The 57,671-nt window shown below is 34.5% G+C and carries 52 protein-coding genes (2 of these 52 cut by a window edge); 13 read left to right on the forward strand and 39 right to left on the reverse strand.

Annotation, left to right across the window (positions count from 1 at the left end; all coding sequences use genetic code 11):
* From hisC to C8E03_RS18080, 6 genes are all read right to left on the reverse strand, one after another.
* On the reverse strand, positions 1 to 584 hold the 5' portion of the coding sequence (gene hisC / locus C8E03_RS18055; protein WP_094377375.1) for a histidinol-phosphate transaminase. It extends 475 nt beyond the left edge of the window; only the first 584 of its 1,059 coding nucleotides appear in the window; its start codon is at positions 582 to 584; its stop codon lies off the left edge, out of view.
* A gap of 136 nt (positions 585 to 720) precedes the next feature.
* On the reverse strand, positions 721 to 1,617 hold the full coding sequence (locus tag C8E03_RS18060) for a DUF2156 domain-containing protein (RefSeq protein ID WP_110291770.1): 897 nt from the start codon (positions 1,615 to 1,617) through the stop codon (positions 721 to 723).
* A gap of 37 nt (positions 1,618 to 1,654) precedes the next feature.
* Entirely contained in the window at positions 1,655 to 3,400 is a 1,746-nt protein-coding gene (locus tag C8E03_RS18065; RefSeq protein WP_110291771.1) for an ABC transporter ATP-binding protein, read from the reverse strand.
* Between the two features lie 371 nt (positions 3,401 to 3,771).
* Complete coding sequence (locus C8E03_RS18070) at positions 3,772 to 4,614, reverse strand: sugar phosphate isomerase/epimerase family protein (RefSeq protein WP_110291772.1); 843 nt, start codon at positions 4,612 to 4,614, stop codon at positions 3,772 to 3,774.
* Between the two features lie 11 nt (positions 4,615 to 4,625).
* Entirely contained in the window at positions 4,626 to 5,627 is a 1,002-nt protein-coding gene (locus C8E03_RS18075) for a Gfo/Idh/MocA family protein (RefSeq protein ID WP_110291773.1), read from the reverse strand.
* 72 nt (positions 5,628 to 5,699) lie between these two features.
* Complete coding sequence (locus C8E03_RS18080; RefSeq protein WP_110291803.1) at positions 5,700 to 6,857, reverse strand: Gfo/Idh/MocA family protein; 1,158 nt, start codon at positions 6,855 to 6,857, stop codon at positions 5,700 to 5,702.
* A 164-nt stretch (positions 6,858 to 7,021) separates the two neighbouring features.
* On the opposite strand from C8E03_RS18080, the gene C8E03_RS18085 reads away from it, so the two are divergent.
* Positions 7,022 to 7,870, forward strand: coding sequence for a helix-turn-helix transcriptional regulator (locus C8E03_RS18085; protein WP_094377358.1), 849 nt, complete (start codon positions 7,022 to 7,024; stop codon positions 7,868 to 7,870).
* A 78-nt stretch (positions 7,871 to 7,948) separates the two neighbouring features.
* Here C8E03_RS18085 and C8E03_RS18090 read toward each other — a convergent pair whose 3' ends face one another.
* A complete protein-coding gene (locus C8E03_RS18090) occupies positions 7,949 to 10,831 on the reverse strand; it encodes a glycosyl hydrolase 115 family protein (protein ID WP_110291774.1) in 2,883 nt (960 codons plus the stop codon).
* Between the two features lie 338 nt (positions 10,832 to 11,169).
* Between C8E03_RS18090 and C8E03_RS18095 the strand changes: the two genes are divergently transcribed.
* The 4 genes from C8E03_RS18095 (at position 11,170) to C8E03_RS18110 (ending at position 13,996) form a co-directional block, all read left to right on the forward strand.
* Positions 11,170 to 12,033: a response regulator gene (locus C8E03_RS18095; RefSeq protein ID WP_094377356.1), complete on the forward strand. Its 864-nt coding sequence runs from the start codon at positions 11,170 to 11,172 to the stop codon at positions 12,031 to 12,033.
* Entirely contained in the window at positions 12,024 to 12,485 is a 462-nt protein-coding gene (locus C8E03_RS18100) for a chemotaxis protein CheX (RefSeq protein ID WP_094377355.1), read from the forward strand. Before C8E03_RS18095 ends, C8E03_RS18100 begins: the two co-directional genes overlap by 10 nt.
* A gap of 216 nt (positions 12,486 to 12,701) precedes the next feature.
* Entirely contained in the window at positions 12,702 to 13,721 is a 1,020-nt protein-coding gene (locus tag C8E03_RS18105) for an SPFH domain-containing protein (protein WP_094377354.1), read from the forward strand.
* 98 nt (positions 13,722 to 13,819) lie between these two features.
* Positions 13,820 to 13,996, forward strand: coding sequence for an Arc family DNA-binding protein (locus C8E03_RS18110; protein ID WP_115804178.1), 177 nt, complete (start codon positions 13,820 to 13,822; stop codon positions 13,994 to 13,996).
* Between the two features lie 123 nt (positions 13,997 to 14,119).
* Here the strand turns inward: C8E03_RS18110 and C8E03_RS18115 are convergent, their stop codons facing one another.
* From C8E03_RS18115 to C8E03_RS22980, 16 genes are all read right to left on the reverse strand, one after another.
* On the reverse strand, positions 14,120 to 14,806 hold the full coding sequence (locus tag C8E03_RS18115) for a D-lyxose/D-mannose family sugar isomerase (RefSeq protein WP_094377352.1): 687 nt from the start codon (positions 14,804 to 14,806) through the stop codon (positions 14,120 to 14,122).
* A 25-nt stretch (positions 14,807 to 14,831) separates the two neighbouring features.
* Positions 14,832 to 15,146: an L-rhamnose mutarotase gene (locus tag C8E03_RS18120; RefSeq protein ID WP_094377351.1), complete on the reverse strand. Its 315-nt coding sequence runs from the start codon at positions 15,144 to 15,146 to the stop codon at positions 14,832 to 14,834.
* 10 nt (positions 15,147 to 15,156) lie between these two features.
* Positions 15,157 to 16,272, reverse strand: coding sequence for a sugar ABC transporter substrate-binding protein (locus tag C8E03_RS18125; RefSeq protein ID WP_094377350.1), 1,116 nt, complete (start codon positions 16,270 to 16,272; stop codon positions 15,157 to 15,159).
* A 142-nt stretch (positions 16,273 to 16,414) separates the two neighbouring features.
* Positions 16,415 to 17,929: a sugar ABC transporter ATP-binding protein gene (locus tag C8E03_RS18130; protein ID WP_110291775.1), complete on the reverse strand. Its 1,515-nt coding sequence runs from the start codon at positions 17,927 to 17,929 to the stop codon at positions 16,415 to 16,417.
* Between the two features lie 19 nt (positions 17,930 to 17,948).
* The gene (locus C8E03_RS18135; RefSeq protein WP_110291776.1) at positions 17,949 to 18,899 is read right to left on the reverse strand and encodes an ABC transporter permease; all 951 of its coding nucleotides are present in this window, start codon (positions 18,897 to 18,899) and stop codon (positions 17,949 to 17,951) included.
* A 3-nt stretch (positions 18,900 to 18,902) separates the two neighbouring features.
* Entirely contained in the window at positions 18,903 to 19,886 is a 984-nt protein-coding gene (locus tag C8E03_RS18140; RefSeq protein WP_110291777.1) for an ABC transporter permease, read from the reverse strand.
* Between the two features lie 20 nt (positions 19,887 to 19,906).
* Positions 19,907 to 22,129 carry an extracellular solute-binding protein gene (locus C8E03_RS18145; protein WP_094377346.1) on the reverse strand — a complete coding sequence of 741 codons (2,223 nt, stop codon included), beginning with the start codon at positions 22,127 to 22,129 and terminating at the stop codon, positions 19,907 to 19,909.
* Positions 22,130 to 22,139: 10 nt separating this feature from the next.
* Positions 22,140 to 23,018 (reverse strand): D-psicose 3-epimerase, encoded by an 879-nt coding sequence (locus C8E03_RS18150; protein WP_094377345.1) that lies wholly within the window; start codon positions 23,016 to 23,018, stop codon positions 22,140 to 22,142.
* 456 nt (positions 23,019 to 23,474) lie between these two features.
* A complete protein-coding gene (locus tag C8E03_RS18155; RefSeq protein WP_094377344.1) occupies positions 23,475 to 23,939 on the reverse strand; it encodes a hypothetical protein in 465 nt (154 codons plus the stop codon).
* A gap of 126 nt (positions 23,940 to 24,065) precedes the next feature.
* A complete protein-coding gene (locus C8E03_RS18160) occupies positions 24,066 to 25,370 on the reverse strand; it encodes an ArsB/NhaD family transporter (RefSeq protein ID WP_330410862.1) in 1,305 nt (434 codons plus the stop codon).
* Between the two features lie 135 nt (positions 25,371 to 25,505).
* Positions 25,506 to 26,285 (reverse strand): hypothetical protein, encoded by a 780-nt coding sequence (locus C8E03_RS18165; protein ID WP_110291778.1) that lies wholly within the window; start codon positions 26,283 to 26,285, stop codon positions 25,506 to 25,508.
* 1,120 nt (positions 26,286 to 27,405) lie between these two features.
* Positions 27,406 to 27,540, reverse strand: coding sequence for a hypothetical protein (locus tag C8E03_RS22635; RefSeq protein ID WP_278321198.1), 135 nt, complete (start codon positions 27,538 to 27,540; stop codon positions 27,406 to 27,408).
* Positions 27,541 to 27,784: 244 nt separating this feature from the next.
* Positions 27,785 to 30,049: a B12-binding domain-containing radical SAM protein gene (locus tag C8E03_RS18170; RefSeq protein WP_110291779.1), complete on the reverse strand. Its 2,265-nt coding sequence runs from the start codon at positions 30,047 to 30,049 to the stop codon at positions 27,785 to 27,787.
* A 47-nt stretch (positions 30,050 to 30,096) separates the two neighbouring features.
* Positions 30,097 to 31,389, reverse strand: coding sequence for a radical SAM protein (locus tag C8E03_RS18175; protein WP_110291780.1), 1,293 nt, complete (start codon positions 31,387 to 31,389; stop codon positions 30,097 to 30,099).
* A gap of 26 nt (positions 31,390 to 31,415) precedes the next feature.
* Positions 31,416 to 32,504 (reverse strand): radical SAM protein, encoded by a 1,089-nt coding sequence (locus C8E03_RS18180; RefSeq protein WP_110291781.1) that lies wholly within the window; start codon positions 32,502 to 32,504, stop codon positions 31,416 to 31,418.
* A gap of 87 nt (positions 32,505 to 32,591) precedes the next feature.
* On the reverse strand, positions 32,592 to 32,888 hold the full coding sequence (locus C8E03_RS22980) for a DUF2087 domain-containing protein (protein WP_408609928.1): 297 nt from the start codon (positions 32,886 to 32,888) through the stop codon (positions 32,592 to 32,594).
* 263 nt (positions 32,889 to 33,151) lie between these two features.
* Here C8E03_RS22980 and C8E03_RS18190 point away from each other — a divergent pair, with 263 nt between their 5' ends.
* Entirely contained in the window at positions 33,152 to 34,951 is a 1,800-nt protein-coding gene (locus C8E03_RS18190) for an ATP-binding cassette domain-containing protein (RefSeq protein ID WP_110291783.1), read from the forward strand.
* The gene (locus tag C8E03_RS18195) at positions 34,935 to 36,677 is read left to right on the forward strand and encodes an ATP-binding cassette domain-containing protein (protein ID WP_170123058.1); all 1,743 of its coding nucleotides are present in this window, start codon (positions 34,935 to 34,937) and stop codon (positions 36,675 to 36,677) included. Before C8E03_RS18190 ends, C8E03_RS18195 begins: the two co-directional genes overlap by 17 nt.
* A gap of 124 nt (positions 36,678 to 36,801) precedes the next feature.
* Here C8E03_RS18195 and prfA read toward each other — a convergent pair whose 3' ends face one another.
* From prfA to C8E03_RS18225, 6 genes are all read right to left on the reverse strand, one after another.
* Entirely contained in the window at positions 36,802 to 37,878 is a 1,077-nt protein-coding gene (gene prfA / locus C8E03_RS18200; RefSeq protein ID WP_110291785.1) for a peptide chain release factor 1, read from the reverse strand.
* Positions 37,879 to 37,969: 91 nt separating this feature from the next.
* Positions 37,970 to 38,797, reverse strand: coding sequence for a peptide chain release factor N(5)-glutamine methyltransferase (gene prmC / locus C8E03_RS18205; RefSeq protein ID WP_110291786.1), 828 nt, complete (start codon positions 38,795 to 38,797; stop codon positions 37,970 to 37,972).
* 13 nt (positions 38,798 to 38,810) lie between these two features.
* Positions 38,811 to 39,761 (reverse strand): DUF1385 domain-containing protein, encoded by a 951-nt coding sequence (locus C8E03_RS18210; protein WP_094376390.1) that lies wholly within the window; start codon positions 39,759 to 39,761, stop codon positions 38,811 to 38,813.
* 129 nt (positions 39,762 to 39,890) lie between these two features.
* Positions 39,891 to 40,100, reverse strand: coding sequence for a 50S ribosomal protein L31 (gene rpmE, locus C8E03_RS18215; protein WP_094376389.1), 210 nt, complete (start codon positions 40,098 to 40,100; stop codon positions 39,891 to 39,893).
* A gap of 188 nt (positions 40,101 to 40,288) precedes the next feature.
* Positions 40,289 to 41,689, reverse strand: a complete 1,401-nt coding sequence (gene rho / locus C8E03_RS18220; RefSeq protein ID WP_110291805.1) for a transcription termination factor Rho — start codon at positions 41,687 to 41,689, stop codon at positions 40,289 to 40,291.
* A 299-nt stretch (positions 41,690 to 41,988) separates the two neighbouring features.
* Entirely contained in the window at positions 41,989 to 42,618 is a 630-nt protein-coding gene (locus C8E03_RS18225) for a single-stranded DNA-binding protein (protein WP_094376467.1), read from the reverse strand.
* Between the two features lie 215 nt (positions 42,619 to 42,833).
* On the opposite strand from C8E03_RS18225, the gene typA reads away from it, so the two are divergent.
* Complete coding sequence (typA, locus tag C8E03_RS18230; RefSeq protein ID WP_094376466.1) at positions 42,834 to 44,663, forward strand: translational GTPase TypA; 1,830 nt, start codon at positions 42,834 to 42,836, stop codon at positions 44,661 to 44,663.
* 413 nt (positions 44,664 to 45,076) lie between these two features.
* Positions 45,077 to 45,961 (forward strand): phosphatase PAP2 family protein, encoded by an 885-nt coding sequence (locus C8E03_RS18235; protein WP_110291787.1) that lies wholly within the window; start codon positions 45,077 to 45,079, stop codon positions 45,959 to 45,961.
* On the opposite strand, the gene C8E03_RS18240 is transcribed toward C8E03_RS18235, so the two are convergent.
* Positions 45,958 to 46,614 (reverse strand): YigZ family protein, encoded by a 657-nt coding sequence (locus C8E03_RS18240; RefSeq protein ID WP_110291788.1) that lies wholly within the window; start codon positions 46,612 to 46,614, stop codon positions 45,958 to 45,960. The genes C8E03_RS18235 and C8E03_RS18240 overlap by 4 nt on opposite strands.
* 331 nt (positions 46,615 to 46,945) lie before the next feature.
* Between C8E03_RS18240 and C8E03_RS18245 the strand changes: the two genes are divergently transcribed.
* The gene (locus C8E03_RS18245) at positions 46,946 to 49,729 is read left to right on the forward strand and encodes a transglycosylase domain-containing protein (protein WP_110291789.1); all 2,784 of its coding nucleotides are present in this window, start codon (positions 46,946 to 46,948) and stop codon (positions 49,727 to 49,729) included.
* A gap of 248 nt (positions 49,730 to 49,977) precedes the next feature.
* Here C8E03_RS18245 and C8E03_RS18250 read toward each other — a convergent pair whose 3' ends face one another.
* The 8 genes from C8E03_RS18250 to spoIIIAA form a co-directional block, all read right to left on the reverse strand.
* Entirely contained in the window at positions 49,978 to 50,721 is a 744-nt protein-coding gene (locus C8E03_RS18250; RefSeq protein WP_094376462.1) for a SpoIIIAH-like family protein, read from the reverse strand.
* Positions 50,722 to 50,738: 17 nt separating this feature from the next.
* Positions 50,739 to 51,326: a stage III sporulation protein AG gene (locus C8E03_RS18255; RefSeq protein ID WP_110291790.1), complete on the reverse strand. Its 588-nt coding sequence runs from the start codon at positions 51,324 to 51,326 to the stop codon at positions 50,739 to 50,741.
* Between the two features lie 3 nt (positions 51,327 to 51,329).
* Positions 51,330 to 51,908 carry a stage III sporulation protein AF gene (locus C8E03_RS18260; protein ID WP_110291791.1) on the reverse strand — a complete coding sequence of 193 codons (579 nt, stop codon included), beginning with the start codon at positions 51,906 to 51,908 and terminating at the stop codon, positions 51,330 to 51,332.
* An 8-nt stretch (positions 51,909 to 51,916) separates the two neighbouring features.
* On the reverse strand, positions 51,917 to 53,041 hold the full coding sequence (locus tag C8E03_RS18265; RefSeq protein WP_094376459.1) for a stage III sporulation protein AE: 1,125 nt from the start codon (positions 53,039 to 53,041) through the stop codon (positions 51,917 to 51,919).
* 67 nt (positions 53,042 to 53,108) lie between these two features.
* Positions 53,109 to 53,495 carry a stage III sporulation AC/AD family protein gene (locus C8E03_RS18270; protein ID WP_094376458.1) on the reverse strand — a complete coding sequence of 129 codons (387 nt, stop codon included), beginning with the start codon at positions 53,493 to 53,495 and terminating at the stop codon, positions 53,109 to 53,111.
* 9 nt (positions 53,496 to 53,504) lie between these two features.
* The gene (spoIIIAC, locus tag C8E03_RS18275; protein ID WP_094376457.1) at positions 53,505 to 53,699 is read right to left on the reverse strand and encodes a stage III sporulation protein AC; all 195 of its coding nucleotides are present in this window, start codon (positions 53,697 to 53,699) and stop codon (positions 53,505 to 53,507) included.
* A gap of 28 nt (positions 53,700 to 53,727) precedes the next feature.
* The gene (locus C8E03_RS18280) at positions 53,728 to 54,246 is read right to left on the reverse strand and encodes a stage III sporulation protein AB (RefSeq protein WP_170123059.1); all 519 of its coding nucleotides are present in this window, start codon (positions 54,244 to 54,246) and stop codon (positions 53,728 to 53,730) included.
* Positions 54,247 to 54,248: 2 nt separating this feature from the next.
* Positions 54,249 to 55,205 carry a stage III sporulation protein AA gene (spoIIIAA, locus tag C8E03_RS18285; protein ID WP_181899285.1) on the reverse strand — a complete coding sequence of 319 codons (957 nt, stop codon included), beginning with the start codon at positions 55,203 to 55,205 and terminating at the stop codon, positions 54,249 to 54,251.
* Between the two features lie 311 nt (positions 55,206 to 55,516).
* On the opposite strand from spoIIIAA, the gene grcA3 reads away from it, so the two are divergent.
* From grcA3 to deoC, 3 genes are all read left to right on the forward strand, one after another.
* Entirely contained in the window at positions 55,517 to 55,756 is a 240-nt protein-coding gene (grcA3, locus tag C8E03_RS18290) for an autonomous glycyl radical cofactor GrcA3 (RefSeq protein ID WP_094376455.1), read from the forward strand.
* A 184-nt stretch (positions 55,757 to 55,940) separates the two neighbouring features.
* Positions 55,941 to 56,669: a GntR family transcriptional regulator gene (locus C8E03_RS18295; RefSeq protein WP_094376454.1), complete on the forward strand. Its 729-nt coding sequence runs from the start codon at positions 55,941 to 55,943 to the stop codon at positions 56,667 to 56,669.
* Between the two features lie 4 nt (positions 56,670 to 56,673).
* Positions 56,674 to 57,366: a deoxyribose-phosphate aldolase gene (deoC, locus tag C8E03_RS18300; protein ID WP_110291792.1), complete on the forward strand. Its 693-nt coding sequence runs from the start codon at positions 56,674 to 56,676 to the stop codon at positions 57,364 to 57,366.
* A gap of 29 nt (positions 57,367 to 57,395) precedes the next feature.
* Here the strand turns inward: deoC and C8E03_RS18305 are convergent, their stop codons facing one another.
* A protein-coding gene (locus tag C8E03_RS18305; protein WP_094376452.1) for an NAD(P)-dependent alcohol dehydrogenase crosses the window boundary here: on the reverse strand, positions 57,396 to 57,671 show its final stretch. Its footprint extends 780 nt past the window's final position; only the last 276 of its 1,056 coding nucleotides appear in the window; the start codon falls outside the window, past its right edge; the stop codon is at positions 57,396 to 57,398.

Genomic DNA, 57,671 nt, shown 5'->3' on the forward strand with positions numbered 1-57,671 from the left:
ATTAACTCACCAGACGACTTACCCGCAAAGTCAATGTATGCTTCATCAATAATTACCACAACATCCCTGTTATGAGAAATAATATCCTCTATCACCGATAAATTCTCATACACCGCCGTAGGTGCATTTGGATTTGGTATAATAATACCGCCGTTTTCTTTGTAGTAATCTTCCTTTACAAGTTTAAAATTATCATCAAGCGGCGGTCTTTCATAAGGGATTTGATACAAATCTGCCCATACACTATAGAAAGAATAAGTAATATCAGGAAATAAAATCGGTTTATTAGAATTAAAAAAGGTTAAAAAAGCCATTCCTATCACATCATCTGAACCAACTCCTACAAATACCTCTTCCTCCTCTACCTGGTAATAATCTGCCAACGCCCTTACAAGATCTGCTGCCTTAGGATTTGGATACAATCGCAAGGTATCTGTATCAAAATTTTTAATAGCATTTTTGACCTTATCGGTGGGGGGATAGGGATTCTCATTTGTATTCAGTTTAATGATGTTTTTACATTCAGGCTGTTCACCCGGTTCATATGGTACTACGTTTCTAACATTATCCTGCCAAGCCATAATATTCTCCTCTATAGTCCGAAGCATACTTTTAGCTAAAACCGCTATTGCATGCTAAGCTTCTTATCTTAAAAGAATGTTGTTTTTAGATATGAAACAATTAGTATATTACCAAATAAACAAAAGAAAAGCAATATCTTTATGCTTGAATTCTTGTAACATTTCCGGCTTCTACCATAAAAATTGGTTTATAGGATAACTTTGCTTTACGAAGTCCCTCTGCTCCTGTATCCTCTTCACGGTTTACATAGGTATATTCAGATGCATGATGTGCTAAAAACTCCCGATTTATCATTGGATAAGCTCCGTCCACATCCGCATAGGCTTTTTCAATATGAATTACAAAGGTATCTTTCGTAAGCGGCTCTCCAATGGTAAAGGCAACTACTTTTTTTTCTGCACGTATAAGTCCTCCGATTAAATCAAGTTGCTTTCGCTTCTTAAGAGCATTCAACGCAACACAAAATTCGATTGATTTAAGCTCATTGGTATCACAATCGTTTTCTTTTCTCCAATCAAGTGCCATTTGTATACACTCATCCAGATTTTCCTCGGTAATATCTTCATAATTCCAATCTTCATGCAACTTCATGAATTTATTAATATGATTTTTCTTTCCATGATATTTTTTACCGGAAAGGTTAATCAGTTTCTGGGTTTCATAAACGTAATTGGCATCATCTCTGTTGTATTCTATCTGAAATTCATTTGGGTATAATTGGTTTATGACTTCAAATTGCTCCTCGGTCACACCATACATTTTAAATGCAAGACTCTTTTCCTCGCAATATTTTATTATGGTATCTATCGCTTTTTTTACATCACTTCCCCCAATTGGATACGAAAAGCTTGGCTTGTCCTCACTCGATTTAAATACCAGCATATTCTCTACAATGGAGTAGGTTACTTTATAGTGCGGTTCCCATAAATAAATATTTGCAAAACATAGGGAACAACTTCTTGAACTTTGCTTCTTAATAAAGGAATTAATTAGCTCCTTATCTTCTAATTCTACTCGTTTAAATTCTATATCCATAACTAACCTCTATACTTTCATTTCTGTCTTTCGTTATTTATTGTATTCTACTCTTAAACTGCATGTTATAAAGTCCCTCGTAAATCCCTCTCTTTGCAAGCAGTTCCTCGTGTGTTCCTTTCTCCTCAATTCCATTTTCTGTCAGCACAATTATTTTCTGCGCATTTCGTATTGTAGAAAGACGATGTGCTATCACAAAGGTTGTTCTGTTTTTCGCCAGCTTTTCCAAGGATTCCTGAACTACTCTTTCACTTTCGTTGTCTAGCGCAGAGGTAGCTTCATCAAAAATCAAGATCGGAGGATTTTTCAAAAACACACGAGCAATGGATAAACGTTGCTTTTGTCCTCCTGACAGTTTGATGCCTCTTTGTCCAATATCAGTGTCATAACCATTTGGAAATGACATAATAAAATCATGTGCATTGGCATTTTTAGCTGCCATGACAATCTCTTTGTCTGTTGCAGAGGGTTTTCCATAGCGGATATTATCCATAATGGTTCCTGCAAACAGGTAGACATCCTGCTGTACGATACCTATATTATCTCTAAGATTTTTCAATTTAATTCTTCTGATATCGGTTCCGTCGATTTGTATCTTCCCACCTGTTACATCATAGAATCTAGGAATCAAGCTGCACAAAGTTGTCTTTCCTGCTCCCGACGAGCCTACTAATGCGATGTATTCGCCTTCTTTCACTTTCAGATTAATTTGATTTAATACCTCTTCATTGCTTTCCTCATAACGGAAAGTTACGTTTTCAAATTCTATATTTCCTTTTACATCTTTCATATTTATGGCATCTTTTGCGTCCTTAATGTCTGGCTGGATATCCATAATTTCAAGAAATCTTTCATAACCGCTCCAGCCATTTTGAAATTGTTCGGTAAAGTTTATCAGCTTTTTCACCGGTTCGGTAAAGTTATTAATATATAAAAGGAAAGTAATCAAATCAGTTACTTCGATTGTCTTTTTTGATATAAGCAGAGCGCCAATTGATATCACACCGATTGTAATCATAGTGGTTAACGCTCCAAGTCCTGAATGATATCCTCCCATATAGAAATAGCTTCTTTTCTTAGAGCTTACAAATCTATTATTTCCCTCATGGAATTTTTCCAGCTCGATATCTTCATTTGCAAAAGATTTCACCACTCGAATGCCTGACAGATTATCCTCTATCTGACTGTTGATATCAGCTATTTTAGCCCTGTTTTCTTTAAAAGCGTTTTTCATTTTTCGGTTAAAATAAAACGCATAAATAATCATTAACGGTAGGAATGCAAATGCAACTAAGGTCAATTCTTCATTAATACTGATTAATATGATAAAGGAACCTACAAATTTAATAATGGATATAATCACATCTTCTGGGCCGTGATGCAATAACTCAGAAATTTCAAATAAATCATTGGTGACTCTGGACATTAGTTGTCCTACTTTTTGATTATCATAGAAAGTAAAAGACAATTTCTGATAATGAGAAAAAATCTCATTTCTCATATTGAATTCAATTTTCGCCCCCATTATATGACCATAATAAGCAATAAAAAAATTACAAAAGGCTTCTACCAGTACCAATCCAAACATTGCAATACTGAGCTTAATAATGATTTGAATCGATTCTTTTGACTGCATGTAAACAACACTGGTTGTTATGTATCGTACTATTAACGGAAGTACCAGAGTGATTGCCGCTCCCAAAATAGCAAAAAATAAATCTGCAAAAAGCCATTTTTTAAAAGGTTTATAGTAACTAAGCAGTTTCTTCCATCTATGTTCCATATTTGTCTCCTCTCAAGTCAATTTCGCTTTGAACCTGTTTTTCTCTTGTATTTATATTTTCATTAATATTTTGAACTTTGTCATTGTTTTATTACATTGTTTCAAATTAAATTATACGCTTTCTTTTGCATTTCTATCCATCATAACACATTTATCTGAATGATTAAAGTGATTCACTCACTTTTGTATGAAAAGACCAATAATTTGCCAGCATTGCCTTAGCTTTTATAAAAATATACCATATTTATAGATAAATACTATATAATGCACATTTATTTACTTAATCAATATTACTCCTAAATAACAAAACACAGTCCAATAGGTATAAATAACCTACTCGACTGTGAATATGCTTTTAAATGATATTTTAATTACTTGATTAACTTCATTAACGCCTGATAAGCTATGGTATACGCTGCTTCACCGTCAGTTAGTTGCCTCTTTTCTGGATTTTTTTCAAGATTCTTAAGTCCCTCAAATTCTGTCAGATGAGGTTCCAGACTTAAAAAGCCGCAATACCCCTCCTGATCAAGCTTTTGTAATATCTCTTTCACATTTCCATCCCCTTGTGCCGCCGGCACTACCTTTCCATTATCCCAAAGAGCATCCTTGATGTGAATGTATTCAATGTAAGGCTTTAACATTTCATAGGCCTCTACCGTTTCCTGTTTGCACTGAACAAAATTTGCGAAGTCAAAAGTCGCTTTGAAATTATCTCCGTAAAAGCTTTCAAATAGCTTCTGACATTGTAATGCCATTGCCCCATAAATACCCTTTTCATTTTCATGCAGTAACACTACCTTTTGTTCCTTTGCATAATCTACCATTCGTTTCATTCTGGCAAATACCTCTTTACTGTAGTTTTCGGGATTTTCCACCTCTGGTATGAAGAAGCTAAACATACGAATATAAGGTGTTTCCATAATCTTTGCAATTTCAACTACATTTTTAAATACGTTAAAATGAGACTCAAACTCATCCGTTATTTGTATTTTCCCAATGGGTGAGCCTATTGCAGAAACATTGATTTGATTTTCTTTCAGATATTTCTTAAGCGCCTTGGCTTCCTCCAAAGTATAATCAGCAATACTTTTTCCATTTGCACTTCGAAGCTCCAGATAGGATATTCCAAGCTCCTTCATAAGCTTTACTTGAACTTCTACATCTCTATGGATTTCATCGGCAAAGCCTGTAATGATAGCATTTTTTAACATTTTAAATCCTCCTATGATTTTATTGTAATTTCTTTTCGGGTTTTAGCAGATTCGTACATGCCAAGCATCAGTAAAATAGTCTCTTTCATATGGGATAAGTCTAAGGAAAAAGGAGTTTTTGTTTCAATGCTTTTGTAAAAATCCATAATGCAATCACCGTGTCCAGAGCCCCAATAGCTTTTTCCCTCTTTTTCCTTTCCATTAAACGAAAATCTTTCCACTTTAGAATCTTTATAATAATAAGTAACCTCTAAATCTTCGATCCGAATGGTTCTGTCTTCACATGCTATTTCAATTATTGGTGATACATCATCTACATACCCGGTTGTTGCATAGAAGCATGCTCTTTTCCCTTTTTCAAAAAGAATCAAGGCCTCCATCATATCTTCTACCTCAACGATACCTTTTAAATGATGGTTCGCCATAGAGGCATCTACGCTAATTGGCGTACCAAGTAAATAAGCGAGTAAATCCATTGTATGAACCGACTGATTGATTAAGGCTCCTCCGCCTTCCATCAATCGCCTGCCCCGCCAATCACTTTGTGTATAATAGGATGCAGGCCGATTCCATGTGACAATACCTCTAGCTCCGTAGATTTGCCCTGCCTCTCCTGATTCCAACAGCCTTTTTACATGTAAAATACTTGGATTATAACGGTTTTGAAAGCAAAAACCAAGATACTGATTTGTTTTCACTGCTTCTAATTGCTCAAGCTGTTGGATGGATATCACCGGAGGCTTTTCCATGAAAACATGTACGCCATGCTCTAACGCATAAATAGCAATTGGAACATGAAGAGAATGAGGTGTACAAATATGAAGAACATCTATATCTTCCTTTTGAAGCATTTCTTCATAGGCTTCATAGAAGTGACCTTGATATTTCTTTGCAAACTCCTTTGCACGTTCGATTTTAATGTCTGCAAAAGCAGCCAGCCTATTATTAGACCTTTCAATGCATTTTGCGTGAACTGTGGCAATGGAACCACACCCAACAATCGCTATATTCATTCTTAACTCCAATCTGATGTAACTATTTCATTTACTATAATTTGAGAGATTTTCATACTTATTTTAGATCTCCTAATAGGTTCCTTCTGTATTAAAGGTAGTCTCCTTTACCGTTTTCTTGAATTTAGAATTAACGCGCAGCTTATTAAGCTCCACAAGAAACACCTCTTCGTCAAATGGTATCTCCACAGTTTTCTTAAGCCAGCTTGAAAGATGCATCGCATTGGAGAGCATCAGACCGTTGATTCCCTCACTTCCGTCCGCAACCAATGGTGTTCCATGCAAAATTTTGCCTGCAAACGCTTTCATGACTCCGATATGTTGTGGATTCAACCCATCCGTTTCTAATTCCACAAAATGTCCCTCCGGCTTTTTAAAACCTTCCATTTCACGAAAGCAATGCTCTCTTTCACTGACGTTTAGCTCAAACAATGTCAGCTTATCCTCTTCACACACAAGCTTACCCTTTTCTAAAGTAATCTCAAAACGATTGGTTCCCGGTGCATCTGCTGTAGTGGTAATAAAAACTCCAGTTGCACCGTTCGGATATTCCAGATACGCCGTTACATCATCCTCAACTTCAATGTTATGCCATTTTCCATTATGGCAAAAAGCTCTAACGCTAGAGGGCATATCGCATATCCATTGCAATAAATCCAGATTATGAGGGCATTGATTTAACAAAACTCCGCCGCCTTCTCCGGCCCAGGTAGCTCTCCACTCTCCCGAATCATAATAAGACTGCGTGCGATACCAATCGGTAACAATCCAGTTGACACGCTTAATCTTTCCAAGGGTACCGCCTTGAACCAGCTCATGCATCTTTCGATAAACATGATTGGTTCTTTGATTGAACATCATCGCAAACACAAGCTCATGCTTTGCTGCTACTTCATTCATCTCTCGTACCTGAAGAGTGTAAACGCCGGAAGGCTTTTCACACAATACATGAAGTCCATGCTCCAATGCCTTAATGACAAGTCTTGGATGCTCATAATGAGGTGTCGCTACCAGTACGGCATCACAGATACCTGCTTCTATTAATTGATCCCCACTTTCAAAAACAGTTATGTCTTCAGAAAGATTTTCCTCAGCCCAATTTCTTCTTGCCTCTTTACAATCTGCAACGGCACACAATTCAATCTCCTTAACTTCTCCCTTTATAATATTCTTTGCATGACCCGTTCCCATGTTTCCGATTCCAATAATACCCAGTTTTACTTTGTCCATCTTTTCCCTCATTTCTGCATCACTTTGCATGTTCTTTCCTGTCTCTTATTATATCTATGCAATGGAAAAAAGACCATTGCAAATGATCCCATTTATATTGCAAATATAGCGGTTAAATTTTATAATATAAGAAATAATAATTGAAATAAACGAGAGGAGTCAACATGAAAGTTCTTTCTGAAATAAATAGTGATAAAATTTTCTTTACGCACTCTGTCAGTGAGGGCTTGATAGACTGTCATTTACATTGCCATAATTATTATGAGGTATATTACTTTATCGACGGAGATGCAGATTATATGGTGGAGGAAAGAGGTTATCGCTTGACACCACACAGCCTTTTACTTTTATCTCCTAATGTATTCCACGGTATTAGGGTAAACAGTATTAAGCCTTATAAGCGGTTTGCCCTTCACTTTTATCCCGAATTATTATCCATAGATAGAAGGCATCTTTTACTCTCTGCCTTCCCTTCGATGGGTAAATATTCGGGAAATGAAGTTTTTTATCAAAATTGTGAACAATATCGTATTTTTTCATTTTTGCAGTCACTTGTTGAGTGTTCAACTCTGGATTTAAAACTGCAACAGACTATATTGCCAATCTACATGGAAGCTTTGCTGTCTCAAATCATGGTAATGAGTCTTTCCAAAACCGCAGCCACAGCCGACTATAGCGCCTCTAAAACGATTACAGACATTATTACCTATCTAAATGAACACTTAACAGAACCTTTCCATCTTGATGACATTTCAAAGCATTTTTTTGTAAGCAAGCATCATTTAAACAAAGTATTTCGCCAAGCTACCGGAACTACCATATATGATTATCTATTGTATAAACGGATCATTTATGCACAGCAATTACTAATTGACGGGGCGAATGCCACACAAGCTGCCTTAAATGCCGGTTTTAAGGATTACTCCTCCTTTTACCGTGCCTATACCAAATTCCTTGGGCATTCTCCGGTAAAGGATCGGGAAGCTTTGCAATTACTTCCTGACTATAGATAGGAGGAAAGTTCCCCACCATCAAAATAATATTTAGATTTTTATCATATCCATAAGTCAAGCATCCAATGAATGATTCCTCTATTTTTTATAAAAGCTTTCTCTTGGTCCTAGATAGGACGTTGGAATTGTTGTGCCTTTTTTATAAAGAACAACTTTTTCTAATACCATAAACGGACTCACCGCATAAACACGAAGTCGATTCAGACCACATTGACATAACACACTGCTTTGGTGAATATGAATATTTTCCATGACTCCTCTAATCCATTCCATACATCCAAAATCCTGAGAGCAAAAGTGTTCACCAACCGCATTTGTCATTTGTATTTCTTCCTCATTTAATTGAATTCCAACGGTTAGTTTATGATCCCTATATGCCGTATTGGAAGGAGCCAGATATAAATCCAGTGTGTATTCTTTTTCCTGATCAGCTATAAAATGGTATTCCAGATAAGGTCTTTCACTATCATTCGTAAAATCATGTTGTGGTGGTAAAACTTTCATCGCTGACAAGGTTCTTCCATAGTTCTCAATCAAAGTAAAACAATAGCCGTCTATATCATGCTTTTTGTAATAATGCTCTGCTTCCATTGCGATATAGCCATCCCGTTCCAAAAATGTATTGTTATCCATTGTAAGAACGTCAGTATTTTGTGCCCATACTTCAAGCTGTGCCTCACTTGTCTTTGTCTGTATCAAAACCGTTCCCAGTTCCTTTCCTTTTAACAAGCTTCGGTCTATTTTAAGCCTTAGCACCTCCTTATTATCCACACAGCCACAATAGTTAGATGGTATTATCCACGAACAGTCGCTTTTCACCTCATATTCCACTGATTCCCTGCTGCCGCAGGCAAGGTCGATTCTCACTTCATCCACATCGGGACGTAAAAAATCCTCTATTTTTAAGGTTTTACGAGTCCAGATAAAACCTTCGGTAAATTCACTGCAATCAGACTTAGCTACAATAAGGCGCGGCTTATTGGCTGGCTCAATCTCAATTACTAGAGGATAACAGTTGCCTTCTTCATTCCAATGCATAAAACCGATGTGTTCAGAAAGACCCATCCCCTCCCATTTTCTATCATTTATATGATGATATTCCTTTGTGAGTCTTCTGTCTTCATTTATACACCACTTAATTTCCTTTGCCAAAACATTCGCCTCTACACGATTTTGTCTTGCATAAAATTCGTTTCTTCCTGCCACTATCTGCATTCTCTGCACATTCATAGACGCTGCCGCCGGAAAATAAATCAGCTCATAAAACGCTGGTAATGCCCATTTAGGACATCTTGTTTTCAACTCATTTACTTGGTCTATGATCTGTCCAGCCTCTTTTAGTAAATTCTCTGACTCATCAAAATTCACGGGATGATAAACAAAGGCCTTCATTACCTCAGGTTTACGATTATGATTTATTCTTGTATATCCATTTAAAATCTCTTGTATTGACTTTTTATCTTCTTTATTAAAAGCACTATCAAACTGCCTGTCAATCCACTGCTTAGTAAAGTAATCAGTCATATTTGGCTTTGAGGAACCCCATTTTTCCATATCATAAGCAAGTTCAAAGAAATAGGATATGGGATATTCCAGAAAGCAGATATCTCCCACATTAACCACCCATATATCCGAAATTCCATAGTCATACGCCATAGAAAGCTGCTCCCATAGCTTAGGAAGATAAATGGTATTCATCCATTCGTATGAACATGCTCCTCCATGAAAATCAAAATGATAATATAAACCATATCCACCGTTATGCTCTTTCATTTGTTCTGTTGGCACACCTCTTAAGTTGCCAAAATTATCATCCCCAAGCATCAATGTGACACCGTCTAACTCCTGATCACCTATGAGTCCCTTTGTTTTTTCATCTCCATAAAAGAAAGCTTCTACCTCGGAGAATAATACAAAAACACGTTTTGTACTTGATAAGTCCTCACAAACATTCTTCCTTATCAATCGATTCTGTTCACGAATCACATCCTTTAAAAGTTCTATGTTATCTTCAAGAGTAGCATCTTCCTCAAGTATTTTACTGTCCTGTTCTCCTCGCATACCCAGTGTAATAATATTTTCAAACTTTCCATTTCTTTTTAACCCGTCTTCCCAAAAACGTAAAATTCCATTACGATTGGTGCGAAAGTTCCACGCATCCCCATAAATCGAATCTTTTCCACGAACCTGACTATACTCCTCTCCGTTTCGAATACAAGGCTCATGATGAGAAGAGCCTAGCACAATTCCATATTCATCTGCCAATTCTGCATTGAGAAGACCCGGTCCATCACAGCTAAAACAGGCCGTCCACATAGCAGGCCAAAGATAATTCCCCTTTAGGCGAAGAATCAGCTCAAATACATGCTCGTACATTTTGGCATTGAAGCCTCCAAAATGAATTTTCGCCCAATTTCCAAAAGCCGGCCATTCATCGTTAATGAATAAACCCCGATATTTTACAGATGGTTCTTTAGAAATATAATTGTCCTTTTCTGTCAGGATTACCTTATCCTTATGAGTTGGCCGTACATCTGACCAGTCAACGAACGCAGATACTCCCATACATTCTGACAGGTGAAACAAGCCGTAGATACTTCCACGCTTATCACTTCCTGCTATGACTAAAGCACATGAAATCCCTTCATAAGGTTCTTCAACCAATTGAAATAAGAAAACCTCTCGTTTCCCTTCCACCACAGACAAATTGATTTTACCTGAATGATGCAAATCCTCTAATATTTTACTATGACCTATTGTCCCATAAATAACCGGATACTTACCAAGCTTTTCACGCTTCTTTGTTGTCTCTGGTAAAAATTCAACGACTCGTTTTACATCTTCTCTTACCTTGTCTGCAACCTTTCTCACACCTGAATATGCATCCGGCTCCATATAAAATATGGTTTCTTCAACTATTCTTTTATCTGCTTTGGTTACTTTTTCAATTTTGAACTGCATCTTATCTCCCCCACTTTCAAAACCATTTTATGTTCCTTTAATGTAATTAATTCTTCCGTTAACATAAATCATAAACAAAATCAATCCTAAAATCCACTCACGTTTCTCCAATTTCTTCCTAGATAATGCGTAACTGCTTACACTGTCCATTTGCACCATTACATATCACAGGTTTATATACTAAATCACCTGTCCTAATTCCTCTTCAAAATTAATGTTAATTCGTTTTTCCCTAAAATATATCTAAAATTTCCCAAAATAGAATATACCTTAATGACTTTTTCCTGTTAATATGTTATGTTTATATGTATAATATCGAAAAAAGGTTGGTGCATTTTATGGGTAAAATAAAAATCGTAATCGTGGATGACTCATCTTTTTCAATTGCTTTTATCAAGAATATTCTTGAAGAGAATGGGTATGAGGTTGTAGGAGAAGCAGGTAATTTAGAAGAAGTGAAAGAAGTAATAAGGGAAAAGAAACCTACTCTTGTTACTATGGATATGACATTACCTGGTACGGATGGTCTTGAATGTACTCGTGCCATTCATGAAATTGATGAAACCATCAAGGTCATCGTAGTCAGCTCTATGATGGATGAAGAAATTATAAAGGAAGCAAGAGACAATAAGGTATCTGCCTACATTCAAAAACCAGTTGATGCAGATGAACTTATAACTGCGATAAATCGTGTTATGGCTTCCGACGAACTTTATGAATTACTACAGCAGGAGCATTTTGCAGTTTTTAAAGAGGGCTTAATGGATGGTCTGAACCGAATGACCAAGACTTCATTGACTTACAAAGAAGAATATGCCAGTGATAAGGAATATGAGTCAGACGGCATGACAATTATTATAGGAATCATCGGTAAATTTTCTGGGCGAATGTTAATTGATTTATCAAAGGAAACATCTCATAATCTTGCCACTGCATTATTAAGACGTGAGCCTAAAAATACGGATGAGCTTTTAGCCGCTCTGGGGGAATTTTCAAATATTGTATCTGGTAATGCATGCTCCATATTAAATAGAAAAAATAAAGCACTGGGACTTCGTGTTGCTCCACCATCTATTCTGCATGGTGACAGTCTTTTTATATCAACCCCTAATTTTAGAACAACTACTGCAATTGCAGAAACTAATTTTGGTGACATATTGTTAAACGTAGGTTTTAAAAGAGGTGAAGAAAAATGGATATAAAATATATCAATCCTTTTATTGAATCTTTTACAACTGTAATGCCTCAGCTTGGCTTTAATAGCATAAAAAAAGGCAATTTAAGTGTGAAAGGCAAAGAGCTAATCAGCTCAGGTGTAATTATTGTAGTAGGTATAGTCGGAGCAATAAAAGGTAACATTGTTTATGTCTTAGACAAAGAACATGCCAAAAAAATAGCTTCTACCATGATGATGGGTATGCCGGTTGAAGAGCTTGACGAAATGGCCAAAAGTGCATTATCTGAGCTGACGAATATGTTAACGGCAAATGCCGCTACCTGTTTTTCTACTTCAGGCATCCCAATTGATATCTCTACGCCTACACTCTTGCACGGTTCTAATGTTACAGTTGAAATGAGTTCTAATAAAGTGCTTTGTGTTCAGCTTCTGGCCAATGATATTCCGGTAGAAATTAATATTGCTTTTGAGAATTAAAATTACATAAACATAAGTAAAATCAGGGCATAATCTAATTAGACAGATTCAGCCCTGATTTTTTTATACAAGGCTCACGTATTATATGTTTTGCAAGATTTGCTTTGTTATTATTTTTCATGAAGTGTAAAAAAGTATTGACAAATTTCAGGGCAAGGAATATTATAATGATATCAAATTGATATCATTATAATATACTTATTTAGGAGGCTTATTATGGAGCAAAAAGAAAAAATCAATCTAAATCATGTAGAAGAAAAGGAATTAAATCCGACACCTGGGGGAATTGCTTTAGCGTTGCTAATTATAGAGCTGCTTTTGTCAATAGCAGCATTTATCTATGGTGTCTTTTTATTGGACGACGGATACTATGTTGTAGCCGGCACTATATTTTTGACACTTGGTATTCTGGCATTTATTGCTTTCTTCTTTCTTATTGCAGGGCTGCACATTGTCAATCCCAATGAAGCTTTGGTGCTCACATACTTCGGACAGTACTACGGAACCATCAAAAAGCAGGGCTTTTATTATACCCATCCTCTTGCTACTGCCTTTAATCCTGCAACTAAGGCTATGGATTCCGGCACATCAGAAACAACTGCAAATTTTAAACCCACTTCAATCAATATAGGTTCTACCGGAGGTAAAAAAATTTCAACAAAGACAATGACGTTAAATAATGAAAAACAAAAGGTAAATGATGTACTTGGGAATCCCATTATTATTGGTGCCATTGTTATTTGGAAAGTATCAGACCCGACCAAGGCAGTATTTAATGTTGAAAACTACAAGACCTTTTTATCCATTCAATGTGACTCTACGATACGTAATGTGGCAAGATTATATCCTTATGATTCCATGGAGAATGACAGTGACGAAAAAACACTGCGCGGGAGCAGCCAGGAAATTGCAGATAGCATGAAAATTGAATTACAGCAGCGTGTAGAGGAAGCGGGCTTAGAGGTCAAGGAGGTTCGTATCACACACTTATCCTATTCAGAAGAAATTGCTGCTGCCATGTTACAGCGTCAGCAGGCTGTAGCAATCATAGCTGCCCGCCAGAAAATTGTAGAAGGTGCCGTTAGTATGGTGAAAATGGCAATAGACCAGTTAGGCGAAGAGGAAATTGTCATTCTGGATGAAGAAAGAAAGGCAGCAATGGTCAGCAATTTACTTGTTATTTTGTGTGGAAACAAGGATGCACAACCAATCGTAAATAGCGGCTCCATTTACTAAATTGTTATAAAAAGGATCATATTATGGAAAATAATTTAGATAGCAAGGAAGAAAAATTAAAAGAACGTCTTGAAAGCTTGAAAGAACTAGAACAAGAAATCTTAAAGAAAGAAAAAACGTTAAAGGAAAAAGAAAAATCCAAAAAACAAGTCCTGCTTCGCCTTTCACCTGGCCTTTGGAATGAACTTGCTGCTTGGGCTGAGGATGATTTTCGCTCCATTAACGGACAAATTGAATATTTGTTGGCTGAGTGTGTAAAAAACCGTAAAAAATAGGAAGTCCACTTTATACTAAACATAAGAAGCAATGGAAGATTCCGCTCATGAGTTTATTTAATGAATCAAGTACCTGCGCCCTTAAAAGAAAGAGTGCAGGTACTTGATTCTGTTATACTTTATTTATAATTTCTGATATTCATTACACAATGGATGAAGTATTGGTTCATCTTCGATTATATCCGAAAAACGCTTCTGTTCTTCTGCAAATACATTGTCTGTATTGTCGTCATTAATTTTGGATACTTCTCCGACTACTAAATTACCAGCTCCTTTTTTGGCACCAAACCGATGATACAAGCCTGGTGTTAAGGTGATGCTGTTACCAGGAAGAATTTCAATCAGCTCTCCCGGCTTTACCATATATTTTATGCCATCCATAAAAACTGCTACTTCACTTTCGGTATCTAACCTGCCATCCTCTGTGGATTGATACAATTCAATCACCATTACGCCATTGCCCCGGTTAATAATATCTTCTGTCTTATTACTGTGATAATGGAAAGGAATCACCTGACCGCCTGCCTCTTGCAATACGATTATCTTTTCACAATATGGAACTCCTGCCTTATCATTATAGAGATTTCCGTTACGAATGGTGAATAAAACAGCTCCTATGTGTGCAAAATCATCACTGCCAAAATCGGTTACATCCCATCCAAGCATAACCTCTTCTATGTTTGCTATTTTATCTTGATTGCTCTTCCATTCTTTAATTCCCCATTCTGCAAAATAGGGTAATTGAAATGAAATGGCTTTCAATGCCTCTTTTGCTATTACAATGGCCTGATTTATTTCTGAACGTTTCATGTTAAAACCTCACCTTCTGTCAATTTTACTCCTGATAAAATACTTCCTCCATGACGCTCCATAGCTCACCTTCCAAGGCGCCTTCTACCGGCTCCTGGCACTGGTCGGTTTCCTTTAACCAATCTTTGGTCAATTCATCCAGTGCTTTCATATCCTGTGCATAGTTATCACCGATATATTCAAAATAGGAAAATAGCAGCTCTCCCTTTAGATAAATGGAAAAGTTTTTTATATTGCAATCATGGATTGCCTTTGTCACCTCCGCCCATGGTTTGGCATGAAGCTGCTTATAACGTTCCTTCATGTCTGCTTTCACCTTTACGACTCTGCCTATCCTCATCTTCTTTCACCTACTTTGCGGGAGCATCAAAGCGGTCGGTCCAGGTTTTTGCCATTTCCATTGTTGCTTCCATTTGTGTCTGTTCTACCTTATCTGCATTATCCTTTGTTATATAGAATGAGCCTGAGTCAACTAAGAAATCCTGATCTGCTTTGTAGGTCCATCCATCTGTCAGCATTTTAAGTGTAACGGTAGCAAGATAAGCCTGTCCCCAAGGATTTTGTGACATGGTTCCATCTAATGCTCCACTCTTTATACCATCTAATACTGCTTCATCGGTATCACAGCCAATTGCGTGAACATTACTATACCTTTCGTCTGAAAGAATCTTTGCCAATGCAACGGAAGGATAATAGCAGGTACTGATAAAACCGCTAATTTGGTCACCCTTTGCTGCAAGAATATTTTCAATTGCAGTTACAGATGCTTCTGATTCATCAATATCACCAATAATCTGGATTAGCTCAACGTTTGGATACTCTGCACAGGCCTTTTGAATTGCTTCCATTCTTGACTGCGTATTGGTATCGGTTACTGCACCGCATAGACCTACAACACCGCCTGTTTCTCCCATCGCTTTAATCAGATTTATCGTACCGTCATAGGCTGCCTGATATACATCCGTTGCAAGCGTCAAGGTTGCCTTCGATGGTGTGGACGGTGAACCTCCAACACATACAATTGGAACACCTGAGCTTGTCATTTTCGAAATTTGCTCATTTCCTGCAACCGGGTCTGAGGTCATCATATAAATACCCTTAATTCCTTTCGCAATCAAACCGTCCAAAATCGTATTCTGATCATTTTGAACCCAATCTTTTGGAGCGTCAAACTCCGTTGCCTTTATGCCTAATTCTTCTGCTGCTATATCAGCCGCACCCTGCATTGGATCACTATAGGAGTTAATTGCTCCAAATACTCCTGCAAATGCATAATCTTTATCGGTTTTTCCATCTACTGCTCCAAATTCGACAACATCTTTCCAAACACTTTGGTCATAAGCTGTTTTATCCTGTGTCTGTGAAGAAGAAGAGCTTGAGTCTGTGCCTCCCTTACAGCCTGCCATCATTCCTGCTGCCAATGCAACGCAACTAACAATACTGATAAACTTTTTTCCTTTTTTCATAAAATTACCTCTCCTTTGGTTGTTCTGTATTTGTGGCTATCCAATCATAATGAGCTGAATAGTTACCTGTATTTTAACTACAAGCTTACATAAGAATACGGCCGTTATCTTATTGCTAAGCCTTAAGTAATACATTCGTCTGCTACAATAAAATGCTTCCCATGACTTTTGTACTCATACTCTCATAGTCCTTGCTGTTTTCAAGCTCTCCCTTGATTTCATTGTCCCTAAATACTATGATACGGTCTGCAATTCCGACAAGCTCTCCCATATCGGACGAAATTACTATAACTGAAATCCCTTGCACGGAAAGCTCATAGATTAATTTGTGGATTTCTCCCTTGGTATTTACATCAATCCCAACAGTAGGCTCATCAATAATCATAATCTCAGGATTGACGCACAGACCCTTTGCAATACAAATCTTTTGCTGATTTCCTCCACTTAAGCTTGCTGTTTCTACAAAAATATCCTTTGCTTTAATACTTAATGATTCTTTATAGCTTTCTGTAATTTCATTTTGCTTCCTATATGAAATAAAGCCGCCCTTGGTGCATATCTGATCTAATGCTATAATTCCTACATTATCTGTAATATTATGCTGTAAAAATAAGCCTTCTTCTTTTCGATTTTCTGAGATATAGCATAGCTTATATCTTTGAAAGGCTTCTTCATAGCTTTTGATGCTTACTTCACTCCCTTTTATTAAAAGGCTTCCATTTGTGATTGGGTCAATCCCGATTATCTCTCTTGCATATTCGGTTCTTCCTGCTCCTACCAGACCATACCAGCCAAGTATTTCTCCTTTTTTAAGCTGAAAAGATTTCGGAATCGGATTCTTTTTACTGCTAATATCTTTCGCTTCCAAAATAACCGGCTCCTTGGATAAATCACGGTTGTTGTAAGTTTCTGTTACAAATTTTCTTCCTACCATTAATTCAATCAGCTTATCTTTATTCAAAGAAGAGGCAGACAATGTTTCTCCTATATTTTTCCCATCGCGAATGACGGTAATGCTATCTGCAATTTCAAAGATTTCTTCCAGCTTGTGGCTGATATAGATAATGGAAACGCCTTCTTCTTTGAGCTGCTTTACGGTTTTTAGAAGCATGTCTGCCTCAGTTAAGGAAATGGAAGCCGTAGGTTCATCCAGCAGCAATACTTTAGAATCCATACACATGGCTCTTGCAATTTCTAACATCTGCTTCTTTCCTGAGGTAAGTTCTTCGATTCCCTGCCAAGGCTTTAAATCAAGCCCTACTCGCTCCATTGCCCTTTCCGCCTTTTGATTCATGGCCTTTTTATCCTTCATCTTATTTTTACCTGTTGAAATATCCATAAAACAAATGTTTTCAGCAATATCAAAGGTATCGATAAGGTTTCTTTCCTGATGCACAACACCAATTCCAAGCTCAAAGGCTTTGCTTGGATTTGTAATTTTTTCCTCCTTACCGTTCACCTTGATACTCCCTTGTGTCGGGCCAAAAACTCCTGAAATTATGTTTATAAGGGTTGATTTTCCTGCTCCGTTTTCTCCTACCAGAGCATGAACCTCTCCTTTCTTAATCTTAAAAGACACATCATCCAAAGCCTTTACACCAGGAAATATTTTGGTGATATTTTCTAGTTCCAGAATATATTCTTCTTTTTTAGACATTTTCTACACCTCTGCCTTCCTAGTTTTTAATTGACCTTAAACGATCAAATGCCATGATAACAATAATAACCACTCCATTAATCAATTCCGTCCAATACACATCAACTCCCAGATGCACTAATGCATTTTCAATAATTGTAAGTACCAATGCTCCTAAGATAACACCAAATACCACGACCTTTCCACCTGCCTGTCTGGTTCCTCCAATAAGTGGCGCCGCAAAAGATTGAAGCATCCAGTCTGAGCCAATATCTGGTTGTGCTGTTCCAACTCTCATCACTACCAGCATCCCTGCGATTGCTGCCAGAATGCTAGCGATGATATTGACTGAAAGGATGGTTTTGAATCTAGATATCCCATATAATTCTGCTGCCTTAGGATTCGCTCCAAAGGCTAAAATCTGTCTTCCAAGACTCGTATAGGTAAACATAAAGTATACGAGTGTAATCAGTACCCCAACAATCAAAACGGAGGTTGGAACCGGTCCTATTTTACTACTTCCGATAGCAACAAATGCGTCCGGTATTTTACTGACTCCGTGTCCCGTTGTAATCATATATATAATGCCTATAAATACAGAATTGGTTGCTAATGTAGTTAGAAAGCTTGCTACTCCTACTCCTCCATTTCTATAAATCAATAAACCATTGATGATCCCGCAAAGTACTCCGATTCCGATTCCAATCAAAATACTTAACAACACAGGCACTTTTAAATTCTGCATTAAAAGTCCACTTAGAATTGCTGCCATAGCTCCGACTGACCCAATGGATACATTCATTCCTCCACTTGCAATGCTAATCATTTGTGAGACACCGACCAAAGTAGTTACGGCTAATACCTTTAGCAAAGCACTGATATTATCTGCAGACAAGTAATTTCTTTTGAAAAAGCACATTACTACAACCATGAACACGATAATAATGGATACACTAAAGCTGTTTGATTTTCTTATTTTTGCAAAATCCATTTTTTATGCCTCCTTTTCCACTGCACTTTTGGCCTGGTTGTTCATCATTTTCTTTCTCATACGGTCAACTTCATATGCCAAAAGAAGAATCAGTCCGACTGCCGCATTGGTTGCATAAGAACTTACTCCCCATAATACAATCGCATTATTTATCAGAACCATTAAAAAGCCACCTAAAAAGGTTCCGATTACATTTACTTTTCCACCCGATAATAAGGTTCCACCAAGTACCGGTACCACAAAGGAGGTTAGCATCCAGTCATCACCGATTGAAAGCTGAACGCTTCCAAAACGTGACACCTGCAATATGGCAGCAATAGCACAAAGACCGCCGCTGATTGCATGACCTATAATTACTGTCTTGTCATAATTGACTCCTGAGTAGATTGCTGCAACACCGTTTGCCCCGCAAGCTAAAAGTCTTTTTCCTAATTTACGATATCTGATTAGTACATACATAATTCCACTTACTAATGCTGCAATAAATATGGTTGCCGGGAATAGTCCGACAATTTTTAAATTGCCAAAAGCACTAAAACCTGCATTTAATTCTGAGAATGGTTGTCCTTTTGTTATTACCAGTGCCAATCCCTTGTAAAGACTAAGTAATGCCAATGAAATAATAAATGGATTAATTCCCGACTTGGTTACCATAACCCCTTGTATTAAGCCTTGTAATACCCCCGCAATACAGGCTAAAAGAATACTGACCGATGTTGGCATTCCTAAGTTTTGCATTGCTATACCAAAAACAACACTGGAAAGTACACCAATTGATCCTACTGCCAAATTCATTTGACCAAGTGATAATACAATCATCTGCGCCAGTCCAACGATCACAAAAATAGGAACGGACTGAAAGATTGAAAACATATTATAGGAGGATAAAAATCCTTCACTTGTTATTGCCAGCAATCCAAAAATGGTAATAATAGGGATAATTACACTGGATAAATCAGCTTGTAATAGTTGCTTTATTCTTTTCATATCGTATACCTCTCCTAATACTATTCTCCTGCTATTAATTTGTTTAATTCTTTTTTTACCTTATCCAAAGCATCTACCGGATTTTCTTCCTTTAAAATTGCTTTCTTAATTCCGCAGGATATCACTTTATCTACAGCCTCTGTATTGATAATCTGCTTTTTGGTATCCAGTATTTCTTCTCGTAAATGTCCAAGCTCAATTCTTTCATTTACCATGTTAAGCCACGGATAGCTCACCTTAAGTGTATCATCTTGAAATACCGTCGTGATTGGTACACAGCCACACAAACGCATATTAGATATCGCAATTTTGTCATTTAAATTCCATTTGATAAATTCATAACATTCATCTACATGCTTTGAAAATTTATTGATTCCAAGTGCCCAACCACCAAGCATTGGCTTATAACCCGGTACCGGAACGGCTCCTATATATTTTTCATAAGTGTCACCCTCAAGTGAATACTTTCCGGGCTGATAGTGAGATGCAAATCCATGTGCCATTGGAATCTTGCCCTTTAACAACAATTCAAAAATGTCATCCCAGAAATATTCCTCCGTGCCCGTTGGTATATGTTCAAAGGTAGTAACCAGATTCTCTAGTGCCTTTACATTTTCATCACTGTCAATGATGACCTTACCCCATCGGTCTACAATTTTGCCATAAAAGGCCCATTGCCGCGGTATAAATTCGTTAATAAGACCAATCGGTTCCAATGCAGTTGCAGCAGTTCCATATTCAAAAGGAGATTTAGGGTTGCATTTTCTATCAAAAAATTCTGCAATAGTATTAAAATTGGACCAAGTATTGGGTACTGATAAATCAAAGCCATACATACGCATGAATTGCGCTTTGATATCTGGATTGGAAAATATATCTTTTCGATACAGCAATACCTGTGTTGTTGCAATAATTGGAAATATGTGTACCCCCCGATCGCCCTTATAGAAAGCATCTAAGATGGTTCTTGGGTATCGGGAAAGTAAATTATCCTCTTTTGCCTTTTTGGACATATCAGTCAAAACATTACCTGCCAGTACGCTTCTAAGCCACGGCAAATCCAGCATATAGATATCATATTCCTTTGATTGTGTCTGAAATTCAAGCTCTAATTGCCCTCTAAGCTTTGTATACTCCAGTTCATGGAATTCCACATGAATACCATAAGACTGTTTAAAGCTTGCCGCCAGTTTCTTTAAGGCATTTGTGGCATCACAGCGATATGCCAGGATGCGGATCGTATGATTGGCGTATGATTTGTTATTGCTTTCCTGAATTCCATATTTTTTCTTTGATTTCACATATATCGTACTTTTTTCCGGAAGATTTCGGTTGGACAGCATCTCATTCATTTTCTTACCAGCCTGTTTTCCCATTAATATAGCATTTCTTCCGTATTGAATAACGTTTTTTTGTAATTCTGTCATATACCATTTCTCGCCTGCTAATGCATGAATACAAATATCTGCATGGAGAATATTACATGCCTCTGCACATATTTGAGCAAATTCTACCGAAGAGGTTATAATATGTTCGGGTTTTGGCTCAAAACTCATAATGCTTTGATAAATACGGTCAAAAATAGCTTCCCGGTTAATTTCTTTAATGATAATAATATCCTCTTGCCTTGCTTCTCTTGCTGCTAGATATCCTTCTGCGCAGTCTCGCTCATTGGAGAATTCCTGCTTACCAAGAAGAAGCTTTATATTGCATTCTTTATCTTTTTCCAGCAGACTGCTTGTAATATCGTATACCAAATCCTTATTTTCAAATAAAATATTGCTAAAGCTTTCCTGTTCTACTTTTCGTTCTACAAAAACAAGAGAAACTCCCTTTTTTTCAATCTGTTGATACTTTTTGATATTTTTAGAATCATTGGATACCATAATAATTCCAACTGCACCGATATTTACTAGCTGTTCCAGAAATTGATTTTCTAATACAATATTATTGTGAGTCAGCTTGAGCACCGTTATAAAGCTTTTCATATCCAAATATTCGGTAAGTCCTTTGTATATGTCGTTATAGGGTTCATCCAAATTGGGAAATAGGATGCCGATGATTTTTCTTTTTTGTCCTTTTAGATTCTGAGCCATATAATTTGGCCGATAATCCAACTCTTCCATTGCTTGTTTAATCAGCTCTATCTTATCTTCATTTACATTTTCTTTTCCGTTGATATAATTTGATACGGTTCCTACGGAAACACCTGCAAGCCGTGCAACATCTCTTATTGTATACATAGACCATCCTTTATCGTTTCATTTTTTCCCTTAACATTTTAACTGAGTTACTAACCTGTTTTTCCATTTCAGCCATGGTTGCGTTTTGGCTGATATCCCTCCAAACCTTGATATCACGACCTACCTCGCCTCCCATTTTAATAAAAGGCTCCATTACTATTGCCCCATCATAGTTCACTTCCTTAAGAGCAGTTGTTATTTCATCCCAGGGCATTTTACCCATTGTATTTGGTGGCTTGCGGTTCGATTCTCCTACATGGAAATGAGCAAGCTGTCTGCCAACCAGTAAAATGGCCTTTTCAAAGCTGTCCTCTTCAATATTCATATGATAGGTATCCAAAAGTATTTTGCAATTGGGACTATTTACCTTTGTGATGTAGTCCATCGCTTCTTCGGCTGTATTTACTAGTGAAGATTCATATCTATTTACCACTTCCACTGCAAATGTGATATTTTTCGCTTCTGCAACTTTCATAATTTCCTTAACTGATTCAACTGATCTTTTAATTTCCGGGCTTTTGTCTACAACACCATAGCTATATGTCTGATTCCATGCACCAATATCCACGCCGGAGTACATACTGCCTCCCATTTCTTCCATAATATCAAAGGTCTCCAGTGTAAATCGAATGCCTGCCTTTCTAATATCTGCATCCTCTGAAGCAAGATCATATTCCTTGCCAAGCCCTACGGAAAAAGTAAGCTCTATATTTTGATTTTTAGCAAATTCACCTATCTCTTTACGCATTTCCTTAGACAGCTTCATAAGGGGTCCTGGTGCCACCTCTAAAATATCAAAGCCAAGCTTTTTTACCTGTTCAATCTGCTTGATAAAATCTGTATCCCAATCCGTGTTAAAATAGCCAAAGTGTATTCCTATTTTATTCATTTCTTCTCCTCCTGTATAAAGATTGTCAATAATGCAGTTTATTAGCTTAAATTTGAATGCTAAAATTTTATATACTCATAATAGTATAGCCACTTCCATAATTCAATATATACAGAAGCTAATTTCAATGAAACGTTTCAATATACGTTTCAATCATTTTAATCTATTATATTTTTTAAAATGAGGTAATAATTACCACATTACATTATTATACAATTATATTTTTTGTTAATTTTATATAATTTTATATTTTGTTACAGTAACAATGTTTTTATTTACAATTGAACGTTTGGTTTTACAACTAATGCATTATGGAACAAGAGGAAAATTCAATAAGGTCTTTCCGAACCAAAAAAAATATACCTCACATTGTAATAGAACAATGAAAGGTATATTTTTCACAACAAAAGAGTGTGAGATGTGATATCGAAAATGCTTTATCTGCCGCTTTATGGATTAATCTATCTTAATTTTATCCGAATTTTTATTTGCAAGCTCTACCTGCTCTAGCAGTGAATTAAAACCATCCAGCATCGATTTAAAATCTTCCACAGATACATTATGGTTTAAAAAGATATGCTCCGTTCTTGACTTCACATGATCCATTTCCTCCGCAAGTTTTAAATAAATAGCTGCATCATTTATTTCTTTTGCCTTTTTAAATTTGGCAATATCCTCGGTTATAAAATCAATAATCTCTTTATAACTCGCATATTTGCCATGAACCATTGCATATGGCTTCATCCGTTGCAAAAAATACTTATCTTTGCGAGTAATGTTAAATTCATAGGCAACCTCTAAACCATCACCCAAATCAAAACTGGCAATATGCATTGTACTTGAAAAGTTATGAATTTCCTTAGCACCAAGCTGACTAAGCATCATATCAATTACATCGCCGTTCACATCACTTTTTTGCATAATCAATTCCCCCTTTGGAATAGAATAGGTTGAAAATATATTTTCACCCTAATTTTGTAATTCCACCCTATAGACAAGCGGAATCATACACACAATATTAGCTGAATCGATAAAACTATAATACTATTAGCTGTATTTCAAGTATAGAACTACGGTTGCAATAACAATTGAAATGATCATAAGTGGAAAGCCTCTTTTTAAATAATAGGAAAATGTAATTGGATATCCGTTCTTTTTGCTTATTCCTGATAAAACTACATTGGCTGATGCTCCAATTAAAGTTCCGTTTCCTCCAAGGCATGCTCCAAGAGATAATGCCCACCATAAAGGCAATACTTGCATACCGCCGCTTTGCATGGTTAAAATCAATGGAATCATGGTTGCAACAAACGGAATATTATCAAGGAACGCCGATACGATAGCCGAAATCCATAGTATTAAAATCATTGTCATAATTTGATGCCCATTCGTAATCGCAAGCAATCCATTTGCAAGCATTTCAATCACACCTGTTTTTTCAAGACCTCCCACAACAATAAACAAACCCATGAAGAAAATTATAGTAGACCATTCAACACTTAGTATAATTTCCTCTGGATCCTGCTTCCCTATCAACAGCATAATAGTAGCCGCTGTCAGCGCAATAATACTGGATTCCATGCCCAGCCAATCATGCAGGATAAAGGAAGCAACAACTAATATCATAACTATAATGCTTTTCACCATCAGAGAATGGCTTTTAATTGCTTTCTTTTCATCCAATCTCATTATCTTTTCCATTTTGTCAGCAGCTACCTGCAAATTTTTACCATATATAAAATAAAACAATAAAGCATTTACAAACATAACAAAGAATGCAGTTAAACCTGTATTTAAAATAAAGTCAATAAAGCTTAAATGAGCAGCACTTCCAATCATAATATTAGGGGGGTCGCCTATCAAGGTTGCTGTTCCGCCTATATTAGATGCCATAATCTGTGTCATCAAAAACGGAACAGGGTTTAACTCAAGAATTCCTGTTACTGCAATTGTCATTGGACCTACAAGCAATACTGTCGTAACATTATCTAAGAATGCCGATAGAACCGCTGTAATAATCATAAACGTTACCATAATAATCCATGGATTTCCCTTTGACAGCTTCGCACTCATAATTGCAATATATTCAAAAATACCAGATTGCTTGACTACTGCAACAAAGAGCATCATTCCCATTAAAACGCCAATTGTATTGAAATCGACTGTTTCAATGCATTCATTCGCTGTAATAACATGGCATATAACCAATAATACTGCTCCTGCAATAGCAGCAACTGATCTGTGAACCTTTTCAGTCATTATAGCAGTCATAGTAACCAAAAATATTACAATTGCTATAATTTGTACTTCTGTCATAACATCATCCTCTTTTATCTTCTTATTTGTTACCATTCAATCTTCTGGCTAAATAGCAGCTATAACTTTTTCGAATTATAACATATCCTAAATTCCAAAATAATTATAGCTCTACTAAGGATAAAATGCTATAGATTTTTATATCAAATTTTAGTACAATCGAAATTTATTTTAATTGTTTTCATAAATTTTTAAAACCCCATAATATTTATTGATTGTACTAGTATCACTCACATATTGACCGACATCCTCCGGTCCATAGCGAAGCAGGTAATAATCCATATCATGAAGAATATGGTAAATATTTATGACTTCATTTACATCATGGGTTTCCTTTGCCTGTTTCACAGATTCCCTCATGGATGTAAAATCTGCTTTCAGGTCCTCATTGCTTATATACTCCAATATTTCATCAATTAGTGCTATATAACTGTCTGCGTCATACTCATTATTGGTTGATACCGTGGTTGCATACTTTTGCATATATTCGTCCTTCGTAAGTCCTGATTCTTCCAGGGAGATTTCTGTATCAAATGCCCAACCTATTTGTATTTCACCTGTCTGCTCCAGATAATTCCACATCAAACTGTCCGAATCAGAAAGCTGTTCAATTAAATTATCAAACATAATACCGTTCTCCAAACTTAGATTTGCACTTTTTACACGTTCCGTCATACTCTCAATTTGCTCGTCCGTCATTCCGCTCAAAGCGATTTCTCTCATCTTTAATACTGTCTCTTTATTTGGAGCAGATTCTTCTGACACAGAGTTCTCTTCATTTGTATCTTCTTGGTTTGTTACAGCTTGTTCTTGTGTATCAGTCTCTTTTGTTTGCTCTTGCTGCTGCGTTTCAGCATCAGAAGCCTTTGTACATCCGGTAAAAAATACAACACTGAGTATAAAAATCATCCCTGTTGTACTTATCACCCTTTTCATTTCCTTCCTGCTCATTTCAATTTACCTCCTTACAATTTCCTTAATTAAACTTCAAGGCTATACTCTCATTTTGTATCATTTTGTTATTTATATAATTACAAATAAATTTTCAAATAACAAACAACTGATAAATCTATAAGCCATTCATTATCTTCTTGTATTGCAAACCAATGTAACATTTCTAAATCAAGAACCTCTTCTACATCAACGCCATTTACCGCTAAGAGTACTAATTTAGAATTAATATTATTACTCCATGAAAAATAGATTATCTTATTATAGCATATTTTACGAAAGGATGAGTCGGTATTTCATTTGCAAACAACTGAAGTTATTTTTTATATGTAGATATTAGCTCTTTTTAAATTAAAAATTTTATATAAAATAAATGATTGTTTATCAAATCGTAAGCTATTGTAAAAATAAGTTAATTTGTCAGCTTTTTTGTAATAAATAATTAATTTTAATAGTTTAGATTTATTGACGAAGATGCAATTTTTGATAACTAAAGGTGGGTTTTTTGATAGAAAATTCTTTATCTTTAATTTGGGAACCTTAACTTTTAGTATTAGACGAACCAATCAATTGATTAATCCATAGGGTATTATTGAGTTTCGAGAATTAATCAATAAATTTTTGCAATTACGAAATGAACTTTATAATATCTAGCCATATTTTAAATAAATTAAAAAAATTCAACCCGTTTTAGTTTTATTACTCATAGAAGCTTAGTAAATGATCTTACAAGTATCGAATTGAATTTAATCGGTCAAAATATTATTTTAATAGAAGTAGAAGATGTGTAGAAAACACTATCGGGTTATTAAGAAAGACTATCCCCTTACGGCAGTTATATAAATCTTATTTTTTTAGTAACTACTAAAGCCGTTCTAAAAAGCAAATTTCCAGCTGGGAATGTATCTGGCCCCAATCCTGACGGGGGGTCCCCGTCCTTATCTTTGTAATATCCGTTTTCGCTAAGTACAGCATTTGGGTGCACGTCAGCAATGGGGTGCGATTATTACTAATCTCACCCCTCTATTGCATATAATTAATTATTTAAACTACTGTTGCAAATGTATCACTTTGTTACCTAGTATTTCTCTGTCATAAACTTTAATTGCCCTTATAAAAACTATTTTACTGCATATTTTGTGTTTACACCACAAAGATTTTTCTGTGAATAAATTTTTTTAATATCTGTCTGATTGTTAAGCATCTTTAATCCTTTAAGCTTAATTAAGTTAATATCTTGATTTTTGTTTGTCATGTGATTATTCCCCTTTCCTCCTTATTATTGTATATATAAAATCTATAAAGACTTTATAACTTAATTATTGTGTTATATAAATTACGTTTACACCGCAAATTTTTAATTAATAATATTCTTAATATTTGTTTCCTAACTCTAAAATTTTTAATAATTAAGCAATATTAAGTTTATATTTTGATTTTTAAGCTATGAGATTATACTCATACTTTCACTGTTAAAACAATAATGTTTAGATACATTCTTAAACAAAATAATATTGAACGACAAGCCTTGTATCACAAACATTTTTTATAAACTTTGTAAATTCTTTGTGATCAAATATATTATTTTTTATAAGTATATCTTTAGCTTCATTATAATCATGTCTATCTATTATTTTCATTGCTTCATATGTAAACTCATTTAATTCATAATCTTCTCCTGTAATAGCATCATAAGCAAAAATAATTCCACTATCACTTTGCTTTTCATATCTTATAAAAGGATTTAATCCAATCATTTTCTCTTTATTTATTTTTTCATTATCCCATTTTTTAAATTGGTAGACTTTCAATAAAGATTCTTCAAAAGATGTTAATTCACTAGGTCCATGATTTAAAATTAAAGAATTACAATTTGTAAAATTATAATATAAATAACACAAACCTGTTTTATTTGAAAATGGATTATTTTTTATTTTTAAACATATTTCTGTCATCAGATATTCAAACTTATAATCATACATTTCTTCCGGATCTTTAGTAGCAAAAAATAGACTAAATTCTTCCCCTAACAATCTTGTAATAGGAATGTAGACCCCTCTTCCTTTATTATCATTTTCAATTAAATCATTTGTCATCTGGATTGCTTCATACTCTGTTAGTCCCTCTTTGGCGATATACTCATTAGCCAAACCTATATCGTTTTTGTTATCTGGCATGATTACAATACTATATTCATCTGGATTTTTATATACCTTTGAACCTTTTTCCAAACCGAAAGAACTAAACCCTGTTGAACACTCCTGCAGTCCATAAACTGTTCTTGCCTGATATATTATATCTTTAACAAATTTAATAGTTGTCATTGCCTCCTCTTTTGTTTCTTTCGGGAAACCTAGAATATAGAATAAATGAAATGATATTTTATTTTTCATACAGCATTCTAGAGTTGATCTTATACATTCCAACTTTACACGTTTTTCCATCAGGTCAAGAATCCTTTGATTATATGACTCTAACCCAAATTGCAATTTCCTAAGTCCCCCTTCATATAAAACTTTTCCTTCCTCATCTGTAATTGGATAATCAAACCTTGTTTCTGTATACCAAAGAAAATCATTATTACTATTTTTAATTATCATACTAGACAATTCAAGCATTCTTGGAAAAGCAAATGTTTCATCAACAAAAGTAAAATATTTAGTATTGTATTTTTTCTTCAAGAGAAGCATGTGTTTGTAAACTTCCCTTAAATCCAAAACCTTATATCTTTTTCCACCAGTTCCACTGGAAATCGTACAAAAAGCACAATTAGAATAACAGTTTTTTGATGTTAGTAATGGAATAATCAATATAGGATTAAAGTATAAACTTATATCAAATCCATCGAAATTGGGACACTTTACATCTGAAATATCAAAATCTTTTTTCTTATTAAAAACTATCTTGCCATTTTCGCAATGAACTATATTACAAATAGTTTGTATTTTATCAGAAATATTTTTTCTTGTAATTTTGCCTTCAAGTAATTCCTTAAGTGTATACTCTCCCTCGTAGCAAGATAAAAAGTCAATATAATCAAATATAAACGCTAGCTTTTCTACTCTTTGCTGAACAAGTCTTGTAACATAATTTCCTCCCAAATAAATAATTATATTTTTGTCTTTTTCTCTTATCATTTTGCATAAGGTCAAAGCAGGTACAAGTTGAGCCACTGATGTTATAGAAAAACCGACAAATTCATACCTCAATATTTGTTCTATTAAGCTATATCTTAGCTCCGAATAATAATCTAAAAAAATATTATTTTTCCTATCATCTAATAATTTTATTATATCTTCAATCCTATCTCTTCGGTAATGAATAAAATCAATGTTAGTAAAATCAATAATTTGATTATAAAAGATATTAACTATGTCTAATGCCACTGAAAATACTTGTATTATCTCTTCATATGCATTTTTGTCTAAAATATCTCCACATGATCTTAGTCTATTCTTATACATATCTATATTGTTCACATGTTTCTCATATAATTTAATTCTTATTAATCTTTTAAACAAAACTTGTTCTTTATTATTTAAAACATCCTTTGAATTCAGTCTATCAAACATACCGCTCAACTTTTCCCATTTATCTTTTATATATTCGCCATTCAACAGGTTATCAAAAAAAATAATATTTTCATCAATAATATCCGCATCTAACTCATTTTCATTTAAATATCCTTTCAATTGCGGTAATGCTAAATATGGCGCAAATGGTGTCCATCCTGGTGGAAATATCATTATCATTTTATTTATCATTTATATTTCCTTCCTAATAGTAATATGTTAGGTTGTCCTGTCCTTAATTAATATAATATTTTTAAAAGCTCTTTATTAACATAATTTAGAATTAATCGCTGACAGTTACGACCACTTTTAACCTTATTTTCTATAAAATAACCATGCTGACATCCTAAGTGACAAAATGGTATATATGGACAACCTTCTTCAAAACATTTCTTATATAAATCATAATTAATCTTTCGTTGAGGTAAAACTAAGTCAACTATTTTTGCCTCATTAAAATCTTCTCTTCCAACTCCGCGTAGACATTTTATAACATTTCCGTCAGATTGTATAATTATAGAATCGTTTATTTTATTAGAACATAATGCAGAAATAGCGTAATAATCAGTAGCGATAAAGCCTAGTTTAATAACTTTCTTATATAAACTTACATACTGTGCAAGACTTCCATCTTCTAATCTAAGCGAATCATCATCAATTACTCTATTTATTTCCGTATTAAAGCTTTTTCCTACAAGACCAAATGAAAAAACAATTCTATCTTTAGATTCAAAAAATCTATTTGCTATAAAATCAATTAAATCTGGAATAAAAAATATATTACTTCTGCAACAGTTTACTCTAATAATATATACCTTTGAAATATTTCTATTTATTGCAAGCTCCAAGTTGTTTATTATAGGTTCAAATGTAGGACCACCATTTTTTAACATTCTTCTTTTGTCATGGTATATTTGGGGACCATCTATTGTCACTTGTAAATAACCCATATTTTTTCCTGAAATAATATCGCAATTTCTTTCATTTATAAAAAATCCATTACTTATAATACCAGTTGTATATTCAATATTTAAATTATCAATTTGATTGAATAAATATTCCAAAATATCAGTCTTTACAAAAAGAGGTTCTCCTCCAAATAATTTAAAATGTATTCGCTTAATATGTAATTCATCAATCAAATATCTCTGCACCCAGTTAAAGATCATATCAATAGTATTAAAAGAAATATCTTTCATTCGATCTGTACCATTTTCATAGCAGTATGTACATCGGAAATTACATTTTAAGGTTGGTGTAATTGTTAGGGTAAATTCATCAGCAATTTTCTCTATTGCATCTGATACATCATTATAAAATTCTTCTTGCTCTTGTAACACATCATCAACAATTATTTCGACTTTTTTTAATTCATCTATATACTTTGAATTACTATCAGCATTCTTTGACAAAACACTATCTATCTCTAAAAAAATATCTTTATCTAATTCAATTGTAACTAAGTTTTTACTACTTCTCAACCTAACTATTTTGCCTAAATCTACTTTATACACAAAACTTGACCACACCATAATAACTTTCCCTCTTATCTATAATTCTACTTTTTGTCTCCTATAAATTGAAATTTTTTATCTAATAAAATTGGTAGAAATAATTTAAAAGGAAATGAATTGAATTCACATGCATAGGACGTAGCTCCATACCACATATTCAAACGATTACTAAAGTTTAATTCTCTTGCAAATTTTGTATAATTCGAACAATCATGTAAAACTATATCCCATTTTTCATCTTCTGCCATCTTCATTAACTTAAATGTAATTACTCTACTCCACGTAGGCGAAATATATCCCTGCCTGCACATATAAATAGGTTCATTTATATAATTAACCATATTTGCCTCATTTAAATGAAGCTCTGCACAATTCATAAAGTCAAATCCTGTTTGCAAAATTTTCTTCTTTTTCTTTAAAAATTCATCATAAAACTCTGGTGTCATTGGAGTTTCAATTCCAACTAGGGATATATATTTTTTTGCTATACTTATATTCTTAATTACTTTATCAGAACAATGAGTCGCACCTAAATTGAAACGGATTTCATTTAAACCAGCTTCTCCTAATTTTCTGAGTGAATCTTCATTTGATAAAATACCATTTGTATATAGATGTTGATATATTCCAGCATCACTGAATTTTTTAATAATGTTATAATACTTTTCTATTTCAATAAACGGCTCTAAAAAAGCGTACGCAACCCCCATTGGTTTATCATATATAGAAATAAGCAAATCCACATCTTTTTCATAAAAACTTGTTCCACCAATTTCCCACATTCCCTCTGGAATAGGTCTCTGTATATCCATTCGTCCGTAATAATAACAAAATTTACATCTTTCATTGCACTTATTAGTCTTTCTTATAGTATTCAAACCTTTGCCACAAAGGCATGATTTACATCCTATAGGAAACTTTTTTTCATTTCCTATATAAAACGTTCTATTATCAAGTCTTTTTAATCCCTTTATATCACTCAAATATATAGTATTTCTATCATCTATTACCTCTTCAATTTGGTATAGAACTGCATCAATAATCTCCCGATTTTGTAAATAACATTCTGTTGCATCTTCTTCTAGTGCAAATTGCTCAAAGTATTTTATAGCATCATCTTTTGTTACTTTCATCTTTTTCCCCTTTTCCCCGAAAATGAATATTTAAAATATCTATTCATCTAAGCAATTATTTACCTTCATTCTTTATTAATTTAATTTCTATGTCCTTTTATAACATGTCCCATTGTCTAAGCGACTAAAAAGTTTATAGTCCACCAATTCTCTTCTTATTAAGCATAAGTCATTAAAAGAATGATTATCGTTAATAATTATATTTACTTCTTTTTCAGTATAAATCCTATCTTGTTCAAATTTATCAATTAGATACTCATAAACTTGCATTCTTTTATTCTTTTTTTTGGGTAATATAAAAATTTTGTTATCTTTGTCTAGATAATTTTGTATCATTTTTTCACCTTTCAAGCTTTTTTTCTTACATTTTAATATATAATACATATTAATATAAGATATTTCAATAATTTTATGTATTTTATGTACATAACAATTTATATTTGTTATATTTAGTTAAATAAATGGCATATTATAAATTTTAAATGACAAATAGAATGAATCGATTTATTTTTTAAAACAAATAAAATACTCTATAAAATTTAAAAATTAAACTTTTTATTTAATTTTTTCTTGTTATTTTTAATTTTTATGCTATTATTTGAAGTGTTTATTTTATTAAAACTATGAATATGTAAAGGAGTCAATTTATGATATTAAATCATGATAACTTTGAATATATTAAAATTCCTTTTAAATTTTCCAAAAAATATTCTATTCTTTTATTTACATCTGGAATTATTTATGGATTTGTATATAATTGCGCAATTTTTGTTTTATCAATTGTATTAGATAGATTAGGTTCCTCAAGATTCAGTTTATCTAATCTAATAAGGCCATTATCTATTTATCTTATATGCATGGGATTAATGTTTTTAATTAACATTCTACAAACAAATTATCAAAATAATTTTAAATACCATGCATTTATAGAATCTAACAAATCACTATATACCAAAAAATATAGAATGAATTATATACTTAATGAAGATTCTATTATTTTAGACAAGTTTAACATGCTAAAAAATTTTGATGAAAATATTGTAAATTATGTAAAGTCATTAGTTTTTTTTGTTACATTATTTTTTCAGCTTTTATTTTTATTTTTTTTAATATCCGTATACTCTATTCCAACCGCATCACTAATTTGCTTATTTACTATTATAATTTTATTTCAGGTTTCCAAAGGAGGCAATGCTACTTATGAAGCTCATAAAAAAGTGCAACCTTTAGAGCGTGAAAAAAATGTTATAAAAGAAATCCTTGTAGATTTTTCCTATGTAGAAGAAAGAAATTTATTTAAATACGGCGATTATCTTTGCACAAGATACAATAATAAAGCAAATGAAAGCAGAAAGTACAAAAATAAATCATTGTCAATTTGGTTCTTCAAAGCACAGTTTGGAGGAATTACATTTATTATCTTTACTATTATTATTTCATTTATTTTAGGTCTTGCACTATTAAGAGGTGAAATATCTTTAGGACTTTTTGTATCACTTTTTTCTACTTTTATTCAACTAAGCGATATCATGTCTTGGGATCTCTCTGACAATGTTGATCATTTTATAGAATCTTCATCTAAAAACAGAGATTACATTGAATTCCTTAATTTAGATGAATCTGAATATAAAGACTCAATAAGCCCATCAATTACAAAAGAAATAGATAGTATCGAATTTAAAAATGTTTCATTTAGATACCTAAATTCAGAAAATACTATTTTAACTAACATAAATTTTATATTAGAATGCGGAAAGAAATACGCAATAGTTGGTGAAAATGGTTGTGGCAAAACTACAATTTTTAAACTGCTTTTAGGCTTATATCAGAACTACGAAGGTAAAATCCTTTTTTTTGATAAAAATTCTAATTCATTAAATATTAATATATTTAGAAATGATTTATGTGTTGTTTTTCAGGACTTTTCAAATTATTTCATCTCTATAAAAGATTTTCTTCAACTTGGAACATCTCATACCTTGCTTGAAGAAGAAATCTATGAAATATTTGATAAATTTAATATAGATCTTAAAATTAGTTTTTTATCCAACGGTCTGGATACACCTTTAGGTAATATTCTTGAAGAAGGGACAAATATCTCTGGAGGGCAATGGCAAAAATTATGTTTGGCTCGTGCTGTATTAAGTAAAAAAAATCTACTTATATTAGACGAACCTACTTCTGCCATAGACCCAATTTCAGAATTAAAAATAATGGAAACATTTAAAGCCTTATGCAGTAATAAAACTATTATTTACATTACACATCGTTTAGCAACCATAAAAGATTGCGATAATATTTTTGTCATTGATGCTGGAAATGTTGTGGAAAATGGAAATCATAAGAACTTAATGTGTGTAAATGGTCTATATAGAAAAATGTTCGATACACAAAAAAGCTGGTACAAAAATGAACTTGGGGGTGATTTGCTTGAAGCAGAAAATTAGTACATGGTGCAAGATCTATAAACTAGTGTGGAATTTTGATCCTTGGCATCTTCTATTGCTATCCCTGCTGGGACTAATACAAGCTGCAAGTGTGATACTACAAATTATGGCTATTCAAAATTTCATTAATTATATTCAAATTGAAAGAATTAGTAAAGAGAAATTATTATTAAACTTGCTATTTGTTGGTTTAATATTACTCATTAGAAGACTTTATAATGCATATTTTAATTATAATATAAACAAGTATATTTACATATTTAAAGATATATTTCAAATAAATTTTATTAAAAAAACCTCTAAGATACCTTTAGATGAGTTTTATAAATCAGAGTTCGAAACCAATAAAAATATGGCGCAACAAGGTGCTGAAAGTGCCGCGCTGTTCTTAATAATAAGTTTAATGTTACTCTCATTTAATATACCTTATTTTATATTTATTGGAATCTACTATAGCTTATTCTCACCTTCAATGTTATTAGTACTTATATTCATTATATTACCATCTTTCTATTCTATTTCAAAAAATATGCATGAATATAAAGATTTAGAGAATAACATTTCAGTTAATCGAAAAAAAATCAACTACTACTATAGATGTATCGGAGACATAAGCTACATAAAAGAAACAAAGATTCTAAATGCAGGGAAATATTTTTTCAAGAAAATCGATTATGAAACAGATTCCTATTTGTCTTCAACTACTAAACATTCCAAATTAATATTAAAGAATTCTTTAGTAGGTGAAAGTGTTAAATACATTGGTTATATTCTAATATTTATTGTTCTAATAACACTTACGCATTCAGGAATTATTACAATAGGTTTACTTGCTGCAACAATAACATCTTTAAATGATATGTATTCTGTTTTTAATGATATGCTAGATCGCGATTTTAAATCTCTTTCGTCATTCTATTATGATGTCGAGAACTATTTGAGATTTTTCAATAATTCTTTTGATGTAAGTACTTTTAATACATATACAAACAATGGCATTGATTTTAAAAATGTTTCATTCAAATATCCGAATAGCAAAGTTTATGCAATCAAAAATATCAATTTGAATATACCAAAAAATCAAATCATTGCAATAGTTGGCGAAAATGCTGCTGGTAAAACAACGTTTTCGAGACTTTTATTAGGACTTCTTACCCCGACTAAAGGTAAGATTACTATAGATTCCAGTATAGATAATAATATTAATTCAAAATCATCCTTATTTCAAAACTTCGCTAAGTACCCATTTTCACTTAGAGATAATGTTATATTATCAAACACATTAACGAATCCTAGTGATTTAGAAATAAGGAATATATTAAAACAATGCGGTGTTGATATCTCGGATACCAAAACCTTTGTGAAAGGTTTAGACACTATTTTGTCCCGTGAATTTGAAGGAATTGATATCTCTGGTGGTCAATGGCAAAAACTTGCCTTAGCTAGGTGTATTTATAGAAAACACAATATTATAGTACTTGATGAGCCTACTTCAGCTATTGATCCTATCAATGAATCTACTCTATTTTCTACTTTTAAGGAGATAGCCAAAAATGTAACTACCATTATTATTACACATAGACTTGGTATTGTAAGTATTGCAGACTATGTAATTGTTATGGATAATGGAGAAATAATTGAATCTGGAACCCATGATGAATTAATCAACTTAGGCGGGAAATATAAAGAAATGTATTTAGCGCAGTCTAGTGCATACTTTAAATAAATTAAATTAACCATCTATAGACAATAATAAAATCGGTCTGACTTTACACCTGCAGACCGATTTTAACCATTCTATTCTATTTCATAAATACGTTTCATTCAAAACTCCAGCAAATTCTAAACTTTTACCCCTGGTCATTCATATTTGCCAGCTTCATAGCCTGATCTGCTGCAATTAAGCTGTCAATAACCTCAAATAAATCACCATCCATCACGGAATCCAGTCTATGAAGAGTCAGCTTAATTCTGTGGTCGGTTAATCTTCCCTGTGGGAAATTATAGGTTCTGATTTTTTCCGAACGGTCGCCCGTACCTACCTGACTTCTTCTTGCTTCTGCTTCTGCATCGTTTTTCTTTTGAAGCTCTAATTCATATAACCTGGAGCGAAGTACCTTTAATGCCTTATCCTTATTCTTAAGCTGCGATTTCTCATCCTGACAAGATATTACAATACCGGTCGGAATATGGGTCAGTCGGACTGCGGAGTCTGTTGTATTTACGCACTGTCCTCCATTTCCAGATGCTCGAAACACATCGAATTTACAGTCATTCATGTTTAATTCAAAATCCACTTCCTCTGCTTCCGGCATAATTGCTACCGTAATCGTTGAGGTATGAATACGTCCGCCGGACTCTGTTTCAGGTACTCGCTGTACACGGTGTACCCCGCTTTCGTATTTTAATTTGGAATAAGCTCCCTGTCCGTTAATCATGAAAATAACTTCTTTAAAGCCTCCAATTCCATTTTCATTTAAACTCATCATCTCTGTCTTCCAGCGATTTCTTTCTGCAAATCTCACATATAAACGATATACTTCGGCTGCAAATAATGCTGCCTCGTCACCGCCTGCGCCCGCACGGATTTCTACGATTACGTTCTTATCATCGTTCGGATCCTTTGGCAACAGTAATATTTTAAGCTCCTTTTCCAGTTCCTCAATACGAGCCTTAGAATCATTTAATTCTTCCTTGGCAAGCTCTCTCATTTCTTCGTCGCTTTCTTCATCAAGCATTGCCAAACTATCCTCTACGTTTTGCTTTGCAGCCTTATATTCCTTATAAGCTTCTACGATTGGAGTTAAATCACTTTGCTCTTTCATCAGCTTACGAAAACGATTCTGATCCTCAGCAACAGTAGGCTCATTTAACTCACTCATAATCTCTTCATATCGAATCAGTAAATCTTCTAATCTATCAAACATCTATATTCCTCCATAATCATGACACATGACAATAACATTCTTTTTCATTTATTTGCTCTATATAATCAGCTTCTATTTTCTCTTTGCTGCGCTATGTTTCTCCAATTATAACTCTGTCAAGTCCGGCTAAATCCTTAATAATTGTTACGTTTTGAAAATTATTTTCTTTCATAAGCAAGGTAACAGCTTCAGCTTGATCATGACCGATTTCAAAGCATAAAAAACCACCTGGATTTAGGTATTGCATGGCTTCTTTACTAATTCTTTGGTAAAAATAAAGCCCATCGTCCATACCATCAAGAGCCAGCATCGGCTCATGCTCTTGAACCTCTTGCATAAGCCCTTCTATAACCTTTGTAGGAATGTAGGGCGGATTGGAAACAATCATATCAAATTTTCTATTAATTCCTTGAAACAAATTGCTTTCTATCAGCGTGACATCGGCATGATTTCGTTTTGCATTTTCCTGCGCTACCTGTATCGCCTTTGGAGAAACATCAGAAGCATAGGCATGAATCGTATTATTTCCATATTTTAGGCTGATTATAATGCAACCCGAGCCTGTACATAAATCAAGAACTGCTCCATCTTTTTTTAAGCGTTTTTGTGCTTCCTCTACAAGAATTTCAGTATCCTGCCTTGGAATAAGCACATCTTCATTTACCATAAAGGTTAAGCCCATAAATTCCTGCTCTTTTGTAATATACTGCAACGGTATATGTTTTCCTCTTGTTTCAATGTAATCTCTATATCGTTTTTCTTGCGAATCAGACAGCTCCTCTTTTTCGTGTAGAAAAAAATAGCTTCTGTTTTGCTTTATAACATATTCCAAAAGATACCACGCATCAAGCTGATTATCATTTATCTTATGCTTTTCTAAATAATTTCTTCCAAATTCTAAAGCTTCCCTTAAAGTCATTGCAGGCTCCCATCTAATCCTGAACCTGAATCTTTACTTCTTCAGGTGATTCCTCTATAAATTCTTTCCAATCAAACACTGCTTCCACTGAAGCGATTGCAACCTCAATCATGGAATCATCTGGTTCTCTGGTTGTAAGATTTTGCAACCACATGCCAGGTTTACTTAAAAAAGTTACAATTGGATTCTCACTTCTTCCTGCCAGCTTGATAAACTCATAAGATACCCCTGCTATGATTGGTACTAATACAATTCTAACCACAACTCTTAAAATAGGCGAATCTACTCTGATAAACATAAAGAAAAAAATACTGATTACCATTACAATAAGCAAAAAGCTTGTTCCACAGCGTTTATGCTGTTTTGAACTTTTTTTAACATTCTCTACATTAAGCTCCATTCCATTTTCAATACAATTAATGCATTTATGCTCTGCACCATGATACATAAATACTCTTTGTATATCTTTCATTAAGGAGATTAAGCCAATGTAGCCAATAAACAGTACTAATCTTATGACTCCTTCAATTGCCGCAATTGCCATATCAGAAAGAATAAAACTCTTAAATAAATCAGATATAAAATAAGGTAAAATCATAAATAGAGCAATTGCCATTACAATTGAAAAGCAAACTGTAGCTCCTATAACAAATTTTTCTGCCTTATCCTTAAATAATTTTTCAATCACTCTGTCTGCTTTACTGGGCTGCACTTCTTCCTCTTCGAAAAAGCTTGCTGAAAAAGTAAGCGATTTCATACCTAATACCATAGAATCTATAAAATTAAACATACCTCTTATAATAGGTATTTTAGTAAATTTATCGTCTTTTACAATACTTTTAAAATCATTGTTGAAAACTTCAATCGTTTGATCTGGCTTTCTGACAGCTATTGCGTATTTTTGAGCGTTTTTCATCATTACGCCTTCCATTACAGCCTGTCCGCCAATCCCTGATGACTTCATTTTATCCTCCTCGCTTTCCATTTTCCTCTAATTAGATATCTAGCTGAGATATATACAAGAAATATCTAATTTGTCCTATATGTCAAAAAAGGCTGAGATTAATCAACCCCAACCTTATCTTTACTTATATTATTTGTTTTCGTTCATACCATACTTACGATTGAACTTATCAATACGTCCACGAGCTGCAGAAGCTTTCTGCTGACCAGTATAGAATGGATGACATTTGGAACAGATTTCAACGTGAATTTCTTTCTTAGTTGAACCGGTTGTAAAAGTATTTCCGCAGTTACAAGTAACTGTTGTTTCAAAATATTCTGGATGTATTCCTTCTCTCATTATTTTCACCTCTTCATATCATAATCATATAAAAATCGACTCTGTCGATCTCATTTCTCAATAAACAGCTTATTCATTGTATCATATGTTCCTATGCAATGCAAGCTTTTTTATTATAAATAGGAAGAATTAGTTACGCTTCAATCTTTAGAAACCAGAGCTTATATCTCTTCAATAAATATTAAAGATTACAGCTTTGTTTTCTTAACCAATTGAACAAATTCTTCATTATTTTTTGTTTTCACAAATAGATCCAGAATTCTTTCAACCGCATCATCAGAGCGCATTCCGTTTAAGGCTCGTCTCATTGTATAAACTGCTTCTTGTTCTTCCTTATTAAGTAATAGGTCTTCTCTTCTTGTTCCTGATTTAGGGATGTCAATGGCTGGGAATACTCTCTTTTCAGAAAGCTTACGATCTAGTACTAACTCCATATTGCCGGTACCCTTAAATTCTTCGTATACTACATCATCCATCTTACTTCCGGTATCCACCAATGCAGTAGCAAGTATAGTAAGGCTTCCGCCCTCTCTCATATTTCTTGCTGCTCCAAAAAATCGTTTTGGCATATGTAATGCTGCCGGATCCAAACCACCTGAAAGTGTTCTTCCGCTTGGTGGCACTGTCAGGTTATAAGCTCTTGCTAATCTTGTTATACTATCCAATAAAATTGTAACGTCCTTTTTATGCTCTACCAGTCTCTTTGCTCTTTCCAGTACCATTTCAGACACTCGCTTATGATGCTCTGGTAGTTCATCAAACGTGGAATATATGACTTCCACATTGCTTCCTTCAATCGATTCCTTAATATCAGTTACCTCTTCTGGCCTTTCATCAATAAGCAGAATAATCATATGCATGTTCTTATTATTGGCAAGAATCGATTTTGCCACCTGCTTTAACAGTGTTGTTTTACCAGCCTTAGGTGGTGACACAATCATACCTCTTTGTCCCTTGCCTACTGGCGAAATTAAATCTACAATTCTCATAGAAGTTGCCTTGCCATTTGTTTCAAGTCTTAATCTCTCATTTGGAAAAATTGGTGTCATATCCTCAAAGTTTCTTCTTCTTGACGCTTCTGAAGGGTGAAAACCGTTAATTGATTTCACAAACAATAAGGCACTAAACTTCTCTGCCTGTGTCTTTACTCTTGTGTTACCCTCTATAATATCACCTGTCTTTAAGCTGAAACGTCTGATTTGTGACGGTGATACATAGACATCGTTTTCTCCAGGAAGATAATTGGCACATCTTATAAAGCCGTAGCCATCCGGTAATACTTCTAATATTCCCTTTGCCGCTATTCCGCTGTCTAGCTTATCCATTTCTGACTCAGTCATTTTATTTTCTGTTTTATTGCTGTCCGCCTTATTTGTGTCGGTCTTATTTGTGTCGGCCTTATTACACACAGCTTTATTCTCTGTTGTATCTTCACCTGCTTCATTTTGCTGCTCAGCCTGCTTTTCATCTTCTCTTAGCATAGCCGCAACCAGCTCACTTTTTTTCATGGCTGAAATGTTCTTCAGTCCTCTTGCCTTCGCTACATCCTTTAATGCAGTTACAGACAATGATTCATATTTCTCTCTCATAGAATCTCCTTCTTTCGAGTATTTAGTCATACTGTACCCCCAAATATATTCAATTCGTTATATTTTAAATGTTGCTGTTGGATTTTTTTATCAGAATTGATGATGATTTAGTTACAATGTTATTATTATACACCAAACTAATCTAAATAGAAACTATTTTATTATTTTTTTTGAAAATTTATAATTTAATTGACAAGCTGCCTATTCATTTCATGCTAATATAAATTTATTAAGCAAACCACATAGCATAGATATGCTTGTGGTCTGTTTAATAAATATGCTTATTATAACATCATATCTTAATTCTTTACATATTCTAATTTACTGACCGATATTTCATAGGCTACTCTTTTTTCGGAAGAAATATCATCTATTTTTTTGGTATATTCACGACTCTGTATTCTCCCCCATACTTGAGCGTGACCCCCTATTTCAAAGGTTGATGCAAATCTTGCATTTCGGCCCCAGCATATACATGGTATATAATCTGATTTACCATATGGCCTATTAACAGCGATTAGGAGATCTGCAATTTCCCGTCCCAACGGTGTCTTTCTATAAACCGGCGCCTTACAGATATAGCCATCCAGAAAGATTTGATTTGTTTTCACATTGTCGTCTACAATTTCAATAAATTCAATTTCTCTTGCAAACACTGACAATACTAGTCTGTTCTTTTTTTCTTCATGCCTGTTGTAGGATCTGAATTGACCCTGCACACAGATGTTTTTTCCCCGGTAATCCTGATTGATGTCTAAAAGTCGTTCCGAAATCATCAGAGGAATAATATCTGATGAATCGCTTAACCTCTTAACCATAATATCCATCATATAGAAGCCTTCACCAAATACTTCATGACTAAATGTAAACCCCGATGCAACTTCCCCTATTACCGAAACCTGATTGTTTTCAATTACCTTATCCGCCATTATTAAATTTCTCCCTTCTTTTTAACGAAGTATCTCTTCTCGTATATTGTCCATAAGTATATTTATTCAAATTAATTCCATTTTAGAACGAAATTTTTAAAATTTTTTTATTTTTATGAATAATGACGATTAAAAATGCTTGTATTATTGCAAAAATATGATAAACTGTTTAAAGTTGCCACTAGTGCGAATTTAGAAAGAAGGATTAATTATTTATGAAACAAAAACGAGAAGATATAAGAAATATAGCCATTATAGCCCATGTTGACCATGGAAAAACTACTTTGGTGGATGAGCTTCTAAAACAAAGCGGTACATTCCGTGCCAATCAGGCAGTTGCAGAGCGAGTAATGGATTCAAATGATATTGAACGTGAACGTGGTATCACAATATTGTCAAAGAACACGGCTGTTTATTACAAAAACACTAAGATTAACATCATTGATACTCCCGGTCATGCAGATTTTGGCGGAGAAGTTGAGCGAGTACTTAAAATGGTAAATGGTGTAGTATTAGTAGTGGATGCATATGAAGGTGCTATGCCTCAGACTAAATTCGTTCTTAGAAAAGCACTTGAATTAGATTTGCATGTAATTGTTTGTATCAATAAGATTGACAAGGCCGAGGGAAGACCGGAAGAAGTAATTGATGAAATCTTAGAACTGTTTATGGATTTGGATGCATCAGACGAACAGCTTGACTGTCCTTTTATTTTTGCATCTGCAAAAGCCGGTTTTGCAATTAAAGACTTAAATGACAAGCAAGAAAATATGTTTCCATTATTTGAAACCATTCTTGACTATATTCCTGCTCCTGAAGGAGATCCGGATGCTGATGTACAAGTGCTCATCAGTACTATCGACTACAACGAATATGTAGGCCGTATTGGCGTTGGAAAGGTTGATAATGGTACCATTAAGGTAAATCAAGAGGCTATTGTTGTAAATCATCATGAGCCTGATAAGTTAAAAAAGGTCAAAATCAGTAAACTGTATGAATTTGACGGTTTAAATAAAGTAGAGGTTCAATCTGCTTCGATAGGTTCTATCGTAGCTATATCAGGTATTGCGGATATTCATATCGGAGATACTATCTGCTCTGTTGACAAACCTGTTCCGATTCCATTTCAGAAAATATCTGAACCCACAATTGCCATGCAGTTTATTGTCAATGATAGTCCACTTGCCGGACGAGAAGGAAAGTTTGTAACCTCACGTCATCTTCGCGACAGACTGTTTAAAGAACTTAATACAGATGTCAGCTTAAGGGTGGAGGAAAGTGCAAATGCCGACAGTTATAAGGTATCAGGACGCGGCGAGCTGCATTTGTCCGTATTAATTGAAAATATGCGTCGTGAAGGCTATGAATTTGCTGTTAGTAAGGCAGAAGTATTATATCATACAAATGAACATGGAAAGAAGCTTGAGCCAATAGAAATTGCTTATATTGATGTTCCTGAGGAATATTCCGGAACTATTATTGATAAATTAAGCCAGCGTAAGGGTGAACTTCGTGCTATGGGAGCTGCAAACGGCGGCTATACAAGACTTGAATTTTTAATTCCTTCCCGTGGTCTTATTGGCTATCGTGGTGAATTTATGACTGATACAAAAGGTAATGGTGTGTTAAATACTGTTTTTGACAGCTATGGCTCTTACCGTGGCGATATTCAGTATAGAAAGCAAGGATCTCTAATTGCATATGAAGCAGGGGAATCTATCACTTATGGCTTATATAGCGCGCAGGAACGAGGAACTTTATTTATCGGACCCGGTGAAAAGGTCTATGCCGGTATGGTAATCGGTCAGAATGGAAAAGCAGAAGATATTGAACTTAATGTATGTAAGACAAAAAAGCTTACTAATACTCGTTCTTCCAGTGCTGACGAGGCACTTCGCTTAACCACTCCTAAAGTATTAAGTCTTGAAGAGGCTTTGGACTTTATTGACACCGATGAGCTTTTGGAGATTACACCAAAGAGTCTTCGTATTCGAAAGAAATACCTTGATCCAACCATGCGTAGACGTGCAACACGTAATAACTAATATATTATGAAATTTACAGAATAGTTTCATGAAATAACTTAAAATAGGCTGTTACCGTTAAAGGTACAGCCTTATTTGTTTTTTATTTAAATAGAGTAACTAATATCGTAATTTATCATCTAATAACTTATCATCCAAATTTTAATACTTAAATCCTATTTTTAAATCATTGATTCCCCCCTAACCTGGCAAAACTAAATATTACAATTATTGTGCACATATAAAATGCAATATTCAATATCTGAATATTAACATTTTTAAAGTTATTTGTAAATATATTTTTATAAATTTTATTTGTTGTTTTAAAAATACAAATTTTATTTTATATTTTGGTAATATAAAAAATAAGTAACCATTTTCAGATAACAGACTTTATGATATAATGGTATTATTAACTTGAAAGCAGGATAATAATGGAATTTTTAAAATTTTTAGCACAATTTAGAACCACACCGCTAACTTATCTTTTCAGTCTGTTCACTTTTTTGGGAGAGGAAACTTTTGCCATTACCGTGATCTGTTTTTTATACTGGTGCTTAGATAAAAAACTGGCTCGTAAGATTTGTATTGCATATTTTGCAAGTGGACTATTGATTCAGTCATTAAAACTTACATTCTGTATTCCTCGTCCATGGATATTAGACCCAACCTTTCAGCCGTCCCAATTAATGCTTGACAGTGCGACAGGCTATTCCTTTCCAAGTGGTCATACACAAAGCAGTACCGCCTTATTTGGTTCGCTTGCATTTGCATCGAAAAAAGCATGGCGGCGTATCTTTTTTGTTTTTCTGATTGTAGGAGTCGGTTTTTCGAGAATGTTTCTGGGATACCATACACCAAAGGATGTGTTGACCTCTATGATTATATCCTTTTTAATTGTGTTGTTTCTGAATAAAAAAGTTGATGTTTCTAGCTATGTCCCCAAAACAGTTGCTATTACCTTGGCTATTTTTTCAGCAATCATACTAATATATTCCTTAGTGCTTAAGAATCTTCCAAATGCAGACCTGACTCAGTTTCATGACTGTTTTAAATCTATTGGCGCAGGTATTGGCTTTGCACTTGGCTGGTATATTGAGCCTTCCTTTATTTGTTTTGACGAGAAAAAAGGCAGTCCACTCACTCAAGTAACTAAACTTTTGCTGGGTCTTTTTATTGCTGTTGCCTTAAAGTCCGGTTTAAAAGTGTTACTAGGCACAAGCCTCACTGCCGACACGATACGATATTTTATTTTAGTATGTTGGATTATGATTTTGTATCCGCTAATCATTGTAAAACTATTTCATAAAAATTACTAACTTTCAAAACAGATGACATCCTCATTGATTTGCGCAAAATATAAATAATTTATTTCTTCCAAAACTGCTTTTCCATTGGTAGTCTCTATGACTGCCTTTTTTAATTCCTCAAGCTCTTTAATCGGTACTAGTACCGTTATATCCACTTGATCCGTATAATTACTGGAATAAATATTGATTTTTCTTTGCCCCAGCAAATATTGAATCTTTCCGATTCCATTATAATCTGTGCAAATAAACAGCTTAACAGCGTACTTTTTTTCTATTATCAAGCTATTTTTTAATCCTTCTTGCACTGCCGATGCGTAGGCACGTACAAGTCCTCCCGTACCAAGAAGTGTGCCTCCGAAATATCTGGTTACCACAACAGCGCTATTATGTATTCCCTCTCCCAATAAAACATCAAGCATTGGCTTTCCTGCTGTCTGTCCGGGCTCTCCATCATCACTGCAACGCTGTATTTGATTGTTTTCACCTATCACATATGCCGAACAGTTGTGTGATGCATCCCAATATTTTTTCTTTGATGACTCAATAAAGGACACGGCTTCCTCCTCATTATTAACCGGACAAACGGTTGCAATAAATCTGGATTTTTTTTCTGTCAGCTCTCCTACTCCTCCCTGATATACTGCTTTATAATATTCGATCATTGACTTCCTCCGTATTTACCTGATAGATTTTATTTATATCTGTTATTCGCCTATATTATACACCATTTTTTAATTATTCCTAGTCTTTCTTTTTATTGGCTAACAATAAAAAAACGTATAAAATTCATTTCACTTATTGTATAATTTTCAAAAAATTGCCAATCCTATAACTAACATTTATTCTATAATAAACTATAAATTGCCTAACCCCTAAAAAAGTACTTAACTTCGTACAAAGGTCTACATACCTTTAGCAATTGTCGGGCTACAAATTTTCCTTTATTTAGCATAGGTTATTTGTTATAATAGGAAAGATAAAGGAGGCATATGAATGAATTACGGAAAAAAAGGAGCTTCTGATAAGCAAAAAGCCTTAACTTCTAAAACTAATAAAGTTGGCCGTAAAGTGATTGTTACGATTTTCAAGGTTTTTATTGTATGCTTTTTAGCAACGGCTGTTATTGGCAGCTGTGCAGCCATCGGAATTATTAAAGGCGTTATTGACAGTGCACCAGAGATATCCACCTATGATGTAACTCCTAAGAAATATTCCACTGCTGTTTACGATCAAGATGGAAATGAAATTACAAAGCTTGTTGCTTCAGGATCAAACAGAGTATCCAAATCCATAGATGAAATACCCAAAAATCTACAAAATGCTTTTGTTGCCATTGAAGATGAACGTTTTTGGGAGCATAACGGAATTGATATAAAGGGTATCATTCGAGCAGGTGTTCTTGGAATTACAAGCGGTAATTTTTCAGAAGGTGCCAGCACAATTACCCAGCAGTTATTAAAGAACAATGTTTTCGAGGGATGGACAGAAGAAAAATCCCTTACTGATAAATTTAAGCGTAAGATTCAAGAGCAATATTTAGCAATTCAGCTTGAGAAATCCATGTCAAAAGAAGTGATTCTTGAAAATTATCTGAATGCAATCAATCTTGGGCAGAATACTCTTGGTGTGCAAGCGGCTTCTCTACGTTATTTTAACAAGGATGTTTCTGAATTAACTCTGTCTGAATGCGCTGTTATTGCTGGTATTACACAAAATCCTTACCGCTACAACCCTATCAGCAATCCTGAAAATAACGCAGAACGCCGAAAAAAAGTACTTGGCAATATGCTAGAACAAGGCTATATCAGTCAGGATGAATATGATGAAGCTTTAGCTGATGACGTTTATTCAAGAATTAAAACTGTAAATACAGAGATTGTATCTTCTTCTGTTTATACATACTTTGTTGATGAACTCACTGATCAGGTTATGAAAGATTTGCAAGAACAGAAAGGCTATACGCAAACTCAGGCCTATAATGCACTTTACAGCAGCGGCTTAAGTATTTATACAACGCAGGACAAGAGGATTCAGACGATTTGTGATGAAGAATTTGCCAATTCTGATAATTATCCTAAAGGAACAGAGGTTGCTTTAACCTATCGCTTAACGGTTACCTCTAAGGATGGTACTGTAGCCAACTATAGTGAGGATTCCCTTAAGGATTATTTTAAGGAAATTGATGGGATTAGTTACAATACTGTATTTGACAGTGAAGAGGAAGCAAATGCTCAAATTGAGCGCTATAAAGAGGCTATTTTGAAAGAAGGGGATGAAATCGATGAAAGCATCACTCTTACTCCCCAGCCGCAAGCATCTTGCGTAATAATGGACCAGGCAACCGGCTATGTGAAAGCCATTGTCGGCGGACGTGGTACTAAGGAAGCCAGCCTTACTTTAAACCGTGCTACTGATACCAAACGTCAGCCAGGTTCCACCTTTAAGGTACTTTCAACCTATGCACCAGCCTTAGATACTGCTGGTATGACCTTAGCAACGGTGCATGATGACTCTGAATACAATTACGCAAGCGGCAGACCTGTAAGTAACTGGTATTCAACAGGCTATCGTGGTTTGACAACAATACGAGATGCAATAACCTACTCTATGAATATTGTTACCGTTAAGACCTTAACAGAAATCACTCCTCAGCTTGGATATGATTATTTGTTAAAATTTGGATTTACAACTTTAGTAAATTCCCGTAAGCAGGCAGACGGAACCGTTATGACTGATATTACACAATCACTTGCTCTTGGAGGTATTACAGATGGTGTAACTAATTTAGAACTGACTGCTGCTTATGCTACAATTGCAAACGGAGGCACTTATACAAAACCAATTTTTTATACCAAAATATTAGATCATGATGGAAATGTATTAATTGATAATACACCTAAGACTACTACCGTTATAAAGGATACAACTGCATTTTTACTTACCAGTGCAATGGAAGATGTGGTTAAAGTTGGAACCGGTAAATCACTAAATTTTGGAACTATGCCAATTGCAGGAAAAACGGGTACCACATCTGATTACCGTGATCTATGGTTTTCCGGTTTTACTCCATACTATACATGCACAGTATGGGGCGGCTATGATACAAATGATAAAATGAGCAGCAGCACCTCTTTCCATAAGGTATTATGGAAAAACATTATGTCTCGTGTACACGAAGGGTTAGAACGAAAAGAATTTACCATCCCCGACAATATTGAGACAGCGGTTATATGCAAAAAATCTGGTAAGCTTGCTGTCACTGGTCTTTGTGATTGCGATCCCCGGGGAAGTATGGCAATCACAGAGTATTTTGCTAAGGGAACTGCTCCTACGGAAGTATGCGATACTCATATTAAACTGGCTACCTGTACTTTAACTGGTCTGCCTGCAAGTCCATATTGTCCGGAGGTAACGTATAATTCTGATCAGGTATATATTATTCGCCCAACAGGTTCCACTGGTGTGACAGATGATACGCAATATGAATTACCGGCAGATTACTCGCAGAATATGTGTCCAATTCATTCCTCTGCGTCATCGCATTTGGATTCTAATTATTATTATAATAGACTGCCTGAGTATTCAACTGATACAAATACAACAACAGACAGTACAAATTCGACAGGTACTACTACAGATGATACTACAAATACAACAGGCGGAAGCCAAACTACACCAGATGCAGGTGTGAATTCAATTATTGATTCAACCAATTCTACAGATACTCAAACAACTACAGATAATCAAACACCGACACAGAATCCTGTTTCTCCATAGGAGTAAAGGAATTCCCTTGTATAGAACAAAGCGCACAAGTCTGCATCAGCTCCCTAATCCCTCACTCATGAGGGACTTGGCCGCTTTGCCGCGCCGAATGCTATCACGCAGTGATATTTTCCTCTTGCATCCGTGCGCATTGTGTGGAGCATTTTAATGTAATAGGACTTTCCTATTACATTAAAATGCATTCATATCTATAAATAAAGTATAACTATTTATAGAATGAATGCTTTTATTCCTATGTATTACTGTTCTACACTAATTGGCGTAATAACAATATTTTCAGCGGAAACTTCTGTTTTTCTTTTCATAATGTCTTCAATCTGAGCTCGTTTGGCATCTGTTACCTCTGACATATTAACTACTACATCCGCAGTATCGTCGGTTATGCTTACGACTACATCCTCAAAACCTTTTGATTCTAATAAGGTTTCTGCTGCTGCCTCTCTTTCTGATATATCTGTCATCTTAATCATTGCATCAATAGCTGATTGCTTCTGATCATCTGAAATGGCTGTATTATTGATGATTTCTAATAATGACTCTTTATTCTTTGCCCTTACCTGCTCCCTTGAAAGCTTAGCTTCTGCAATAAATCCAACGCTTGTTGTTGCACTTGTCAGTACAGCTTCACCCGGAGTCTCTTCTTCGGTCACCGGAGCTGCTGTTTCAGTACTATCCGTTTGCACATCTTCTGCTGAGGCTGTATCGGATGTCAAATCCAAATCGTAGCTTTGAATGTCCTCTTCTCCATTTGGGGATAAAGCTTCTAATACTTCTTCGGAATTTGCTTCTGCATTAGCAGCCGCATAGATATCTTCTTCTGAGATATCGCTTACATCAATTGCATCTTCTTCTACCGTTGCGCTTGCTGCTTTGCTTGGTTCACTTGTATCTATTTTATCTGCATAGTTCAAATAAAATGCCGCTGCAATCATAATCGTTAATGCGGTTATAACAACCTGATTTCTTTTAAATACATTCTTCAACTGTATCGTCCTCCTAACTAATTCATTTTCATTACCTTAATTTTATGCGCTTCTACATGAAATAATGCTAAAACCGCCTCTGAAATATTTTTGGCTACTACAGGGTCATCTCCTCCCTTTGCAATGACAATGATACCCTCAATTTCTGGCTCCAGCTCTTTCACTACATAAGGGCTGCTGTCACCATTATTATCCTGTTCATAAACCGTTGCCTCTGTAGTGGTCTTATCTGTTGTATTTCTCTTTCCACCCTCTGCATCTTCTTCTAACGATGTTTGGGATGTTGTAGGAGTATCCTTTTCTACTATAAGCTCCTTTGATGATTTTAACGTAATCATAACCTTGACATCTCCCACTCCCTGTACCTGACTTAATATTTCTCCCAGCCTTTTTTCTTGTTCATCCACATAGGTTAAGACTTGAGTTTCCTCCTCATTATTCGTTATGCTTTCAACACCTGCCTTTTCTTCCTTATCCTTATTGTCTGAAACAGGCAATGCTATCACAATTAGTAAAACTCCAACCAAAAGTATAATGATATAATTATCTTTCTTCATATTTTTTAAATTAAATTTTAATTTAGGCAGCTTTATTTTCCATTCCATATTCTACCTCTGTATACTAACATTTATATTATCTAAGCCCACATTATAGAAGTCCTCTATCACATTTTTCACACTAATTTCCTCTGGATTTTCGAAATGCTTGTTGCCTATTTCTATTTTATCTACTGCAATTTTAAGATTCTCTTTATCCTCATTTGCAACCACCACATTAATTCCTTCTAAGCTGCCATATTCCTCGCTGTTGCTATCTTCATTCATAATGACATCAGCATTCACCATATAATATCCCTCCTTATTTACTATTTTCTCTACTTGATTTCCTATTTCTTTCTTATATTGATCTAACAGGTTTGAAGCGCTTTCTTTGGATATATGATAAGAATCAACCTTTACGCTGTTTAGCTCCTGACTGTATATATTTTTAATAAAATTAGTATCTAGTCTTGTATTAATTCCCATAAATTTACAAATTGGAGACAATACCAGAATAATCATAATCATTCCTGTAAATAAATTAATGTATTTTTTAAAATTATTATTTGGTATTACATTCATAACCGCAGTAACTAGTATGATGTAAAATGCAATATTTTTAATCCACTGATAGATTTCAGTAATCATTTTCTCTCCTATACCGCTGTTGTTGTTGTTGCTGTGACAATTGCTATGGTTATCATAAATAATATTAACGAAGTGGTTAATACTTTAATCAAAAGCTTGACCGCATCAGAAACACTTCCTATTGAGCTGACCATTCTGGCATCTGAAACAGGCTGTATCACTGCTGCGGCCAACTTATATAAAACAGAAAAAGTCCATAATTGTATTAAAGGAACAAGACTTATTACAATTAGAACAATTAGGGCAGCAACGCCAACTCCATTCTTTATAATAACTGCGGAGCCAATCACCATATCCGTTACTGCATTTACCGCATTACCTACACCCGGAATTGCACTTACTGTTTTATTCAGTGCTGTCGTCCGAAAGGAATCAATCGCTGGTGCCACAAGACTTTGAATGACATTAAAGCCAACTACAACGGTAAGCATTGCTTTTAGAAGCCATTCAATTGTTCCCTTAAGAAGCTGAGCCAGTCTGGAAAGAAAATCCTCTTTCGAAAGATTATTCACCAACATTAGAACAATATATACGTTAATTAAAGGCAAAATAAATCTTGAAAAGAGTAAATGAATACCCGTAATTATCATTAATATTACTTGATAAAATATCATGGCTGTTGTTGTCTTACCCGCTACATTTAATGCCAAAAAATAAGCAGGTACCAACGATTGCATAAATTCAATTAAACTATTTACTGCACTTTCAGCGATCGTTGTAACTGACACAAAGGATTTCATCAACACGGTAAGTAAAAGCATATATACTACATAAAAACTAATATCCGCAATTTGATTATTATTAAACACACTGCTGAAGTTATTTAATATTGCTGCTGCTATTGCTATAATCATAATATGTAAAATCGTTTTTTTTACATAGCTAATTTGTCCAAATGCCTTATTAACTAAGGTTTGCAATAAGGTTTCAACATTAAGTGGTTCCTTCCCCTTTATAATATTGACTATCATCTCTTTAAAATCAACCTCATCTCCGTCCAGTAATAGGTCAAGACTTTTGTTTATGTCATTAAATTCACTACTATCTGTAATTGACATGTCCGCCTCCGCTGCATATACCTTGCCTCCAGCCAGCAATAATATTGTAGCAAGTAAAATGAATCCTCTATTCATGTCTACCTCCCCTTATATAACAGCCACTTGTCCTAAATCGCAGCTATGATTGCCTGATTTCTCTATGTCAGCTTAAAAAGCTATCTATTGTTTCTAATAATGCAAGCAGAACCGGCATACTAAGCGCCATCACTGCAATCTTGGCAAATACTTCGATTTGTCCTGCAATTGCACTATAACCCGCATCCTTACATATTCCCGAAGCAAACTCTGCAATATAGGTTATTCCAATAATTTTGGCAAGAGTAGATAAGTAAACGGTATTTAAGTTAATATAGCCTTGTATTTTATTCACTGCCTCAATGACTGCAGATAGCTTATCTGCGATGCAAAATAAAATAAGGAGACTGGTTGCAAGGCTTATATATAATCCGTATTCTGATTTGTGCCCTCTAAATTGAACTGACAGTATCACTCCTATCACTCCAATAAAAGCAATTTTTAACATGTCCACTATTTTCACCTACAATGCGAATAATTTTTTGATTGTTTCAAACAAATCATATATATAAGGTATAATCCAAAACAGTACTACAATTAAACCTGCAAGGCTGGTTAAAAAAGCATGTTCTTCTCGTCCACTATGCTTAAGCACCTGCCCTAAAACAGATACTAAAATTCCTACTGCTGCAATTTTAAATATAATATTAACGCTCATATATTCCTCCATTCGTGCGATTCTTGCATCAAATTGTAATCAACACGGCAAAGATACCTGCTACAACACCAAGGCAATTGTATATTCTGATTTTCTCCTGCATGCTATCTTTGGATATTATAATTTCCTCCTCTAGCTGCTCCACATATAAATCAATCATACCCAGCTGCATTTCCTTATCCATATATCCCAGATGCTCTCCCACTCTTTTTAATGTAAGACAATCTCGTTTATTTAATTGAATTTTATTTAACTCTTCATCAATGTATTTACACCATATTACATAAAAACTTTCACTTTCCAAGCTTTCAATTTCCAAAGCTATTTTATTGAAAAATTCACAAAAGGGGGCTTTTGCTCTATTTCCCACATTAAAAAATGCTTCACCCAAGGGTGCCTTTAAATATTTAATTTCACCTCTAAGCATAAGCATAAGTTTTTTGATATATCTTAAGTTATCTAATCGTACTTTCAAATCTCTTCCTGCCGTAACACCAATCCCTGTCGTAGCTGCAATGACTAATATTGCGCCAACTATTTTTAGCAACTTTATGCCCCCTCTCTGTAAATAATAGTTCCCCGCTCATCAAATATTTCTTTTATATTTCCAATCTGCCTATTATTGTTTAATACAATATATCTTTCAAAAATCTTTTCTGTAATCATTTTTTGGAGTAGTGGCTTGTTCTTAATATCTTCAATCGAACTTCCATGCACAGTCGCAAGAAGCTTACAACCGCAATTAATAACTGCTTCAATTGCTTTTACATCTTCATAATCACCTATTTCATCTATGGCTATAACCCGTGGTGACATAGATCGAATTAGCATCAGCATTCCTTTTGCCTTAGGACAGCAATCCAAAACATCAGTACGTATTCCTAAGTCATTCACTGCCACCCCCATATAACAACCACCTATTTCACTCCTTTCATCTACAACTCCTACTGTTTGGCCTAAAACCCCATTCATTCCATTAGAAATCTGTCTGATGATATCTCTTAACAAGGTTGTCTTACCGCACCTTGGCGGAGAAATGATTAAACAATGGTGTACCACATTGTTATTTGCAACATAGGGAATTACTTTATTGGCACAGCCCTTTATTTCATGTGAGATTCTAACATTAATATAAGAGATATATTTTAGTCCTGTAATTGCTTCTCCCTCAACTACTGTTTTACCTGCTATACCAATTCTGTGACCTCCCTGAATGGTAATAAAACCTTGTTTTATTTCATCCTCAAAGGCGTAGAGCGAATAGCTGCTTATATAACCAAGCATTTCTTTAACCTCATCTTTGCTAACAATGTATGAACCAGACTCATTCTGTAGCAATACCCCCCCTTTTCCTACAAATAATTCTCTACCTTCATATATTACAATTAAGGGACCATTTACTCTTAATCTGACTTCCTGTAACAGTTCAAAATTAAATTTACTGTTAATCAATATTTTTCGAATTTCTATTGGAAAAATCTTAACCAGCTCGTCTTTTTTTATCATGCACTCACCTCTTAAAACAGTATATGAATGGATTAACAATTTATGTTATTAATTTTTATTTGAAGCAAAGTCCCTGTTGCGCATCATAAAGTAATATTATTTTATAGAAATGAATGACTTTCATTAACACGGTACTTTCTATAATAAATAAAATTTGAACTTTATCATATGGACATATTAAGATAGATATGATATATTTATTATTATAGTAATAATAATAATTACTATTATTTTACAGTTTAACTACTATACTATTCATTGCTTCATATTGCAGTATATGAGCTTTTTATTAAGATACAAGGAGGGATTGAATGGCAAATCAAGGACAAGTAGACAATTTAGTTTCTTTATTAGATGGATACGCACAAAAAGGAGGGCATCATCTTAATGTAAATGTCTTTACAAGAGATACTCTTCTTGATGCACAAAAGCATCCTGAGAAATATCCTCAACTAACGATTCGTATATCTGGTTATGCAGTTAATTTTAATAAGCTAACCAAGGAACAACAAAATGATGTGATTTCACGTACTTTTCATAATGCAATGTAATAAAACAAACATGATATAATTTAAAATATCAAACAGCCATCACCTGCTGTAGACATTGAAAGATTTACTTTCTTTGATACAGCGAGCGATGGCTTTTTTGAACTTCATCATCCTTATTCACATGCTATTTTTTTCTGGTGTTTTTAAATCTCATAGGCTATAATATGTTTGGGAGGAATGTGATATGTCGAATAAGCTACCGTCTTATTTATGTGTATATAATCAATTGAAAGAAGAAATTTTGAACGGTAAATATAAGATTGGTGAAATGCTTCCAATTGAGAGTGAACTGGAAAAAATTTTTAATGTAAGCCGAATTACCATTCGAAAGGCAGTTAAAATGTTGAATCAAGATAAGCTGGTTCATGTAAAACAAGGCTGTGGTACAATAGTACTTGATTATAAAGCCACTCAAAATCTTAACCATGTTGTATCTGTAACAGAAACCTTGCGTCAAAAGGGCTACGCCGTAAGAACCAAAAGCATGCACATTGATGTCATTTTGGCTCCTCCTGAAATTGCCAGTTGTCTTAAAATTGCTATAGGCGACAAGGTAGCACGTTTTCAAAGAATTCAATTAGCGGATGAAAAGCCTATTGTAATTATGAAAAACTATGTACCAGAACATCTTGTGGTTGGCGTAAGCGAATATTGTAATAAATTCTTAGCTTTGTATCAATTCCTAGAGGACACCTATCAGATTAAAATTGATGGGGCATCTGATCGGATATTTGCTAAAAATGCTAGCTTTGAAGAGGCTCAAATGCTAGAGATTGAAACAGGAGAAGCCCTTCTTTGTATTCAAAGAACCTGTTTGTTCGAAGGTAACCCTGTATGCTTGGATGATGTTGTTATTATTGGCAAACATTACGAACTGACGACAAATATGAATGGACGATATCGAGGTGATTGATCCAATGAATCCTGATTTCCTTAGGAATTTAAACCGGCATATAGATATTAGCTGTGTACATAGCACACACACACTGTCAGATATTAATGATATGATTTCCATTTCAAAAAAATATCAGTTTATCAGTGTCTTTGCAATGCCCTGTTATACTCCCTATCTCATTTCTCAATTAAAGGAGGAACCTCTCATCAATGTAGGAGGAGTTGTTGGTTTTCCAACCGGATGTGACACGATAGCGTCTAAGGCCGCACAAGCAAAAGAGCTTGTGAATATGGGATGTAAGGAACTTGATATGGTTATGGCATATGGCCTTTTAAAGTCAAAGGACTACAACTATGTATCAGAGGATATTAAAGCTGTTGTTTCTGCCTGTAATGGGCACCCCGTTAAAGTTATTATTGAAACCTCTTATCTGAATGATTATGAAATCAGCAAGGCTTGTGAATTAGCCATTCAAGGCGGTGCTTCCTTTGTCAAGAGCGGAACAGGCTGGTCACCGAATCCCACAACAGTTCATGCCATCAAGATTATGAAAGAGGCGGTGGGCGAAAGAGCTTTGATCAAAGCAGCCGGTGGTATCCGTACCCTGTCTGCCGTAAAAGAATTGGCGGAACTGGGATGTGAGAGATTTGGTATTGGCGTGGCCTCTGCTGTTTTGATTATGAACGAAGCAAAAGGACTGAACACCTTTTCGTGAACCGCCCTTTTGTTTACTGTAATATTTTATTATAAAAGCACAACCGGCTTAATCAAATCTCTTGGCTTATCTTTCATCAGCATTAAGGCATCTTCCACCTTTTCAAAACCATTGAATTTATGAGTAATTAATTTACCTGTATCTAATTTACCTGTTTCCATTAAGGACACTAATTTCTCCATTCTAAGTCTTCCTCCAGGCATAAGACCTCCGGCTATTATTTTATGTCCCATACCGCAGCCCCATTCAGCACGAGGGATCTTCACATAATCACCCTCACCAAGATAATTTACATTTCCAATTCT

Origin of the sequence: Lachnotalea glycerini, from assembly GCF_003201285.1 — a bacterium.
Classification (GTDB): Bacteria; Bacillota; Clostridia; order Lachnospirales; family Lachnospiraceae; genus Lachnotalea; species Lachnotalea glycerini.

Excerpts from the sequence above, each read along its gene's own strand:
- C8E03_RS18060 (WP_110291770.1), bottom strand. The coding sequence starts at position 1,617 with ATGGATATAGAATTTAAACGAGTAGAATTAGAAGATAAGGAGCTAATT.
- C8E03_RS18065 (WP_110291771.1), bottom strand. The coding sequence starts at position 3,400 with ATGGAACATAGATGGAAGAAACTGCTTAGTTACTATAAACCTTTTAAA.
- C8E03_RS18070 (WP_110291772.1), bottom strand. The coding sequence starts at position 4,614 with ATGTTAAAAAATGCTATCATTACAGGCTTTGCCGATGAAATCCATAGA.
- C8E03_RS18075 (WP_110291773.1), bottom strand. The coding sequence starts at position 5,627 with ATGAATATAGCGATTGTTGGGTGTGGTTCCATTGCCACAGTTCACGCA.
- C8E03_RS18080 (WP_110291803.1), bottom strand. The coding sequence starts at position 6,857 with ATGGACAAAGTAAAACTGGGTATTATTGGAATCGGAAACATGGGAACG.
- C8E03_RS18085 (WP_094377358.1), top strand. The coding sequence starts at position 7,022 with ATGAAAGTTCTTTCTGAAATAAATAGTGATAAAATTTTCTTTACGCAC.
- C8E03_RS18090 (WP_110291774.1), bottom strand. The coding sequence starts at position 10,831 with ATGCAGTTCAAAATTGAAAAAGTAACCAAAGCAGATAAAAGAATAGTT.
- C8E03_RS18095 (WP_094377356.1), top strand. The coding sequence starts at position 11,170 with ATGGGTAAAATAAAAATCGTAATCGTGGATGACTCATCTTTTTCAATT.
- C8E03_RS18100 (WP_094377355.1), top strand. The coding sequence starts at position 12,024 with ATGGATATAAAATATATCAATCCTTTTATTGAATCTTTTACAACTGTA.
- C8E03_RS18105 (WP_094377354.1), top strand. The coding sequence starts at position 12,702 with ATGGAGCAAAAAGAAAAAATCAATCTAAATCATGTAGAAGAAAAGGAA.
- C8E03_RS18115 (WP_094377352.1), bottom strand. The coding sequence starts at position 14,806 with ATGAAACGTTCAGAAATAAATCAGGCCATTGTAATAGCAAAAGAGGCA.
- C8E03_RS18120 (WP_094377351.1), bottom strand. The coding sequence starts at position 15,146 with ATGAGGATAGGCAGAGTCGTAAAGGTGAAAGCAGACATGAAGGAACGT.
- C8E03_RS18125 (WP_094377350.1), bottom strand. The coding sequence starts at position 16,272 with ATGAAAAAAGGAAAAAAGTTTATCAGTATTGTTAGTTGCGTTGCATTG.
- C8E03_RS18130 (WP_110291775.1), bottom strand. The coding sequence starts at position 17,929 with ATGTCTAAAAAAGAAGAATATATTCTGGAACTAGAAAATATCACCAAA.
- C8E03_RS18135 (WP_110291776.1), bottom strand. The coding sequence starts at position 18,899 with ATGGATTTTGCAAAAATAAGAAAATCAAACAGCTTTAGTGTATCCATT.
- C8E03_RS18140 (WP_110291777.1), bottom strand. The coding sequence starts at position 19,886 with ATGAAAAGAATAAAGCAACTATTACAAGCTGATTTATCCAGTGTAATT.
- C8E03_RS18145 (WP_094377346.1), bottom strand. The coding sequence starts at position 22,129 with ATGTATACAATAAGAGATGTTGCACGGCTTGCAGGTGTTTCCGTAGGA.
- C8E03_RS18150 (WP_094377345.1), bottom strand. The coding sequence starts at position 23,018 with ATGAATAAAATAGGAATACACTTTGGCTATTTTAACACGGATTGGGAT.
- C8E03_RS18155 (WP_094377344.1), bottom strand. The coding sequence starts at position 23,939 with ATGCAAAAAAGTGATGTGAACGGCGATGTAATTGATATGATGCTTAGT.
- C8E03_RS18160 (WP_330410862.1), bottom strand. The coding sequence starts at position 25,370 with ATGGTAACAAATAAGAAGATAAAAGAGGATGATGTTATGACAGAAGTA.
- C8E03_RS18165 (WP_110291778.1), bottom strand. The coding sequence starts at position 26,285 with ATGAGCAGGAAGGAAATGAAAAGGGTGATAAGTACAACAGGGATGATT.
- C8E03_RS22635 (WP_278321198.1), bottom strand. The coding sequence starts at position 27,540 with ATGACAAACAAAAATCAAGATATTAACTTAATTAAGCTTAAAGGATTA.
- C8E03_RS18170 (WP_110291779.1), bottom strand. The coding sequence starts at position 30,049 with ATGATAAATAAAATGATAATGATATTTCCACCAGGATGGACACCATTT.
- C8E03_RS18175 (WP_110291780.1), bottom strand. The coding sequence starts at position 31,389 with ATGGTGTGGTCAAGTTTTGTGTATAAAGTAGATTTAGGCAAAATAGTT.
- C8E03_RS18180 (WP_110291781.1), bottom strand. The coding sequence starts at position 32,504 with ATGAAAGTAACAAAAGATGATGCTATAAAATACTTTGAGCAATTTGCA.
- C8E03_RS22980 (WP_408609928.1), bottom strand. The coding sequence starts at position 32,888 with ATGTATTATATATTAAAATGTAAGAAAAAAAGCTTGAAAGGTGAAAAA.
- C8E03_RS18190 (WP_110291783.1), top strand. The coding sequence starts at position 33,152 with ATGATATTAAATCATGATAACTTTGAATATATTAAAATTCCTTTTAAA.
- prfA (WP_110291785.1), bottom strand. The coding sequence starts at position 37,878 with ATGTTTGATAGATTAGAAGATTTACTGATTCGATATGAAGAGATTATG.
- prmC (WP_110291786.1), bottom strand. The coding sequence starts at position 38,797 with ATGACTTTAAGGGAAGCTTTAGAATTTGGAAGAAATTATTTAGAAAAG.
- C8E03_RS18210 (WP_094376390.1), bottom strand. The coding sequence starts at position 39,761 with ATGAAGTCATCAGGGATTGGCGGACAGGCTGTAATGGAAGGCGTAATG.
- rpmE (WP_094376389.1), bottom strand. The coding sequence starts at position 40,100 with ATGAGAGAAGGAATACATCCAGAATATTTTGAAACAACAGTTACTTGT.
- rho (WP_110291805.1), bottom strand. The coding sequence starts at position 41,689 with ATGAGAGAGAAATATGAATCATTGTCTGTAACTGCATTAAAGGATGTA.
- C8E03_RS18225 (WP_094376467.1), bottom strand. The coding sequence starts at position 42,618 with ATGGCGGATAAGGTAATTGAAAACAATCAGGTTTCGGTAATAGGGGAA.
- typA (WP_094376466.1), top strand. The coding sequence starts at position 42,834 with ATGAAACAAAAACGAGAAGATATAAGAAATATAGCCATTATAGCCCAT.
- C8E03_RS18235 (WP_110291787.1), top strand. The coding sequence starts at position 45,077 with ATGGAATTTTTAAAATTTTTAGCACAATTTAGAACCACACCGCTAACT.
- C8E03_RS18240 (WP_110291788.1), bottom strand. The coding sequence starts at position 46,614 with ATGATCGAATATTATAAAGCAGTATATCAGGGAGGAGTAGGAGAGCTG.
- C8E03_RS18245 (WP_110291789.1), top strand. The coding sequence starts at position 46,946 with ATGAATTACGGAAAAAAAGGAGCTTCTGATAAGCAAAAAGCCTTAACT.
- C8E03_RS18255 (WP_110291790.1), bottom strand. The coding sequence starts at position 51,326 with ATGGAATGGAAAATAAAGCTGCCTAAATTAAAATTTAATTTAAAAAAT.
- C8E03_RS18260 (WP_110291791.1), bottom strand. The coding sequence starts at position 51,908 with ATGATTACTGAAATCTATCAGTGGATTAAAAATATTGCATTTTACATC.
- C8E03_RS18265 (WP_094376459.1), bottom strand. The coding sequence starts at position 53,041 with ATGAATAGAGGATTCATTTTACTTGCTACAATATTATTGCTGGCTGGA.
- spoIIIAC (WP_094376457.1), bottom strand. The coding sequence starts at position 53,699 with ATGAGCGTTAATATTATATTTAAAATTGCAGCAGTAGGAATTTTAGTA.
- spoIIIAA (WP_181899285.1), bottom strand. The coding sequence starts at position 55,205 with ATGATAAAAAAAGACGAGCTGGTTAAGATTTTTCCAATAGAAATTCGA.
- grcA3 (WP_094376455.1), top strand. The coding sequence starts at position 55,517 with ATGGCAAATCAAGGACAAGTAGACAATTTAGTTTCTTTATTAGATGGA.
- C8E03_RS18295 (WP_094376454.1), top strand. The coding sequence starts at position 55,941 with ATGTCGAATAAGCTACCGTCTTATTTATGTGTATATAATCAATTGAAA.
- deoC (WP_110291792.1), top strand. The coding sequence starts at position 56,674 with ATGAATCCTGATTTCCTTAGGAATTTAAACCGGCATATAGATATTAGC.